This is a genomic window from Gracilimonas mengyeensis, from assembly GCF_900182705.1.
GTDB classification, from domain to species: Bacteria; Bacteroidota; Rhodothermia; order Balneolales; family Balneolaceae; genus Gracilimonas; species Gracilimonas mengyeensis.
In genome coordinates, this window is the sequence record NZ_FXTP01000001.1 from 288,358 (window position 1) to 346,028 (window position 57,671).

A 57,671-nucleotide genomic window follows, 5' to 3' on the forward strand; every position below is an offset into this window, starting at 1 on the left:
AAAATCCCAACCCCAGCACCTTGCTGGTTTTGTTTGATGAAAAGAAACCTCCGGGGAATACCAATTTGGGTAAAACTGTCAAGAAAAATAATAATGTCGGTTTTCATGAATTTGAACGCATGGCGGATTACCTGATCCCTGATTGGGTAATAGAGTGGGTGCAAAGTCATCATGATAAAAGAATAGAGCCTGCAGCAGCCCAGTTGTTGGCCCAGTTTGTGGGTAATAACCTGCAGGTACTGTCCACAGAAATAGATAAAGTGTGTACTTTTGTGGACACTTCTGATACCGTTTCAGAAGCCGATGTAAAAAAAATAATCGGCTCATATCGCGAATTTACGGCCATAGAGCTTAAAGAGGCCATTATTTCGCGAAATATGGAACAAGCCCTGTATATCTCGGAACAGATGTTGCAACATACTAAGTCAGACACGGGAGAATTAATTCGTCTCGTGGGGTTCTTTAACAGTGTGTTTGTAAATATCTGGCAGATTTTGAGGTTATCCGAGAAAGGGCTGGTCAAGAGTCAAATCCAGAAAGAGTTGGGTATCGGCAGCAGCTGGTACTTCAACAAACTCTGGGAGGATGCCTCAAATTTTCGATACAGTGACATGCCACGTATTTTTGAAGCTTTACTGGATGCAGATCGCTCCGCTAAAGGCTTCAGCACATTAGACTCCACTTCGATTTTATTCTTCCTGGTCAAGCGAATCATCGGGTAAGGACGATTCGCGACTAACGAGAATCGTAAAAAAATGGAGTTTTATTATGAATGCGTTCCAAGCATCATCTGTGAAGAAATATGACGATGAAGATTTAATGGAATATTTTCAAAATGGTGAGGAGACCGCTTTTAATGAACTGGTTTTCCGCTATGAAGATCGCCTCCATAACTTCTTATACCGATATACCCACGACCATCAGGATTGCGAAGACCTGGTACAGGAAACTTTTTTAAGAGTACATAAAAGCAAGCATTCCTATGAACGGATTGCCAAGTTTTCTACCTGGATGTACACCATTGCTTTGAACCTGGCTAAGAGTTTATATAAAAAGAAGCAACGCATGTATAAAGTGTCGATTCACAAGGATGAGTCTGACCCCGATGATAGAGAGCTTCTCCTGGAGGATAGTAACATCCTTCAGGATGATGCTCTCCATGAACAATTATGCATGGAGCAGCTTGAAAAAGCACTTCAAGAACTTCCGGACGATTTCCGGGAAGTGGTTGTGCTCAGAGACTTACAACAGCTTACATACGAAGAAATTTCGGAAATTACCGACACGCCGATGGGCACGGTTAAATCCCGAATCAACCGTGGTCGTTCTCAGGTTCAAGCCCTGATAAAAGATTACGTAAAGTTGGGAACAAATTAGAAAACAAAGGCTATGAGGGATTGATGACCCTTAACTAAACATCAATCCCTTATGTCTTACTTAGAAAAAGAATATCATCCGGTTATCGAGGATTATATAACCGATTACGTAGATGAAAACCTGAGTTCGGTGGAGAGAGAAACTTTTGAGGAAGTGCTGGTTCACGATGATGACCTGCGTGAACTGGCATTTTCTGCGAAAGAAGGAAAAAAATTGCTTGAACAATACCGATTATTAAAGATGAAGAAATAAAAGGGTAAAGAGCTACTTTAGCACATCCGACCATTCTTGCTTCTTGTCGAATACGCTGCGTGCAAATGGACAGAGTGGTAAAATGGATATTTCATTATTTCTGGCAAATTCAACGCTTGCTTTAACCAATTGTACACCCAGATGTTGGCCTCTGTAGTCATCTGATACCTGGGTATGATCAATAATTATTTTTGAAGGCCCCGCTTTAGAGTAGGTCATTTCTGCTACATCAGTCCCATCTTGTTCAATAAAAAAGCGACCTTTGGTATCCTTTTCTTCGTGCTGTACGTTCATATGCGGCTAATTTTTTAGTGTGATGTATTTCTTACTTCTAAAAATATTTTGTCAGCCCATCTAATGTACATAAGTATTCGATATTCATCATTAGGTTCTGTTGAAACTGTCTGAGCCAGCCTATTTATCTATTCTATCTTTTATTAACGTCAGTTCCAGATAAAATCTCAACTTTAACTGTAATTGCTCCGGCCTTCAGGCCGGTGGAGAATGAAAAGAAAAATAAAGTTTTGCCCCAGTGGAGCTACAAAATTATTCGTTCTTCAAATCTTTGGCTGTATGGTCTTTTACCATTCGTGCCGCCAACCCTCAACAAACGTATGGACTTTAATACCACCAAAATTCGGGTACTTTATTAAAGAGGTTCGCTTTCACCGGCCTGAAGTTCGGAGCAACTTATTTCTTATCTCGAACTGACGTTTTATTAATAAAAATAGATTGATATCTGTTATCTTGTTTCCGTTTAAAAATAACAGTCCATCAATTTTTAGTATGCAGATTTCAGCTCGTTTGGGTGTTAAAAATTTCACTTACAGTATAGTATTCTTTTGTTTGTTTTGCATTTCATGTGCTGATCAATCCAAGAAAAACGACTCTTTTGATTTAGATTCTTATGCTCGTATAGAAGAACCAGCAAGGGATGAAGTTTCAGGTATTGTCAAAAGTAGCAGGGAAGAAGAGGTTTACTGGGTACACGGAGATTCGGGTACGGATCCTAAAATATTTCCCATTAAAAAGACTGGCAAAATCGCATCCCAAAATCATAAAGAAGGAGTAGAGCTTTATGATGTAGACAATAATGATTGGGAAGAAATTGCAATGGATGATGAATCTAACCTGATTGTGGCTGATATTGGTAACAACTGCCTTTGCAGGGATGATTTATCGCTTATTTATTTTCCTGAGCCTGGAATTGAACGAAAAGCGGTTGGAAATTACCAGCAGGTTTATATTCAATACCCACAGGCTATGGAAACAAGCCCACCCGATGCAGAAGCCGTTTTTTATAGCAATGACTACCTCTATATCATCACCAAGGTTGATGTCAGTTCCCAATCTCAATTGTATAAACTTCCCTGGCCGGCGAGTTCAAATGCACGCAACAGTGCCTATACCGTAACCCATGTGGATGGCTTTCATTTTGATGATACAGTTACCGCAGCAGATTTCTCTCGCAATGGAGATACCCTGGCTGTTTTAACTTCATCATCCCTTTGGATGTTCACGGATTTTGAGGGAGAGAACTTTTTTGAAGGCAATTCAAAGAAAATCCGGTTTAAAGCAGACCAGGTTGAATCCGTAGCATTTACCGGACAAGGCTCCGTTCTAATTGCCGAAGAAGAAGGCCAATTGTATGAGCTTCCACTGTTTGAATTAAAATAGCTGTGTTAGTCGCTTATTTCTAAGAAGGGGAGCGATCAAACTTATCCCAATCTGGCTTTCGTTTTTCGAGGAAAGCATTACGGCCTTCTTCGGCTTCATCGGTCATGTAAGCCAGGCGGGTAGCTTCGCCGGCAAACACTTGTTGTCCCACCATGCCGTCATCAATGGCATTAAAGGCAAATTTGATCATTTTGATGGCCGTCGGACTTTTCGCAAGGATTTCTTGTGCCCATTCATAAGCCGTTTCTTCCAGTTTTTCGTGAGGAACTACCTTGTTTACCATTCCCATTTCAAAAGCTTCCTTAGCGGAATAGTTGGCACCAAGGAAGAAGATTTCCCGGGCACGTTTTTGTCCAACCTGACGTGCAAGCAAAGCAGAACCAAAGCCACCGTCAAAACTGGCTACATCGGCATCGGTTTGTTTAAAGATGGCGTGTTCTTCACTGGCAATGGTTAAGTCACAGACCACATGCAGGCTGTGCCCACCGCCTACGGCCCAGCCAGGTACCACGGCAATCACCACTTTAGGCATGAAACGGATAAGTCGCTGAACTTCCAGGATGTTGAGCCGAGCAATGCCGTCATCGGCCTTGTAGCCGGTCTTGGAGCGTACGTTTTGATCACCGCCCGAGCAAAAGGCCCATTTTCCATCTTTTGGCGAAGGACCTTCACCGCTAATCAACACTACACCGATGTCGTTGTCTTCTTTGGCATCGCTGAGTGCTTCATACAATTCAAACACCGTTTTAGGTCGAAAGGCATTACGAATCTCCGGTCGATTAAACGCCACACGGGCAACGCCATTGGATTTTTTATAGGTGATGTCTTCGTATTCTTTAACGGTTTGCCAGTTCATAAACGGGAATGGTTTGAAATGAATGGGTTTATTTATCGGAGCAGAAGGTAAGGGCTGCGGCGGTTAAAATACAGGATGTTAGTTGTTTGAATAGGTCTAATAAGAACCCTTCAGGTTTTTTCCAATACATTCAAGCTTCGAGATCACCATAAACCTCCAAGGTTTTAAACGGTGCTGCCGAAACTCAAAAGACTTGATAGAAACCTTGGAGGTTTTACACCGCCAACGCCTTTTCCATCACCGAAATCACCGCCTCCGGCTGATCCAAATGCACGCGATGGCCGGCCTCTTTTATACTGTGCAGCTTGGCATCGGCAATTTCCTTTTCCATAGTGCGGTTGATATGCACAAACTTGGAATCCTTCTCGCCGGCAATCAGGTGTACGGGTACTTTAAGTTCACCTAACCGGTCGCGCGCACACGGCATAGTTCCTGTGCCAAAGCCCTGTAAGCTGTTGGCCAGCCAAAAAGGATTTTGATGCTGCTGAATTTCTTTATTCCGTTTCAAAAGTTCCTTCTCAGCTGTGGATGAAGCAAAAAGGGGCATTTTCTGCCAGGATTCCAGGAAGCCTTTAAAGTTGCCGGTCAGGTCATCCGAGCGTCGGGCATCCAACGATTGACGGGCTTGACGTTCGGTTTCATCCTCTATACCAAAGGTGCTGCTTTCCAATATCAACCCGCGAAATAAATGCGGTTGATGCAAGGCCAATTGTAGCGCCAGACGTCCGCCCATGCTATAGCCGTAAAGATAGAGGGGAATGTGTAGCTGCTCACTGATCAACTTTGAGAGATCCGCCACTTGTTCTTTGGTCGAAAAACGATAATGTAGTTCCGCACCTTCCGACTTCCCATGCCCTAATAAATCAATGGTGATAGGATTACAAAATGATCTTAACTCAGGGATGAGGTGATCAAAACTTTGGAAGCTCCCCATAAAGCCATGTAACAATACCAATGCAGGAAGTTGTTCCTTATCCTGATGAATCACAAAATGATAGGAAATACCGCGAACGCGAATGTTCATGAACCAGGGTTCAGTTTCAATTTAAAATTCCATAGTGCGTGGCGCTGTTCCATCGATTTTTCTGCATCAGTCATACATTCCATTACATGAAGACCATTTCTTTTCTTTAGCTTATGAAAAACAGGAGCAATCTGATCCGGTTTGGAAACCAGCGTGTGATGTATGCCGTGTGCCCGGCAGAGGGCTGCAATTTTAACCTGTTGGGGCGTCTCAAAATACTCGGTGTATTTGCTGCGAATATCATGCACCGGCAGCATTCTGAAAATGGTACCGCCGCCGTTATTCAACACAATCACAACCAGGGGTTTATCAACCGATGCGGCTTGCAACAGCGCGTTGGAATCATGAAGGAAAGCAATATCTCCGACAAATAACACCCCGGGTTTTTGGGATGAAAGGCTCAAACCAATAGCGGTTGAAGTGATTCCGTCAATGCCAGCAGCTCCACGGTTCATGTACACTTCCCGACCGTCAAAATCTCCAAAAAGTGACATATCCCGGGCCGGAAAAGAGTTGGAGAGCATGGTAAAAGATTCATCCGGAAACTGGTTGGTAACGGTGGAAAATATCAACCCATCAGTTAAGGGTGTAGATGGTTCAAGCTGTTCATTCCTAAATACATTAAAAGCCTGTTCCGCTTGCTTCCACGTTGCAAGCCAGCTTTCTTGGGCTGAGCCCGTTACTTCAGGAATGGCTATCGGCCCTGTTAGATCGATGTGTTTATGACCAGAAAGTGAACCATCATTCCATCGGCCCGCTCTCCGAAAAACGATCTGCATAGCTTCGGATTGTTCCATATACAGATTCAGAGCCTTGCTAACGGGCTGTGCTCCAAATCGTAAAATTAGATCAGCGTTCAGCAGGTTTCTGTTTTTCTCATTCCGCAAAAAGCCGTCAAACCCCTGTATGTTTTGGGGTGATGAGGGGAGGGCCGCACCAGGCTCGGCAATTACCGGGGCTTTAAGCGTCTGCGCCAGCTCATGGATATATTCATTCTTTTCAGGATGATCGGAAGCGGAAGCAGGTCCTACGACAATTAGTGGTCTTTCAGCTGAAACCAAATCCGACCAAAAAGTCTCGCCTAATTCCATATTCCCTTGTTTTATGGAATAGGAAGGAGGGGGCTGAAGAAGTTTCCCATTTTCAAATTCAACTTCTTCGAGATATTCAGCTTTGGGCTCAAAGGGCTTGGAAAAGGCAAAATTCAGGTGCGCTACACCTTCTTGTTCCATGGCATGCTGTACAGCCTGTCGTGACGCCATTTTCAGGCGTTTGGTGCTTTGCTCTCTTTCGTTTGGTTCTCCCGCTTCGTGGAAAAAAACCGGGTAATCGCCAAAAATTTTAAGCTGATCGATGGTTTGGGAAGCTCCCAGTCCACGCTGATGCGGCGGACGATCTGCACTGGCCACAATCATAGGAACGCCGGATTGTGTGGCTTCAATCACCGCAGGAAAATAGTTAGCTACAGCCGTACCCGAAGTACAAACCAACACCGCAGGAATGCCACTTTCTTTGGCTATCCCCAAAGCGGTAAAAGCAGCCGAACGTTCATCAATAATAACGTGCGTCTTGAAACCAGGGTGAGCTGAAAAAGCTAAGGTTAAAGCTGTGGATCGAGATCCGGGAGATATAATGACGTGTCGTACACCTTCTTCATAAAGTGCACGAACAAAGGTTGTGCTCCATTTAAATGCAGCATTTTGCAGATTATCGTCGGGCATGTTCCAGGGCAGTTAACATGGGGATAAACTTGAGGTTGGTTTCGTCCCATTCTTTCTTGGGATCGGAATCTTCCACAATACCACATCCGGCAAAAAAGCGCACTTCGTCTTCTTTTATAAGTCCGCTGCGAATGGCTACTACAAATTCACCCTCACCGCTGGTGTTAATCCAGCCAATAGGGGCAGCATACCAACCACGATCAAAATGCTCCAGTTTGCTGATGTACGGCATGGCTTCTTCTCGTGGATATCCGCCTACAGCGGGAGTGGGATGGAGGCGTGAAAGCACCTCGGTACGTGATACCCCTTTCTTAATTCTGGCATGTACAGGGGTATACAAATGTTGCACATTCGACAGTTTTTTTATACCCGGTTTTTCAGGATATTCGTACACCTCGGAATATTGCTCAAGATGTTCACCAATGGCATCCAATACAAAAGCGTGTTCACTTAGATCTTTGTGAGAATGCAATAGCTGGTGCTCCAGTACGGCGTCTTCGCTGGCTGTTTTACCCCGCGAGATACTTCCGGCCAGACCTTCGGTAAGTACATGACGCTCTTTAAAAGAAGCAAGGCGTTCAGGGGTACTTCCAATAAAGCTGGATTTCCCATTTTGACTCACTAAAAAGGAATAACAATCCGGATACTGGCTGCGCAAATAGTTTAGGATATGAGTATCAGAGACCGATTCCTGAAGCTGTACTTTGAGCTCCCGTGCCAATACAATTTTTTTAAAAGCTTCATTTTTTATCAGCTCCGTAGCATTTTCTACAGATTCTTTCCAGTTTTTGAATGCAGGAGAGTTAGCACCCGGGGTATCAACTTTAGAATTAAAAAGGGGACGTTTCTGAATTTTGTATCCTTCCACACTGCAAATTTCATGCAGTTGATTTATAGTTTCTACAAACTGCTCATAAATATCTGAAGCCCGATCACCGGATTTAACCTTTTGAGTGACGGTAAGCAAACTCAAATCACCATTATTAATGATAAGCCACTCCGGGAGGGTAAAAGAACCGGCACCATAATCCCGCCAGTTCTGGCCAATGTTGTGATCGAAGAAAGAGAATCCTCCCAACAGGTGCACGGAAGCCATGTGGTGCTGCACTTTCGTGAGGTGATGAACTTTTTCAAGCAGTTTTTTTCCTTCAGTTGATGCCTCACGAAAACGCTGGTCTCCGGTAGTTTGAATGCGTTCAACTTGTCCTCCTGCTGCAATAGCAAATTCATCCGATGGTTTTTCCCAATAGTAGCGGAACGTCTTTTGGGGAGCATGCTGCTCAAGAACCGCCAGAACATCCACTTTTGGTATTCGGATAGAAACCGAGAGGTAATGATATTTATTTACGGGTTGATTGGCTACGATGTCGATAGCGTCTTTCAGCTCAATTTGAGAAATCTGCTGCCGAAAGCATTCTTTGACGTTGTTCAAAACAGGATTCTCTGAATCCATAAGCTACTTCTGTTTTAATTTTCAATCTAAATTGAAAATACGGATAATCACACCAATGTTAAACTATTTTTAAGATTGTTTTTCTAATGCCTTAATAGATAGAACAAAATTGGCTGTCAATAACTATTAGATGGGCTAAGAATAGAGAGAAGGGAGTAGGTATAAATAGTGAACTGAAGCAGTTCAGAGATTTTCAGAAGATCTTGATCTAACTACTCGGCGTCGTCATCTTCACCGTTAGAGTAGGGATTATGAATGCCATACTCGTCGGGATTATATTCGGCCAGCTTAAAGAAATGCTCCCATGCTGCTTCGCTCTTTCCATTATCACCAACCCAGGTTGGGTGACTTTGCTTGATAAGTCCCACTACGCGTTTGGCATATTTCACCCGCTCACCGGTATCCTCAATGCGGGGCAGTGCTGCAATCATTAGGTCTAGATTGTAGCCACAGTCAAAGTCTTTGGGTTTCTTTTGATCTATAAACATGAAAGGTATTTGGTTGAATGAATAGCTGTTCTAAAATAAGTCATATTAGAGATAGATTACAATGGTTTTTTGATTGCTTTTTCTGAAATGGTACAAGTAATGAACTCGTAGTTCTAACTTTTTTCAATGATCTCTCTCAAATGGAGAGGGTAATTTTGACGCTAAAATCATTTATCAAAGAAAGTCGTTGTTATTTATATCGAGTCTAAATAAATTTAGTAACGTTAAAATTCAATCTTAACCAACTCGATTCATGCACTCACAGATAGTACAAAAATGGCTGGCAGCACTCTTTATGACACTGATTTCAGTATCCGCTTTGGCTCAACATAGTGAAACCGGCTTTTTAGTTATTGCTCCCGACCGGGGATTTATGGGTAACCAAGAAATCCGGGACATCCACGCCAGTTTCGATGAGCACTATAGCACCAGCTTGTCTTTTGTAACTCCCGAAGAAACCGATCGCTTTCTAAAGGAAGGCATTGAAGCGCTGGAAAAGGAAGGGGTGAATGAGTTAGTGGTGCTTCCTTTGTTTGTATCTGATGCTCATCCGTTATATAAATTAGCCTCCGAGCGTTTATCCGGCCAAAATCTAACCGAATTACCAGTTCAATTCGCTGAAACTATGAGCCAAAGTTACCTGGCGGCAGAGATTTTGGTTGATCGTGTTCTTGAACTAAGCCAAAATTCTAAGGAAGAATCATTGGTATTGGTCGCTACAGGAGCTTCCAACCAAGAAGAAAAAGAAGCTATTAAAGCTGATGTGAAGCGAGTATTGAATATGAATCATGGCTTTTTTGATTTTGATGAAGAAGCTGTGGTGGTATTTGGTGATACAGGTGGTCGTTCTGAAAACGCACAAAAAGAGCTCGAAAAAAATCTGGCAAGTATAAATGAGAAAGGCTTTACTCCGGTAGTTATTCCTTTTGATTTTACTCAGAAGCTGGACGATATGATGGCATTCAGTTCCAGAATTCGTCCCACCGTTCACAAAAACGGAGCTTTATACAACGGCCGGGACATCACCCCACACGAAAATGTAGAGCTGTGGCTGGCCAAACAGGCCAACAGCTACCTGCCCGTGAATAAAGAAAACCTGGGTGTCATCTTTATGCCACACGGTTCTGATTATAACTGGAATCGCACCATGATGGACGCCATTGATGAATTGCGGGACGATTACATGATTGAGCACGCTTTCAGTATGGGCGATGCTGATCTGATTGAAAAAGCAACCCGAAAGCTCGAAAAGCGAGGAGCCACAGCCATCACGGTACTGCGTATTTTCTCGCTGGAATCCAGCTTTAAGTCGTCTACGGAATTTACCTTAGGTCTGCGTGAAAGCATGGGTCACGGCGGTATGATGATGCACGGAATGGGCATGCCTAAACGCGTGGTGAGCAGCAGCGAGTTCTACACTACGGGCGGACTGGAAGATTCTCCGCTTTTTGCCGAAGCACTCCTGGACCGCGCTATAGGCCTGAGTGATAATCCCGAAAAAGAAACGGTGATATTGGTTGGCCATGGTACGAGAACCGAAGAAGGGAATGCACGCTGGCTGAAAAACCTGGAGAGTATTACGGCACACATGGAAAAAACGGCCAAAGAAAAAGGATACAACTTCCGTGATTTTAAATTTGAGAACTGGCGGGAAGATTGGCCGGACATCCGCGACAAGCATATTGCCAATGTGCGCAAGATGGTGACCGAAGCCCAAAAAGATGGCGGTACAGCCATTGTGGTGCCAGCCCGAACCACCCAGGGCGGACATGCTCAGCGCTGGCTGGGTGATCTGGAATTTAAGCATAATGGAGAGGGATTTGCCCCGCATCCGCTTTTTGTAGAATGGGTGGAAGGGCTGATCCAGGAATCGCTGGATCACTTCAACAACGGCGAGAAAGTTTCGGAGGGAGCAACTACCTTAAGAAGTACTTCTGAGTCTTCTCATCACGACCACTGATTTTTGTAAGGATACTTTTTCCGGCATAAGAAGCCTCATCCGATTTTCGGGTGGGGTTTTCTTTTATCTGATCTCAGATTGAGATAGAAATCAATTCAAAACTCACTTCAATGTTCCTTGTTCAATGTTGAATGTTCGATATTCAAAACTTCCTCAGCCTGTCGGCAAATTATTTCTTAGTTTTAGCCTTGCGATAAATAACGACCGAAATTCATCAGACTTAATAACAATACATGTATTTGAATTCCATTCTTGAGGCGGTAGGGAATACGCCGCTGGTTAAATTAAACCACGTTAACGGCAACTCAGAAGGCACCTTGCTGGCCAAAGTAGAATATTTAAATCCCGGCAACAGCATTAAGGATCGTATTGCCATTAAAATGATTGACGATGCCGAGGAAAAAGGATTGCTCAAACCGGGCGGCACAATCATTGAAGGAACATCCGGGAATACCGGTATGGGGCTGGCCCTGGTGGCTGTTACCCGTGGATATGATTGTATTTTTACCACCACCGATAAGCAAAGCAAATCCAAAGTAGATTTGCTGCGAGCTTTAGGGGCAGAAGTCATTGTATGTCCCACCAATGTGGAAGCTGATCACCCCGACAGTTACTATTCGGTAGCTAAGCGGTTAAGCGAGGAAATTGAGAATTCATACTATCCCAACCAGTACGATAATCAGAGTAACCTGCAGGCGCATTATGAAACTACCGGACCTGAAATCTGGGAACAGACTGAGGGCAAGATTACCCATTATGTGGCGGGCATGGGCACTGGAGGAACTATTTCCGGCGTGGGTAAATATCTGAAGGAGCAGAATCCTGATATCAAAGTGATTGGTATTGATAGCTACGGTTCGGTATACAAAAAGTATTTTGAGACCGGGGAGTTCGACAAGAATGAAATCAAACCATACATGACAGAAGGAATTGGGGAAGATATCATCCCGGGAACCATTGATTTTGATTATGTAGATGAAGTGGTACAAGTGAATGACAAAGATTCTGCCGTTATCACTCGTCGGTTGGCCAGAGAAGAGGGCTTGCTGGTGGGATGGTCGTGCGGAGCCGCTACGAAAGGTGCCCTCGATTATATTTCCGAGAATCCTTTAGGAAAGGACGATATAATGGTTATCATAATGCCGGATAGCGGTACACGCTATATCAATAAAGTCTATAACGATGAATGGATGAAGGAACAAGGCTTTCTTGAATAATTAGTTTGTTATTGGCTTAGGAAAGGGCGATTTAAATGATGCCCTGTTGATTAGATAGAATTAGAAATTAAGCAAAGGAGTATTATGAGTAAGAAAGATCAGACAATGAATCCCGGTAAAATGGAAATCGAATTAAAAGAGGATGAAGCTACCGGGACGTATTCCAACCTGGTAATGATCACACATTCTCCCTCTGAGTTTATTCTGGATTTTATAGCGGTGATGCCGGGAGTTCCCAAAGCAAGAGTAGTGAAACGGATGATTTTAACTCCCGACCACGCAAAACGACTTGCCAAAGCATTGAATGACAATGTAAACCGCTACGAAAGTGAGCACGGTGCTATCAATAACAACGATAACGACGGCGTTGATATGCACATGTATCGCGGCCCCCAACCGGAAGCGTGATATAATTGAAGATTTAAGATTAAAAATGGAAGATTTTTAACGCTTCGCTGTGAAGAATTGGAATTTTCTACCTACTGGTGCAAGCGTCACGCTTGTACCAATATATTTAGTGATCCCAAATGGAGTGGGAGCCAACAAGAAGGATTCCTTTACCTGAGTTGCTTTACCCAAGCAGGACAGTTGCGATAGGTAAAGAAAATCGAATATTGAGTAAAGAATATTGAATTCAGAACGAAGAGCACTTCGAAATTCGATATTGAATGTTCAATATTCGAAATTCAACATCACTTCCTGGCTTGGAGGAGCAGGCCTATTCCCACGATGAAGAAGAAAATATGGGGCAGGGTTGCAGCCATGAAAGGGGAAAGGGTGCCATAGTAGCCGAATGGCTCAATGATTTTCATGAAAGCCAGGTATAGAAAACTGATAGTGAGCCCCGCTGCGAGATAGGCTCCTTTTCCACCTCTGCGGCGAACGCTTGCAAAAGCAAATCCAACGATCATCACTACTACAATAGAAAAAGGATAGGCTAATCTCCCATAGAAATGTACTTGTGGAATTTCTACCCCTCCGGCTCCACTGCGTTCAATAGAGGCAATGTAATCGCTGGCTTCCTGGTAGGTCAACTGGTAGATGTCTGAGGTGCTTCGGGATAAATCTCTTGGATACACATTCAACACAGTGTCTTTTTGCGGGTATGAGAATTCCTGATATCCCTTTTCCGTAAAGATACGATCAGTGACCGTTTCCATTCTCCAGCTTTGGGTTGAGTCTTGCCACTCCATACGATTGGCACGCGTGGTTCGGGTAATTTTACGCTGATCAAACTCAGTAAGACGTACCCTGTAGGCGATCTGCTGATTCTTGTCGAAATAATTGACCTGCAGTTTGGTATTGGGTGAGGGTTGCCGGTAGATATCACTTTGATCCATCCGATCGTTTTTGGAGCTCAGGTATTTTTCCTCAAAAGCAATCCGGTCAGCGTTGGATTTTGGTATGATATGGGCATCCAGCCAACTTATGCCTGCTGCACAAAGAATAGCGAAAACCAGATAGGGTACAATCAGCCGGTACAAGCTGACACCCGCAGCTTTCAGAGCCGTAATTTCCAAACGATCGGATAACTGTCCGGTTAAGAATAAGCAGGCTACAAATACAGCTACCGGCAAGACAAGGCGGGTCATTTCCGGCACATAATTCAAGTAATACACTCTGAAAATCTCCGCCATTTCTGCACCCTGATCGGCAAAGTCATCGCTGTTCTCCGAAAAGTCGATCATCACAAAAATGAAGATCAGCATCAACAGCACGGTGGCCGTAATGACGAATAGCCGGCTAAAAATGTATCTGTCAAATCTGTTCATGGATGATTATTGGGGATTTTTCGTAAAGAGGTCTCTTAGCCTGAAACCGGTAGATAGCCTCACCACCAGGTAAATCCCGGCCAGGGTTAGTGCAATATTAAAAGTCCACATCCCCCAAAAAGGAGAGATAAAAAGTCGGTCAGCCAGTTTCTCACCTTGTATCAGTGATACCCAATAGAAAGTTAGTACCACCGTGCTAACGAGCGCTGCAATACCAAAATTACCACGTTTTAGCATGATACCTACCGGGGCACCGAACAAAATAAATACCACACAGGCAAAGGGGATAGAGAACTTTTTGTGAACTTCTACCAGGTAACGGGAAATCCTTTTCTCGCGCCATTCTATATTTGATTGTATGGACTCCAGCGAATTTTCATACTCCCTGAGCTGGCGGGTTGATTCCGCAAGCAGCGAACGTTGAATAGAGGCTTTGGGAAACATGTTGGGTACCATGTATTCGCTTTGTACCGCTTTGATACTGTCGGCTTTGTCCTTCATCAACGCTTCGGGGGCAAAATAGCTATTTCGGCCACTTATATTTTTTGTAGGGATGACGGAGCTGTCTCGGGAGGCTATGGATATTTGTTGTTCAATTTCTTTGTAGAGAGAATCTACCACGGCCAGCATAGCTCGTGAGCTCATCGTTCGGTCACTGCGATTTCGGTTTTCAGGATCGGAACGCATGAATGATAAATCAGACAAGTCCATAATCATGCTGTGGCGTGCAAAAGAATGTCGCTCAAACCGGTCGGAGGGACCACGACCGGCATTTGCAAACTGTAGCATATTTCCATTGATGAGAATGAGATTTAAGGCCTGATCCCCTTTACTCTCCAAAAATCCTTTTTCAGCTGAGATGTATGCGCGCTGTTTGTTGTCATTGGGTTCCTGAAACAAAGTGATATCGTAAAGGCTGTCGGTCTCGCTGTCAATACGCTCAACCAGGAAAGTGTAGCCTTCAATTCCGTTATAAAATGTATTCGGTTTTAGATCAAAACCCGGTTTTTTTAGACGAATATCAATAAAAAGTGAGCGCGCTTTTTGATTAGCCTCAGGCAGAACATTATTTGAAAACCAGGCTAAACCCACGCAGAGCAACAATGAGGCGACCAAAACGGGCCGCATAATCTTGAACGGGTTCACTCCGGAAGAACGTAAAGCCGTTAATTCGTTAAACTCGGAAAATTTTCCGAAGGCCATCAACGTTGCAACTAGGACGGCCATGGGGGCCGCCAGTACCACCATGTACGCTAAATTAGTTAAAATCAGTTCTATAATGATGGAAATAGGAATGTCCTTACCGATTAATTTGTCGATATGCAGGATCAGAAACTGCATCAGCAACAAAAACATCAGGGTAAAAAAACAAAACAGAAAAGGATTTATATGCCTTTTTAGTAAGTCGGTCTGTAATTTATTTACCAATTTTGACAACAAGGTTGTATTGGTTCAACTTTAGTACTATTCTTGATGCCTGATAATAGACATTTTTTAGTTTCATATTTAGCCATGTTATTTGTGATTAAACTTTCAACAAACACAAATATATGGTATTATCGAACGCACCCATTCATACGTAAATTTTTAAAAAAATTAGATCTGCCTATCGCCTAACGCTACAGACGACAATACGTAAAAAAACGAGTTAGTTTATAAAGCAGGTGCATTCTTACTTGAGATTTTTATATATCCTGCCATTGCTATATTTAGCAGGCAACGCGGCAGGGGTGGATTTAATTTATGCGCAGGAGACAGCAGATACTCTTAACACCGTATCTGAACCCGACAGTGTATTAGCTGATAGTACATTAGAAGGATTCCGGTTCATATTTAGAGCCCCCAAAAACGAATATACATTACCGGACGTAATCAATCCCAGCGGATTATATTCCATCAGGCCTTCCAATGATCAGGTGGTTACCGAGTGGGATTCGGCCAATACCTATACTCAGCAGCACATTATTAACGGTGTTGAGGTAGGTCCGCCTCGTATTTATAATTTTGACGAATACGCACAGGAAAAGAGACGAGAACAAGAGAAACTGATACGACGGCAATTGGTGCAGGAAGGCCGCAGGGAAGAACAAGAGGGCGGAGGCCTGCTTGATTTTAGTTTACAGATTCCCGGAGGAGAGTCATCGGTATTTTCCACCATATTTGGCAAACCCGAAGTGAACCTGCGGGTAAACGGCTCGGCCAATATGAATGTAGGAGCTTCTATTCAGAATATTGATAATCCCAACTTGCCCCCCGAATCACAAAGGAGGGTAGATCCGACTTTCAACCAAAACCTCCAGTTAAATATTCAAGGTACTATTGGAGATAAGCTTACTATTGCCACCGATTGGGATACCGAGCGTGCTTTTGACTTCCAAAATAGGCTGAGTATTGTGTATGAGGGCTATGAGGATGAGATCATTAAAAGTATCGAACTTGGTAATGTATCGATGGAGACCGGGAACTCACTCATTAGTGGAGGGGCTTCGCTTTTTGGGATAAAATCGGTAGCGGAGCTGGGTAACTTAAAGCTGACCACCGTTGTTTCACAGCAAAAAGGAGAAAGCAATACTCAAACTATTACGGGTGGTTCGGAAGAAATTGAATTTCAGCTTAGTCCGCTGGATTATCAAGACAACAGGCACTTTTTCATAGATTTCTTTAACCGCCAGGTATTTGAGGATAATATGTCCAATCCTCAACAAACGACTACGGCTTACCAGATTGCGGATTTGAAAGTTTTTATAGCCGAGCCTCAAATAAATACGACCTCAGATGATGCTTTCAAAGCTGCTGCTTTTGTGGATTTGGGAGTGGTACCTACGGAAAATGGGTACGGTCTGCCACATCCTGACAGAGATACCATAAACCAAGACTCTTTGGATGAGAACAGAGATAACACCAGTGCCTCAGCGAGCGATTTTGGTGTCTCGGGAAATGACTTTTATAATGGATACTTTCGTCCCTTACAAGCCGGTGTGGATTATACTGTTGATTTGACCTTAGGAATTATAAGTTTAAACCGCTCTCTAAGTTCAGGGTCATATTTAGCTGTTTCTTTTATACGTGAGCCTAGACCCGGTGAAGCGGGCGGACCTGTACAGATTGGTGATATTTCATCACGTTCCACTGGTTTGACCTACCTGAAGTTGTTAAGAGGTAATAACCCGACCCCTGAGCAAAGTACCTGGCCTTTGACTTTACGTAATGTGTATTCGCTGGGTGTTACTAATTTATCACAAGAGAATACACAGATGGAGATCAATTATATCCAGGGTAATGTTCCCAGTACCACTTTGGAGGGAAGGAACGAAAACCTTTTGGCAGAGTTGGGGTTAGATCGTTTAAATTCTCAAGGTGGCGCAGAATCTGATAACCAGCTGGATTTTAGTAATAGCAGAACCTTAGATGCTATTAGTGGAACCATCATGTTTCCTTATTTGGAACCATTTGGAAGTCGTATCGCGGAGTTGTTAGAACAATCAGGTGCTTCTGACTCTCTAATCAGCAAATTGAGTTTTACAGAATTATATAATGAGAAACAGAGTACTGCGCGATTATCTGAAAAGAGTAATTATTATGAAATTGCAGGTTTAGTTAAAGGAGGGGTAAGCGGCAATTTTAATTTAGGCTTTAGCTTGGTAGAAGGCTCGGTTAAAGTGTTTGCTAATGGGAATGAGCTTATAGAAGGCACTGATTACCAGGTTGATTATTCTTTTGGTAGTATTACGATTTTGAATGAACAATATCTGGCCCCGGGACAGGAGATATCTGTTGAATTCGAGAATAACCAACTAAATGTTGTAGGCCAGAAGAACTTTACCGGAGTTAGAGCAGAATATGCCGTAACCGATGATATTAGTGTGGGAGGCACCTTTTTTAAACTCAAAGAGCAACCACTATCCGACAAGATCAGAATTGGAAATGAATCCATTAACAACACTGTATTGGGAGTAGATGCCAATGCGGATTTTGATGCGCCCTGGATGACCCGTTTTATTGATCAAATTCCGCTACTCCAAACCAAAGCCCCCTCCAACGTTAGTTTTAGCGGGGAATTTGCCCAGTTGCGTCCCGGGGTATCTCAGACTAATGCAGTTCGGGATGCCATTGACCGCGGGGATTTATATAAAGATGAAGAAAACGGGTTGGCTTTTATTGATGATTTTGAAGGATCTGAACTTAGTATTTCACTTTCTAGTCCTACCAGATGGAACCTGGCGGCCGCTCCGGCAGTAGTACCAGGCTATGAACCTGACGAGGCCTTTTTCGAAAATTCAAATATTACTCCGGTTAACAGTCTTGGATCTAAAATTGCTCGGTCTGATTTAAGGAGTCAATTTGCCTGGTATACCATTCCAAGAAATGTTGATGAATTGACAGGTGCATCCCGAAATACTCCTGAATCTCGTCTAGTAAATACCCGTGATGTATTTCCAGGCAGGGAAACCAACAATGCTGATGAACAAATCATAAATACCCTTGATGTTTATTATAATCCACAGGAAAGAGGTCAATACAATTACAACGAAAATTTAAAGGAAAACTTAGAGCAAAATCCTCAGAACCAATGGGGAGGTATGACTACAAGTTTACCCTCAGGCCAAGAAGATCTAACGCAGAGCAATATCGAATTCATCGAATTTTGGGTACAACCTTTATTGCCGGGTGCAAGAGAACCAACAGCGGAAGATCTGGAAGCCTATGATGGTAAAATATATATTGAAATTGGGGTGATTTCGGAAGATGTGGTACCCAATTTTAGTTTGAATAGTGAAGACGGTCTGGAAAACGTTTTAGACGACTTAATTTTGGATAATTTTACGGAAGATCCCCGTTCTTATATTCCCGAAAACCGCCCGGCACCCCAGGGACAATTTTCAAATAATGATCGGGAATACGCTGATGTAGGTTTGGACGGTGTGCCAAGTGAGAATGGCTATGACCCAAACAAACAAGAAGATGCACTTTTTAGTGATTTCCTTGCGGCCATGCGGAATGCTTATGGTGAGGGCGCCCCTGAATATGACCGTATTGTACGCGATCCTTCCAATGATGACTATGTCTATTATGGTTCAGATTTAGTTAATGACTTACCCCTACAGGAGCGGTTCTACCGTTATCAGGGATTTTACGAAGGTAATACCCCAGTTGCAGGTGGAGATAATAGAGGTTCTACCGATCGTCCGGACACAGAAGGTTTGGTTAGCCGGTCCACTGTTGAGCGAAATAATAATTACTACCAATATGAACTCGATATAAATCCAGCAGATTTTAGCAGTTTGGAGATTGGAAGTCCCGGTACATACATCGTAGATAAAGTACCAGGTGGCAGTCAACAACAGCGGTGGCACTTGGTGCGTATTCCGCTTAATGAGTTTGCCCGAAAAATCGGAGACATTCAGGGTTTCCAAAATATTACCCACGTTAGAATGTGGATGAGCGGCTATGAAAAGCCATTTACGCTTCGTTTCGCCTCTTTTGAGTTTATTGGAAGCCAGTGGAGAAAAGTTGAAAATATTTCTGAAACCAGGGATGCAACCGGGGAATTCCGGACTACGACCATCAATATTGAAGAAAACGCTAACCGCGAACCGGTACCATATCGTCAGCCTGAAGGTTCTATTAGGGCTCAGGATCGTGGAAGCCAAATCAACACGCTGGCCAACGAGCAATCCTTAGTACTTCAGATTGAAAACCTTGGCCCTCAGCAACTGCGAATGGTTAAGAGAGTGTATCCCGGTGGACAAGATCTTTTGAATTATTCTAACCTTCGAATGTTTGTTCATGGTGAAGGATTTAATGAGCGGGGAGAAGCTGAACTGGTTGTCCGTTTGGGTACAGATCTTGAGTCAAATTATTATGAATATCGCCAGCCTGTAACTCCTTCAGATCCCAATTACCCTTATTCAAACTATCAACCGGATGGTGGAAGTAACCTTGCTGATGACGCACAGGAGGTATGGCTATATGAAGAAAACAGCATGAATATTGTCCTTTCAGCTTTCAACGAGCTAAAGCAAATAAGAAATGACCGACAAGAGATAGACCCGACAGAAAAGTTTGAAATGGTTCTGGATCCAGAAGAATATGATTCGGCACCAGGGGCTGTTATAGCTATCAAAGGCAACCCATCTCTAAGTAAAATAAATGAAATAGGTATGGGGGTTTTGAATCCTTTTGATCCTTCTGATGTAAATTCAACTGGCACCAATAGCTTAAATGCTGAATTCTGGCTAAATGAGTTAAGGGTTTCCGGTTTTGATAATGAGAAAGGCTGGAAAGCCAATGCTAAAGCCAACTTCAAGTTTGCTGATTTTGCTACATTGAATACTAATTTCTCCAGAACCACCACTGGCTTCGGTAGTTTGGATTCACGACTGGGTACCCGTCAACGCTCTGATGATCTGGCCTATGATATTAACTCAACGGTGAATTTACATAAACTCATTCCAGATCGTTTTGGGTGGAATTTCCCCGTTTCTGTATCAACCCGTAAGAATATTTCCACGCCTCAATACTTGCCTAATCAGGGAGATACTCGCTTAAGTGAATTTAATAGTGCCATCAGAAACAGAGATGATCTATCTCAATCGGAGAAGGACGCTCTGATTGAAGAGAAACTGAATGAAGTTGAGACTATCAGAGATAATTTTTCATTAAATGTCTCCAACTTCTCCAAGGATAATTCAAAGAGTAAGTTGATGCAGTATACCGTGGATAACACGCGTCTCAATTTTGTTTACAACCAGGGCTATGCCAAAAATCCCCAGTATCAGTTTCAGGATAACTGGAGTTTTAACTCTTCTATCCAGTACAACCTTTCATTTAATAATGTAAGTGTGGTTCGCCCTCTAACTTTCCTGGATGATATTCCGGTTTTAGAAGTTTTCTCTGATTTAGGTTTGGGCTACATGCCAACCTCGGTTAATGCCTCCGCGAGTATGAGTCGTTCTTATGATGAATCACGCCGGAGGGTACAACAGGTGGATAGCGAAGGAAATCCGCAACTGCAGCCATTACAGCAGCAGCATACCTTCAATCAAAAATCATCATTCGGAGTCAATTATAACCTGACACCGTCCATTCCGCTCTCATTCAACAGCAATACTAATTTTGACTTGTCAGATGCAGGAATACGAAACAGTAATAAGACAGGCATAGATAGTTCTTCATTCAGTATTGTACCAACTTTTGACGTTATCGATGGCCTGTTGACTGATACCTTGAGTGCCCGAAGATCAAGTTACGATGAAAGCTACTCGGCTAGCTGGCGTCCGCCTTTACGGAATATTTCCGGACTGGAATGGCTGAGTTACTCCGCTTCTTATGGTGGTGGTTTTAACTGGACCAACAGCGGCCGGGGATCTGGTTTGGGAGCTACCGTAAGTAACTCATTCCGATTAGACCATACGCTTAAATTTGCCACCGGTGATTTATTTGAAAAGATTGGATTCATCCGGCGAATGCAGGAACGTGACGAAGCAGCTGCCGATCAACGTTCAAAGAACTCCAATGCCGAAGAAGGAGAGTCTCTCAGCCTGGCTGATCATGCTAAATATTATGGTCGGAAGTTATTTTTAGGTTTGTTTAGCTTTAACAGCATTGATTTGGCCTATAAGACCAACAAGACTTCAAACCAAGCGGGCTACCGGGGCGATTCACAGCTATATTATGCCTTTGCAAGTCAGGGAGAGGGCAATTTCTCTCCGCCACTCGGATATAGACTGGGACTTAGTGAAGAAGTACCACGAACCCAGCTTATTCAGCAAGGACCATTTGGACAAACCGTAAATCTGCCCAAAGTCAATAACTACTCGGATAACCTTAGCTTGGGCACTCGTCTTGTATTATTTGAAGATATTAGTATCGATCTGGATTGGTCTACCCAATGGAGTGAGCGCCAGCGTGATAATATTTCACTGAATTCAGCCGGCGAATTTGGCTCTACGGTTTCTTCAAGCGGCGAGATAAACTCATCGGTCTGGGCTTTTGGAATGGGATATGAAGATTTATTTCACCGACAGCTACAGGCTGCCTTTGACGATATTAATGGAAATGAGATTATTGATGAGTCGGGTAATGATGACGGCCGTACCGTGCTGAACCGTAATACCCTGCAGGAAGACTTTAGGCATGCATATCTAGGGTCAAATACGGGCGGCGTAGGAGAAAGAGGATATACTCCATTCCCTAAACCAAACTGGCGTATTACCTGGTCGGGGATCGAAGACCTGCTACCTTTTATCGGTGATATGATGAATCGAGCGACGCTTACGCATCAATATTCCGGTTCTTACCGGTTGGGATGGAGCTTGAATACCCTCACCGGGCAGCAATCTCCTCTGACATTGGGTAATTACCGTGTTACTGATTATAAAGATAGGTATGAGCCCAGTACGATAAATGTTGAGAGGAATTTCTCTCCGTTGCTGCAGCTCAATATTACCTGGCAATCATCCCTGAGAACCCAAATTGGTTTTGACCGGAGTAAAATTACCAGCCTTGCCATGTCGAGTAAAAAGGTAACCGAGAGTACTACTCAGGGGATCAATGTATCCATCAATTATGCCTTTAAGAATCTTAAGATTCCTTTCTTTCCTGAAATTAGAAATAATATAGATGTAACACTTACCGGTGGTTTGGCTGATGATAAAGATGAGACTTTCGATTTAAGTAGAGACTTGTCTGATGCTCTAAGTGGGGATCCTGATAATATTATTACCGACCCAAACCAATATGAAATCAATAAACCTCAGATTACAGGCCAAAAACGACTTAATGCTTCCTTAGTGCTCGGATATCGCTTCTCACAAACCGTGAGTTCAAACTTTGAATACAAGTATACCCAGATTGATCCTCGTTCCTCAGGATATTTCGCACGCCGCAATCACGAAATCCGATTCAATTTCCGCATCGCCATTCAATCAAGATAAAGGTAGTCTGTTAACACTAACAAACACACAACTCAACACTCAAAACTCAAACTTCAATTAACATTGCCCAAAGGTGTTCTTAGCCTTATATTCTCTGCGTAATATTTAATGAATGCTTATAGAGAAAGACCGAGGGAATGGGCCCGTGGACGTCTTGGCAACCACTTCTGGAAAGGGGCAGGTGCCAAATCCCACTTCGCTTCCGCGAAGAAAGATAAGCGAGCTAATCCCTCACAGACTCTTTCTATATAAGCTCATCTAAGCAGGAAAGAGTGAACATACAAGAAGCTTTAGAACAACGTATTTTAATCCTTGATGGGGCCATGGGCACCATGATTCAGCGCTATAAGCTGGGAGAAGAGGATTACAGGGGAGAGCAATTCAAAGATCACCCCGATGACTTAAAAGGGAATAACGACTTATTGAGCCTTACCCGGCCGGATATCATCAAAGCCATCCATGAGGAATATTTGGAAGCGGGGGCTGATATTGTTGAAACCAACACGTTCAGCGGCACCACCATTGCTCAGGCTGATTATAACCTGGAAGAAGTGGTGTATGAGCTGAACAAGAAATCGGCCGAAATTGCCCGCGAGGCTGCTGGTGCTTTCACAAAAAAGAATCCTGATAAGCCACGCTTTGTAGCGGGTTCCATGGGACCTACTAACAAAACGGCTTCCATTTCACCGGAAGTTACCGATCCCGGCTACCGTGCCGTTACTTTTGATGAACTGGCGGAAGCTTATAAGCTACAAGCTCGTGGCCTTATGGACGGCGGGGCAGATGTATTGCTGGTAGAAACCATTTTTGATACGCTGAACGCTAAAGCCGCGCTCTTTGCCATTCAGGAACTTTTTGAAGAACGGGGTGAGGAAATTCCCATCATGGTTTCTGGAACGATAACGGATGCATCAGGCAGAACGCTGTCTGGCCAAACAGTAGAAGCATTTCTTATTTCGGTTTCTCATGCACCCATTTTAAGTGTTGGCTTCAACTGCGCGCTGGGCGCCAAGCAGCTGCAGCCTTACCTGCAAAACTTGTCTGACCGATCTCCTTTTTACATCAGTGCATACCCGAATGCAGGACTGCCCAATGAATTTGGGGAGTATGACGAAGGTCCGGATGAAATGGGAGCCCAGGTTGAACAGTATCTGGAAGACGGCTTGGTGAACATTTTAGGAGGATGTTGCGGAACTACACCGGGACATATCACCAAGATGGCGGAATTAGCTCAAAATTATGAACCACGTAAAATAAACCGCCAAGACGCGAAGAGCGCCAAGGAGATGTTGGTATGAAAGAGTTTTCATCAATCATAGACCTGTCAGGTTTTAAAAACCTGACAGGTCTGGACGTTAGCTGCCATTCGTCAGACGGGCATGAAGCCGTCAAACGAAGTCTTAGTATAAACTATCTACTTTTCCATCTGACGGCTTCGCGAATGTTTCGTGCACAGAATTACCGCACCGAGCCGTCTGATGGATGCATAGGGCAGACCTCTAAAAAACTGATCAGACGGTCTTGGAGCCTTCAAACCACAAGCGAGACGCTTGCGGTAGGGGTAGACTCAGTACTTAATTTTTCTACCTGGTTCAAGCGTCCCGCTTGGACCAAGAACTGGAATACAAGCAACCTTCGCGCTCTTAACGCCTTAGCGGTTAAATAACTATGAAGTCACTACCTCTTACACTCAGCGGCCTTGAACCTCTCATCATTACCGAAGATTCCAACTTCGTGAATGTGGGGGAGCGGACCAACGTTACCGGTTCCCGTAAGTTCCTGAATTGCATCAAAGAAAAAGATTACGATCAAGCCTTAAAGATCGCCTTAGATCAGGTGGAAGGCGGGGCCCAGATCATTGATGTGAATATGGACGAAGGCATGCTGGATAGTGCTGCCGAGATGACCAATTTTCTCAACCTGATGGCCTCTGAACCGGATATAGCCAAGATTCCCATTATGGTAGATTCCTCCAAGTGGGAGGTGATTCTGGCCGGACTCAAATGCATGCAGGGCAAAGGCGTGGTGAATTCCATCAGCCTGAAAGATGGGGAGGAAGAGTTCTTGCGACGAGCTAAAATCATACGACGCTTTGGCGCGGCCGTAATTGCCATGGCTTTTGATGAAGATGGTCAGGCCGATACTTTGCCCCGCCGAAAGGAAATTTGTGGCCGAGCCTACAAGCTATTGACAGAAGAAGCCGGTTTTCACCCTTCCGATATCATTCTGGATCCAAATATTTTCCCGGTGGCTACTGGTATGGACGAACATCGCCGAAATGCCATCGACTATTTTGAGGCGGCCAAATGGATTCGGGGAAACTTACCGGGTGCGCATGTGATCGGAGGTGTTAGCAATGTTTCCTTCTCATTTAGGGGGAATAATCGCGTGCGTGAGGCCATTCACTCCGCCTTTCTCTATCACGGGATACAACACGGTATGGATATGGGCATTGTAAATCCTACGCAGCTGGAAGTGTACGATGACATCCCCGAAGACCTGTTGGAGAGGGTAGAGGATGTGCTTTTTGACCGACGCGAGGATGCTACGGAGCGCCTCATGGAAATTGCCGAGGAGTACAAAAATGAAGGCTCATCCATCAAGAAAAAAGCCGACGACGAATGGCGGAAGAAATCGGTAGAAGAACGCATTAGTCACTCACTGGTTAAAGGCATCAACGAGCATATTGAAGAAGATGCGGAAGAAGCGCGCGTGAAATATGGCAGTCCGCTGGAGGTAATTGAAGGTCCGCTGATGGACGGTATGAACGTAGTGGGCGATCTGTTTGGAGCTGGAAAAATGTTTTTACCCCAGGTGGTGAAAAGTGCTCGCGTGATGAAACAGGCTGTGGCCTATCTCACCCCGTATTTGGAAGAAGAAAAAGCACAAAATCAGGATACCAGTGAGCAGCCGAAAGTATTGCTTGCCACTGTAAAAGGCGACGTGCATGACATTGGTAAAAACATAGTGAGCGTGGTTCTGGCCTGTAACAATTACAATGTGGTTGATCTTGGGGTGATGGTGCCGGCCGATAAAATCCTGGACGAAGCCGAGAAGCACAAGGTAGATGCCATAGGGTTAAGCGGATTGATTACGCCCTCGCTGGATGAGATGATTCATGTGGCCCGAGAGATGAAAAAGCGGAATATGGATTTGCCACTCATGATTGGCGGGGCAACCACCTCTCGCTTGCATACGGCCGTGAAGATTGATCCTGAGTACGACTCATCCGTAGTGCATGTGCTGGATGCTTCCCGTGCGGTATCTATGGCCGGGGATGTCATCAACCCGAAGAAAAAAGAACAGGTGAAGCAGGAAATTAAGAAAGAGTATTCGGAGCTCCGCGAGCAGCATGAAGGCCGGCAGACGAAGAAAAAGCTGTTGACCATTGAAGAGGCCAGGGCCAACCAAACGGAGATTGATTGGGAAGGATACGAACCTCCCAAACCTTCGGTTATAGGGACAAAAGTTTTTGAAGATTACCCAATATCTGAACTTCGGAATTACATCGACTGGTCACCTTTTTTCCGCACATGGATGCTTACCGGGAAGTTCCCTGATATCCTGGATGATGAGGAAGTAGGAGAGCAGGCTCAATCGCTTTACGCCGATGCCAATGCTCTGCTGGATGAAATTGTAGCGAAAGACTTACTAAAAGCCAAAGGAGTGATAGGTTTGTATCCCGCAAAACGTTACGGCGATGATGTGATACTATACGAAGATGAAAGTACGGATAAAGAATTAACTCGTTTTCATTTTCTGCGGCAGCAAACCAAAAAGCGCAGGGGACAACCAAATTCCTGTTTAGCGGATTACATTGCCCCAAAACAAACCGGAATTACCGATTACATTGGTTTTTTTGCAGTTACTGCCGGGTTAGGTATTGAAAAGCTCATCAAACATTACGAAGAAAAACACGATGACTATAATGTAATTCTGGTTAAGGCTGTAGCTGATCGACTGGCTGAGGCTTTCGCCGAGCGCATGCACGAGCGGGTTCGCAAGGAATTTTGGGGCTATTCTAAGGAAGAAAGTTTTAGCAATGAAGAGTTGATTGCCGAAGATTATTCGGGTATTCGTCCGGCCCCGGGGTATCCTGCTTGTCCTGATCACACCGAAAAACGCATTTTGTTTGATTTATTGGATGTGGAGAAAAATGCCAGTATTGAGCTCACGGAATCCTTTGCGATGTATCCTGCTTCTTCGGTGAGTGGGATTTACTTCTCGCATCCTCAGTCGCGCTATTTCCGGGTGGGTAACCTCGGCGAAGATCAAATCACCGACTACGCACAACGAAAATCATCTGCTAAAGAGAAAGTTGAGAAATGGCTTTCTTCTAATTTAGACTACGATCCCAATTCACAATGAAAGTTAACGAACACATAAAAAAAGCAAACGGCAACACCTTGTTTTCTTTTGAGGTATTGCCGCCTCTAAAAGGCCAAAACATTCAATCCCTGTTTGAGCATATGGACCCGCTGATGGAGTTCAATCCGCCTTTTGTGGATGTGACTTATCACCGCGAGGAGTTTGTATATAAGAAGCGGGAGAACGGCTTGCTGGAGCGCAAAACAGTGCGTAAGCGTCCCGGTACCGTGGGCATTTGTGCGGCTATTCAAAATCGGTATGAAGTGGATGCCGTACCACACATTATATGTGGAGGTTTTACCCGTGAAGAAACGGAAAATGCGCTCATTGATCTCAATTTTTTGGGGATAGATAATGTGCTGCTTATTCAGGGCGATACCCGTAAGCCTGAAAGAGAATTTGTCCCAGAGCCAGGTGGCCATGAGTATGCTTCTGATTTAATTGAACAAGTGGTGGACTTGAACAATGGTGTATACCTGGATGAAGACCTCGAAAATGCCCAGCCCTCAGATTTTTGTATTGGCGTAGCCGGATATCCTGAAAAACACTTTGCCGCACCCAACATGGAAACCGACCTGAAATATCTGAAGCAAAAAGTTGATAAAGGTGGGTGCTACGTGGTTACTCAAATGTTTTTTGATAATCAGCATTATTTTGATTTTGTGAAAAAATGCAGGGCCTTGGGCATTGATGCTCCCATTATACCGGGCCTAAAACCTATTACATCCAAAAAACAGCTTACAATCTTACCACAAATATTCCACGTAGATTTACCTGTTGAGCTAACCAGTGAAGTGGAAAAATGCAGTAGCAGGGAAGAGGTGCGACAGGTTGGAATTGAATGGGCTATTGCACAATCCAAGGAGCTGATGGAATTTGGGGTGCCAACCCTTCATTTTTATTCGATGGGTAAATCTGATTCGGTATATGCTATTGCCAAAGAGCTTTTCTAGTAATCTCTTTTTATGATCTTTTGATAGGATTCTGAAATAATATTGTAATCTAATGTTAATTATTAAGTTAGCGGAGGATAAAAAATAGTTTGCTGAAATATTAAAAATTTTTAATATTGGGCGGTAGAAAAGAAACATACACCAATTCCCTACATCGTTTATACTCTTCAACAAGGTTAGCGAGTAAAGAAAAAATAGAATGAGCAATTGGCTTAAACGATTGGATACCAAAGGGTTTAGTATTTTGACTTAATGCTTAAGTCATCTGATATTTCAAAAAAAAGGCAATTTATTTTGTAACAAGTGCAACAATCCTTACTCTTGTGAATGGACAAGGCTAAAATTTTAAAAATCTAATTCATTTTGGTGAGCATATTGCTAAATTTATCGCCGAAATGAACTTATAACACAAGTTTAACAACTAACAAAACCTAACACTTAGGAGATCATCATGGGTCAACAACAATTACTACTCGTTATTTTAGTAACAATCATCGTAGGTATCGCGACGGTTGTGGCAATCAACACCTTCGGTTCTGCCGCCGATTCTGCTAATCTGGATGCTGTGAGACAGGATGTAGCTTCTATAGCTGCTTCGGCTCAGGGTTATTATATGAAACCAGAAATGCTTGGTGGTGGTGGACAAGATTTCACTAATATGACTTTTAATGACATTGCTTTTGCTGCTGATTCAGTTATAAACAGTGGATTAACTGCTGTAAATGCAAATGGCACCTATATTTTTGGAACAGGAACAAGTACAGAGATGCCAATAACAGCACATCCTTCTAGTTGTGATGGATATACTCCTGGTACTGGATGTACTGAGACTGCAGATCAACTTAGTGGCGATATTGAAGCAGATGATCTCACTTGGGATTAACTCAATATTAAATCACTTAACCTCGTTACGTAGCTCCGCTGTGTAACGCATATCGGAGGCTCTGCCTCCATGTAAAAGAAAAAAATTTATAAAGCCCCTCTTACTACAAGAGGGGCTTTTTTTATGGGTAAGAGTTTTGAACCAGGATTTTGAGGATTTAGGAGATTTCCAAGATTATGTCATCAATTATATAAAGGAACATTACCCAAAGGGGCTTTTTCAATTGAATAGATCGGACTGTTAATCGGCCAGAATTGGTTATATCTGTTGATAAATGTAATACGATGCTCAAATCCGTTAATTATTCAGCTATGCCAGACTCAAACAACTCAGACCGCATAAAAAATGAAGAGCAATATGAAGAACTTCGTGACCAGGGAATGAGCAAAGAGAAAGCTGCCCGTATTGCCAACTCTGGTGAAGAAGCTTCCAAGAAGGGAGGGAAGCACCCGAAATATGAGGAATGGACTAAAGAGGAACTCTATGATAAAGCTAAAGAGGTTGGCATTGATGGCCGTTCTGATATGAGCAAAGATGAATTAATTGAAGCACTACGTTCCGGGGATTAACTATTTATATCACCGGTGTTTATTGGGATGAATTTGTTGATTTTGGGATTTAATAGATGAGCCAATAGACTGTTCATTGCCCAATTTTCGGTTTACAGAAGTAGCTTTCGCAGCATCAGGGCGAAAATTTTACTTTTTTCGGTTTCCTTAAATCTACCCACCAAGCGTTCCGCTGGAACGCGGTTAAAAATAGCATAGGATTAAGTGGGGCGATGTATTTAGATAGCTATGTCCTTCGCCATCCATCAGACCGGCCAATCGGTCAGATGGATTTCGAAGTGGTTTTAAAAGATCTCGCGGTCTGATGGCTGAATTTCCTCTCCATACCCAAAATCCTGCCCCGAATTCTCGGGGCCGTCCGACCGATAAACAAGGTTATTTACAGCAACAGACCTCTTTTCACATTTCCCTTTTCACTTTTAGAAACAACAGCTCGAAAAATTTTGAGCTGTTGATTGAGTAACTAAACTAGTCACTCAATTATCTTTCCAACAAATACTCCTTAAAAGCCACAAAATCATTTTCAAAAGCAATCGACTTCTTCTCTTTGCTATCAAACTCCAAAACGGGGTCTAAGGACTTCTCAATTTCTTCTTCAACAGTTTCCCTGAATTTGTAAGGATGTGCTGTCTCAAGGAAGATTCCGGTACCAGCTTGCTCTTTAAGGTAGGCTTCCAATCCTAAATATCCCACAGCTCCATGAGGATCCAGCACGTAGCCGGTTTCGTCGTACACTTTTTCAATGGCAGCACGGGTCTGCTTATCCGTATAGGAATAGCCGGTGATATTTTCTTTCATTCTTTGATGAGAACCGGAGTACAGATCAAGCATTCTTACAAAATTACTGGGATCGCCCACGTCCATAGCATTGGAAATAGTGGGTACACTGGCTTTTGCATTGTACTCAGCCGTTTCCAGGTATTTAGGAACGGTATCGTTTACGTTTGAGCATGCCAGGAAATGCTTTAAGGGTAAGCCCATTTTCTGGGCAATAAGTCCGCCGGTGAGATTGCCATAATTTCCACTGGGCACCGATACAACTACATCCTTTCGTTCTTCGGGGTGAAGCTGGGCCCACCCGTGAAAGTAGTAGATACTTTGGGGCAACATCCGCGCAATGTTGATGGAATTGGCAGAGGTCAGTTTAATCCGCTTATTTAATTCATTATCCAAAAACGCCTGTTTTACCAGGCGCTGACAATCATCAAAAACTCCATCTACCTCCAGGGCAGTGATGTTTTTGCCGAGGGTTGTCATTTGCTGCTCCTGGAACTTGCTGATTTTACCCGAAGGGTAGAGGATGACTACTTCAATATTGGGTACATCATAAAATCCCTGGGCTACGGCACTGCCCGTATCGCCGGAGGTAGCTACGAGAACGGTCAGTTTTTCATCGCTTTGCTGACTGAAGTAACTCAGAGTTCTGGCCAAAAAACGTGCCCCCACATCTTTAAATGCAAAAGTGGGTCCATGAAACAGTTCCAGGGCATATAATTCATCCCTTACCTTTTCCAGTGGGATATCAAAACTCAGGGTTTCTTCCATTAATCTGGATAGCTCTTCGTCTGGAATTTCTCCGTCAACAAATTCCCGCATCACCCGAAAGCCTATCTCAGGCAGACTTAATTCATCCAGTTCATCAAAAAAAGAAGAAGGAAAATGAGAGATGGTTTCCGGCATGTAAAGTCCGTTATCTTCCGGCAAACCTTTAAAAACGGCTTCTTGAAAAGAGGCTTCGGGTGCTTGTCCCTTGGTGCTGTAATACTTCATTGTTACTTAATTATCTGCGTTCCTTTTGCGTTGATGGGGGATACATGTACGTAGCTTTCCAGCCCGATATCTTCAAAGAGCTTTCGAAAAGCTTCGGCCACTTGCTGAGCATTTTTCATGCCTTGGCTGAGGGCAAAAATTGAGGGACCTGAACCGGAGATACTGGCACCAAGTGCCCCTGCTTCTTTTGATTTTTGCTTGGCTTCGGCAAAACCAGGGATAAGGATGCCGCGAATAGGTTCAGCGATTACATCCTGTAAAGAGCGTCCAATCAGGCCGTAGTCGCCTTGGGCAAGACCGCTTACCAGTCCGGCCACGTTGCCCCATTGCACGATCGCATCACGAAGCTCAATTTGCTGTCGCAGCATTTTTTTAGCATCCGAAGTTTTTACCTCAATCTGGGGATGTACGACCGTAGCACATAGCTCATCGGGAAATTGGAGAGGAATTACATCTAAAGGATTATAGCTGCGAATAAGCACAAAACCGCCCAGCAGGGAAGGGGCTACATTATCGGCATGAGGTACGCCCGAGGCTAGCTTTTCACCTTCCATGGCAAACCGTACCAGTTCTGTAGTACTAAAAGGTTCTCCAAGGATTTGGTTCACCCCAAAAACAGCTGCAGCAGAACTGGAGGCACTGGAGCCCAGGCCACTGCCGGGTTGTACTTTTTTGGTGAGTTCGAATTGCAATCCGAAGTCTGGCTTTTTAGTCAGGGAATCAATCAAAGCCTGCGCTGCCACAGTTATTACGTTTTCTTCCGGTTTTTTGGAAAGATGATTGCTGCCATGGATGTCAGTAATGGTAAGTCCGGGCGACTCGGTTTTGGTGATGATGAGTTCATCCCCGATGCCTTCCAGCGCAAAGCCCAATACATCGTAACCGCAAGCTACGTTGGCTACCGTAGCCGGGGCAAATACTTTAATTGATTCCATTTAGATGTTGTTCATTAGATAATTGTAGTGGTAAAATAGGCCGCAAAAATACGAAAGCATAACATTGTTTTTCACTGACTCCATACAGTTGAATTTGTTTTACTAAGTAACAAAGGTTTATGCACTGCTGAAATCATCTTTGTATTAAAAAGATTGACGAATAATCGATAGACCGAAAGATCGAATGACCGATATTAACTTGTATAAATCCCTCTACTATAAGACCCCCTGGTTCCTACGCTCTGCGTGGGAACCAAAGGGGCCGACTAAGTCGGACTAAGCAGAGGCAATCTTCATTACATCCGCAAAGATACCAGAAGCAGTCACTGCTGCTCCGGCACCCGCGCCTTTAACTACCAGCGGTTGTTCACTGTAGCGATTGGTATAAAACAGCACGATGTTATCTTTACCGCCGAGATTAAAGAACGGATGGTCGGAGGCAAAAGCTTCCAGTCCGGTTTCGGACTCACCGTCTTCATAGGTGGCTACATATTTCAGGCGTTTGCCTTGATCTGCGGCTTCTTTGTATAGCTTTTGGAATACTTCTTCGTTTTCATCCAGCTTGTCGTAAAACTCTTCAAGAGTGTCTGTGTTCATACACTCATCCGGCACAAAGCTGTTGTTGGTGATGTCATTCAGTTCCATTTCAAAGCCACTTACACGAGCTAAAATCAGGATTTTACGCATCACGTCTTTACCGCTCAGATCCAGTCGGGGGTCAGGTTCGGTGAAGCCGGCCGCCTTCGCGTCTTTTACCACTTCGCTGAATTTCTTGGTACCATCATAATTGTTGAAGATGAAATTCAGTGTTCCTGAAAGCACAGCCTGAATCTTGTGTACCTGATCGCCGCTTTTAATGAGATCATTCAAGGTAGAGATCACAGGAAGCCCGGCACCAACATTCGTCTCATACAAGAATTTAGACTTGTACTTCAGTGCCGAATCGGTGAGTTTCTTGAAGGTTTTGTAATCGGAAGAACAGGCAATTTTATTGGGAGTGACTATTGAGATACTGCTTTCCAGTACATCCTGGTACAATTTTGCCACATCCTCTGAGGCGGTAGAATCAATGAAAACTGTATTGCGCAGGTTCAGCTCTTGCATATTTTGCAAGAACACCTGGTGATCCATCTTCTCACTTTTCTCTTCCATCAAAGCTTGCCAGTTATCCAGGTCAATGCCTTCTTCATCAAAATACATTTGACGTGAATTGGCCAATCCGGCTATAAATACATCCAGGTGATGTTTTTCAGAGAGATATTCCTGCTGAGCTTTTACCTGATCGATAAACACTTTACCTACATTTCCAACGCCAATCATAAACAAGTTCAGTTTTTTGCGATCGGAGAGGAAGAACGCCTCATGAATACTGTTTAGTGATTTCTTTAGATCTTTTTTGTTGATAACTACGGAGATATTCAACTCGGTAGAACCCTGAGCAATTGCTCTAACGTTTACACCGTTGTGACTGAGCGTATCGAAGAGCTTGGCACTTACTCCAACCTGTTTCTTCATTCGGGAACCGACCAGTGCTATAATAGAAAGACCGGTTTCTACATCCAGCGGATTAATTTTGTGATTCTCAATTTCATAGGCAAATTCTTCTGAGATGGCTTTTTTGGCTCTGTCTACATCTTCCAGGGAAATCCCCACGGTAATAGAGTGCTCGGAAGAAGCCTGGGTTATCATAATCACATTTACATGTTGCCGGCTAAGTGATCCAAACAAGCGAGAGGAGATATTCGGAACGGCAATCATTCCACTACCCGTCAGGGTGCAGAGGGCAATTTCCTCAATGCTGGAAGTTCCTTTCACCACCTCGCCTTCTTCCGGGCCTTCGCGTGAAATCAATGTCCCGTTTTCATCCGGTTCGAACGTATTTTTGATATGAACGGGAATGTCTGCATCCAATACGGGCTGGATGGTGGGGGGATAAATGACTTTAGCACCAAAGTGCGAAAGCTCCATGGCCTCTTCGTAGGAGAGATGCTCAATAGGATGGGCATTATTTACCATTCGGGGATCGGAGGTCATCATGCCGCTTACATCGGTCCATATCTGAAGTTCATCCGCCTGAACGGCCGCAGCAATCAAAGCAGCAGTATAATCCGAGCCGCCTCTGCCCAAAGTAGTAACCGATCCATCTTCTTTTGATGAGGCCACAAAGCCTGGGAATACTGAAACCTGACTGGGTTTGCTTAGCTGGTCGCGAATTTTAGAATAGGATATGGAAAAGTCTACCGAAGCTTTACCAAAACGACTATTGGTTTTGATTAGCTCTCTGGAGTCTAAAAACTTAGCATCGAGACCGCTTGATTTGAAGAAATCAGCAATGATGCCGGCTGATAGTATCTCACCATAACTCAGAATATGGTCTAAAGAGCGGCTGGAAAGTTCCTGAATGAGATAAACGCCCCGGCAAATGTCTTCGAGGTCATTTAATAGTAGCTTTGTACGCGTGAGCGTTTCACTACGCTTTTGTACCGACAGCAAATCGTTGCATAATGCCAGGTGCCGTTTTTCAACTTCTACCAGTTTATCTTTATATCCTTCATCACCTTTTGCTGCCTGGGTTGCACATTCCTGAAGCTGGTTGGTAATACCGCCAAGCGCTGACACCACCACGGAAACCGTGTTATTTTGGGATTGATCTTTAACAATTTGCTGTACTTTTTTAAGGTTTTCTGAGGTGGCTACAGAACTACCACCGAATTTTAAAACAAGCATAATCTTTTTGTAATGAAGTTAACGACTTAAAGCTGCGAAAGAATGGCAAAATGCCCGGTTGGCGATATGTAGATAAGAACCCCCTAAGGGGTTGTAATAATAATGGTCGTTGTAGAAATAGATGTAATCATAGCAAGGGCTGTCCGAAAGCGGATTGTTTGGTTAGGAATGCTATGTGAAATAAGTAATTTCATTGCCTTAAGTGTATTCCATTCAGCAACTAAAGTAAACCCTTTTATTAAAAAAATAGATAAGTGCTTGTTTCACAAAGGGTATGGTGAAATTGGTAGCGCTTCTATGTATTTGCAAGTGTTCAAGAGCTCCGAAAAGGAAATACTTTTTTGGGTAAAGGGATGAAATTCAAAATTAAAGATTGAAGATTAAAAATTAGTTTTATCCAGTATTGCAGCTCGGATATTATTACTCAGAAAATTTTCTTCAAGTTGAAATGCTATACTTTTATTTGGGATTGTAAAAAATTCAGCCCTTGGTAACAGAACCCATCCTTGTTCCTTCCCTAACGCCCAAGGGCGCCAAGGAAGGAAACGCCTATATATATTCTGAGACGAGTATTGCCAACCCAAGTAATGGGACACTAGTCTTCTCTAACGTAATCTTCAATTTTTAATCTTGAATCTTTAATCATAAACCTTCCTATGCGCAAATTTCCATGTATTCTTTCAGGCGGGAGCCTTGGTCTTGCTCGTCTTGCTTTTTGAGAGCGGCACGTACGCCGTCATGTACGGTATTAAAAAACCGGTTAGACTTAACAAAAGTGCTAATGTCTGATTTGCGCAGTACATCGCGAACAGGGCCTATCAATCCGGAGATATACAGTTCAATGCCTTCTTTATTGAGGGTTTCGATGATCATTAGAAGAGAATCCATTGCGGACACATCGAGGTCGCCAATGGTGGTGCCATCGATGATTACGTATTTTGGGGCATCCTCGTCAGTCATGCTTTTCTCGAGAATGTAATTTTTAAAGAACTCAGCATTCATAAAAGAGAAGGCCGCATCAACCCGTAATATTAACACACCTGGAATAGGCTGGGCTTCTGAAAATCGCTCTCTGTTTTTGAAATCACGGGTGCCGGGTAGTAAGCCTAATTCGGCAACCGTTGGTTTGCTCATCTTAAGCAGCAGCGCAATCACCGATGACACCAGCCCGATTATTATGCCTTCCTGAATCCCAATCGTCAATACACTTACAAAAGTGATAAAAGCCACCATGGCATCCCTGCGCTTAGTGTTGATCAGAAAACGCAGCTCTTTAATATCAACCAGACTGCTTACGGACACTACAATTATAGCCCCTAACAAAGGCTCGGGGAGAATCTCGAAAAGAGGAGTGAGAAACAGTAGTGTGAAGAGAATGAGTATGGCAGCAAACACATTGTTGAGTGAAGTTTCAGCTCCGCCTTGTTCAGCAATGGCCGAACGCGTGAAACTGGAGGAAACCGGTAAGGATTGAAACAGGCTTCCCATGATATTACTGGCTCCAATGGCGACTAATTCCTGATTTGGATTTACCGTGTAGCTGTGCTTTCGCGCAAAGGATTTTGACAGCGAAGCTATGGTCATGAATTGTATAAGTGATAGCGTGAACGCGTTGGGCGCCAATTCTCTAATCATATCTGTATCAAAAGGGGGAAGGTCAAATTCAGGAAGCCCAACAGGGATAGCCCCAACTTGTTGTATGCCCCACTGCGATACGCTGATAAAAGATACCACCAAAATTGTAGCAGCCACAAGAATGACGGATTCCGGCAACTTGGAATAATAACGACGCATCAATACCAAGAATAGAATAAAGAAAACCGACAGCCCAAATGATGGCCAGTGTATGTTGCCTATCTGTTGGAAAACATGGTAGGCTATTTCATGAATAAATTGGGAATTGGGGATGTCAATTTTAAGTAACGTTCCAAGCTGACTCGCTATAATGATGATGGGGGCCGCTATGGTAAAACCGGAAATAACCGGACGTGAAAACAGATTGAAAACGACACCCAGTTTCATAAAACCCATTACCACCTGGAACGTCCCGGTCATAGCGGCAATCATTACGGCGAGAGTCACCTTTTCAGCAGGATCATTCCCGGCAAGGAAACCAAGAGCGGCGGCCAAAATCAGCATATCAATGGCTACCGGACCGATGGAGATGTGGCGGGAAGTTCCCAGTAATGGATAGATCAGCAAAGGCACCAAACCGGCATAAAGGCCATAAATGGGCGGCAGGCCGGCAATGACCGCATAAGCCATACCTTGAGGAATCAGCACCACACCTACGGTAGAACCCGATATGGCATCGGCCTTAAGTTTACTGAGATTATACTCTTTCAGAGTTTTGAGTATGGGAAAGTATTTAAACAGAAAATGCTGCATATCTATTTAGAATGGCCAAAAATATGGAATTGCAAAGGTACCAATAATCCAGAATAAAAGATTAAGTGGCGTACCTACTTTCACGAAATCAGTGAACTTGTATTGACCGGGCCCAAATATCATGGTATTGGTTTGATAGCCGATCGGGGTCATAAAACTCAGGGAGGCTGCCATCGTTACAGCTACCAGCAGGGGAGCTGCGTTTACATCAATCGAACTGGCTGCCTCAATGGCAATGGGGGCCAACAATGCCGCAGTGGCTTGGTTGGAGATCAGGTTGGTCAGCATCATCGACATAAAAAAGAAAGCAGAGAGTACAGCCGTTGGACCTAATGACGCAAACTGGGTGATAACTACATCAACCATAAGCTGAGCAGCCCCGGTTTTTTGCATGGCAATGCCAAGCGGAAGTACACCTCCCAACAGAAAAATGACCTTCCAGTTTATGGACTGATAGGCTTCCTCGTTGGTTAAACAGCCCGTTAGTACCATCAATATCACCCCGCAAATAGCCGTTGCTACAATGGGAAGGATGCCCAGGGCCGCAAAACCTACCACACCGGCAATGATACCCAGCGCTACGGTAATTTTAGAGGATTCGTGTTCCGGGAGTTCAATCTCGGTAGCTAATACAAATTCCTCAGCGGTTTTAATATCATTTACTCGTTCCTTTTTGGCGTACAATAAAATAGAGGTTCCGCTTTGAAGTCGTATGTCTTGCAGGTTGTCTTTTTGAAGTTCGCCTTGTTGACGAATAGCCAGTACCAAAGCCTCATATTTTTGCCAGAGTTGGAGATCTTTTAGTTGTTTACCCTCAATAGAAGATTCCGGGGCTACCACTGACTCCACCAGTTGTGCGTTACCGATTTCAAAATCCCGGTCTTCCCAGTGTTTGGAAGGTTTAATGAACACATCTTCCCGGTTCAATAACTTGTTTAGCTCTTTAACGCTTCCACGGATGCGTAGTATATCATTGGCTTCCAACTCGATATTCATGCGATCTGGTTTCGACTCACCGTCCTCATCAAAAACCTCTACGATATCAAGGTCTAAATCCTGAATGAGTTTGGTATTTTTAAGTGGCGTATCAACAAATGGGGAATGAGGTTGCAAAATTACGTCGGTGAGATAGCTTTGCATCTCGAAGGTATCGGTGAGCGACTCGTCTTTTCTTCTCTCAGGGATGAGATTAATACCAAACGTAAACAGGTAAATAAAGCCTACAACAAAAAAGATGAGTCCCACAGGGGCAAACTCAAACATGGTGAAGCCCGCCAGGTTGTTATCGGTTGCGATAGAATCAACCAAAAGGTTGGTAGAAGTACCAATAAGTGTACAAACGCCCCCAAACATGGCGGCAAAAGACATGGGCATGAGCAGCTTGGACGCACTTTCACCCAGATCCCGGGATAAACTAATAAGTACAGGGATGAAAATGGCTACTGCGGCCGTATTATTAATGAATGCTGAAATCACCCCAATCACCAGCATGATGATAAACATAGCCAAGCGGTAATTTAGCTTACTGAGCTTGAAAAAATAATCACCTACAATGTCCAGTGCCCCGGTTTGCCGTAATCCCTCGCTGAGAATAAACATACAGGCAATAGTGACCGTGGCCGGGTTGCTGAAGCCCGAAAGGCCCTCACGAGGTGTAAGGATGCCGGATACCACCAAAATGGCCAATAAAATGAGCGAGGTAATGTCAAAGGAAATACGTTTGTTGACGAACAGAAATACCGCCAAAACGATAAGTCCATATACAAACCAAATTTCCAGAGATACTCCAAACATAGATGAATAAAATCGCTTTATGTTAAAGTCTCACAATTAAATACAATGTTAGGAACGGCTTTCGTTCAATGTATTAATAGATTTACGGGCAAAGAAGTTCAATCTTTTTGCACTTTGGAAATTAAACATCTCAGAGGCATTCAGAAGAGATATCATAACAAGTTCTTAGAGTAAGGATCTATCTCAATTTTATGAAATGTTTAGACCTTAGAATCATGCCGCTTAGGTGCATCTCAGAAATAAAAATCAAAGATGGAAAAACACTCTTTAAGCTCTTATTTTAGAGGCAGATTTTAGAATGCACTGAAAAAGCCATCTGCCTTTGGCAGGTTGCTTTTTTTATATGTAGAAACCAACAAAAAGAATGAAACGACTATGAGTAAAGTACAATATTTGACTCAGGAAGGTTATGACAAGCTGGAAGCTGAATTAAAAGATTTGAAGACACGGGGACGTAAAGAAATTGCCAACGACATAGCCGAAGCCCGGGCCAAAGGAGATTTAAGTGAAAATGCGGAATATGATGCTGCCAAAGAGGCTCAGGGTCACCTTGAAGATCGCATTACAAAATTGGAAGATGCTCTGGCTAATGCTCGCGTTCTTGACAAAAAAGACCTGGATCTTTCCAAAGTACGTGTGTTGACGACTGTTACTATCCTTAATAAAAAGATGGATAAGGAAATGAAATACACGCTTGTTTCTGCTAATGAAGCGGACTTCAAAGAAGGCAAGATTTCGGTTGATTCTCCTATTGGTAAAGCTCTTATGGGAAGAGAAATCGGCGAGACCGTAGAAGTAGATGTACCCGCCGGTAAGCTGGAACTGGAAGTGAAAAACATCGAAATCTAATCTCAAACGGCTACAATGAAAAAGCTCATTGACGTTTATCCCTACAAAATAAAGAATGGCGTTCCGCTGTTTCTTATTTTCAAACGTTCGTCTGGTAAGATATATGCCAATCAATGGCGGATGGTAGGCGGGAAAGTGAAGGAGGGTGAAGCCTATTGGGAAGCAGCCCTCCGTGAGCTTAAAGAAGAGACCGGGATCACTCCAACCAATTTTTGGACAATTCCCTCAGTGAATCAGTTTTATGAAGCCAAGACCGATTCCATACATTCAATTCCGGCCTTTGCTGCCGAAATTGATGCAAAAGCGGACATCGTTTTAGATGACGAACACAGTGAATACAAATGGATAGGGGTGGAAGGGATGGCGCCTTTCATCAGCTGGCCCGAGCAACGGCGGCTTATCAAGCTGACCTATGATATTTTAACCGATGAATTTCTTGAAATCCTGCCCGAGTGGAACATCGACATCTCCTGATCGCCTTACTTTTTTGCCTGATCCCTGCCTTCGGGCTTGCTCAATCTTCTCAAGATTACGGGGATGATTACAGTTTGGAGTTTGTGCCAGATCTGTGGTATAACGATGTGGATGGCATCAGGGTAGGCGTCCGCGTCCGGGGCGAGATGGAAGGAAGTTTTAATGATGGACCGCACCGACTAAATGCGGGCCTGTGGTTGGGAACGTGGTTTCCGGATCAGCCGGTATCCTATTATTTCTCTTTTACCGAACCGATTCCTTCTATCTCATCCTTTGGGAGTGAAGGCAGCCTGCAGCTGGAAACCAGCGTACGTACCGGTTTCAGCAAGCACGGCTTGTATTTCAACAAGCGATGGCAATTTGGCTTTGATGAACTGAAATATGTGGAATTCCGCACCGGGCTCAGCACTGAAAAAATGTTTGATGAGGAATACCGGCAATTTCCTGAGCATTGGGTTTTTAATGTGAACCAAGACCTGCCCCTTGACAGCCCGACCGGGCCGAGACCACGAGTTAAAGAGCAAATTCATTTATTGAATGCGAGCTTGTTGTTACACCAGCAGAATCTTTTGGGAACCTATTCGATTGATCTTGATTTCAAACAGCAACTAAATGAAAAGGTTCTGCCTTCATTCACACGGTTTGATGCAGAAATAACGCAACAGATTGTCTTAGGCAGCGGTTTTAAGCTGGATTTTAGGTCATTTTTTGGGATGGCAAACAAAGACGTTCCCTATCAGTATTCTTATTTATCCAGCATGCAATCCATGATTGGTTGGCTAGATCATGGTTTATCAAGAGCAAAGGGTACCATACCCATAAGTATGATGAATGAAGGGATTGTTCAGTTTACCGGAGGCCCTAATTTGAGGGGCTATTTGAATCAGGATGTAAAAGCATTGAAGAGTAATGCTTTTATTCAGGGTATAGGTGCTGGCGATTATTATCTACTAAATGCTGTACTCAGCTTAAATGCCGAGTTGGATTATCCAAACCCTCTTCATAAAAAATTAAAATCTATCCCTTTTCTTGGAGACTTCTTAGCGATGAGGAGTTATATGTTTTATGATGTCGGTACCATGCCTGAACGAAGAGGTGGCAACTTGTTTGATGCACAAAAAAGTGATGCAGGAGCAGGTTTTGAGCTATCCATAAACATTCCCGATTATTTGGGTAAAGATCGTGGCCTTTTTATCCGATACGATATACCATTCTGGCTTTCTCATCCGGGCGGAGGAGAATCACATGTTGAATTCCGCCACTTAATTGGAATTGGAGCTTTAATCTCATTTTAACTCATTATTGTCATGAAAATTCTGGTCATCAATTGCGGCAGTTCATCCATCAAGTACCAGCTTATTAATACCGAAAATCAGGAGTGCCTTTGTAAGGGACTGGTTGAACGTATTGGAGCCGTAACTTCAATTATCAAACAGGAATTCAAGGATGAGAAGCCGGTGAAGAAAACCATGGTTATTGAAAACCATGCGGCCGCGCTCAAAACCATTATGGAACTGTTGTTGGAGGCTGATAACGATCACCTGCATTCCCTGGATGAAATTGAAGCCGTAGGGCACCGCGTGGTACACGGGGGAGAGACCTTCAAAGATTCCGTTCTTATTGATGAAGATGTGGAAGAAGCCATCCAGCAGGCCTTTGATATTGCACCGTTGCACAACCCACCAAACCTGGATGGTATCCGTGCAGCTAAAAAGCACTTGCCGGATGTACCTCACGTAGCGGTATTTGATACAGCCTTCCATCACTCCATACCCAAACATGCCTTTTTATATGGAATTCCAAACCGCCTGTATCGACGCTACAAAATTCGTAAATACGGGTTTCACGGAACCTCACATTATTACGTGAGCCGCAAGTATTACAACCTGTCTGATAAAGACAAAGAAGGTTCCAAAATTATTACTTGTCACCTGGGTAACGGTTGCTCTATTGCTGCCATAAAGGATGGTGAATCCTACGATACCAGTATGGGTTTTTCACCTTTGGAAGGGCTGATTATGGGAACCAGAAGTGGCGATATCGATCCCTCTATCTTGTTCTACCTCATAGAGAAAGAAGAATTATCTCTCGCAAACGTTCATGCATTATTGAATAAACACAGTGGTCTGTTAGGCCTGAGTGGTTTTGCTGCCGATATGCGTGATTTACTGGAAGAAGCTGACCGTGGCGACCGTCGCTGCCAGGAAGCCATTGATGTATTCTGCTACAGGATTCGTAAGTATATTGGCTCCTATGTTGCTTCCATGAATGGGGTAGATGCCATCATCTTTACCGGAGGTATTGGTGAGAACGCTTCACCTATCCGCGAAAAAGTGCTTAAGGAGATGGATTACCTTGGTATTGAAGTAGACCCGCAACGCAATGCTAACCTTGAAAAAGGACAGACCCAAATCCATACGGATAATTCTAAGGCCGAAGTACACGTTATACCCACCAACGAAGAACTGGTAATAGCGATTGATGCCGCCAAAATTGCGACGGCATCCAAACAAACACCATGGGCCTAAATCAACGCGCTTATTTTGCACTCACTTCTTTAATCCTGGCTTTACTCATCCAGGGCTGTTCGGTCACCAGCTGGACGGTAGTGGATGAGGGAGCCCGGGATACCGAAGATTTTGAAATCATTGATACCCGGTATCTCTTACAAAGCACTAACGGAATAAACCCGGAACAACCCCTAGCGTATTTTGACCTCTACAGGATAAATACTTACGAATACACCCAACGGGTTCAAACAGAACGATATGTACAGCAGTATCGTCCACGCCTTGGCTACGTATTACTTGGGGCAGCAGGGGCAGGGCTTTCCTATTACGCAGCCTTTTCTGATCAGTTGTTATCCCGGCCTACGGATACTCAGCGTTATGCCCTGATGGGCGCAGGGACTTTGCTCACCGGTGTTTCTTTCCTCAATATGAAACCGGTGGGAGAACCCAAGAAAACAGGAGAAAGCCGTTTGCTTCGCCAAACCGGCACCGAGACCGAGGTTGATACCTTAGCATCTGATCCTTACCAGGAAGAAACGGCACGTCTTCGGGTTCGGTACAATGGTGATATGCTTATTCAAAGTGATAACTGGCCGTTTGATGGGAACCGGCTAAGCATCAATCTGGCAGATAATATCGATGCCTCTATTTTTGAGGAAGAGCCTGCAGAAAACCTGGTAGTTGAAGCCACTTACGACACACTACAGAAAATCATAGAAGTACCGGTTGCTTCTGTTTTTGAACGGTTTGTAGTAGTAGATAAACCGCTCACCGCTTTACGGAATGAACCTGAGGTAAACCCGGACAATGTGCTCAACGACCTGGCTGAAGGCAGTCAGCTTAAACTTGTTTCCAGACAAGGGGACTGGTTTAAGGTTCTATATGGAATTTCGGAAACCTGGATTGCTGCAAATGATGTGAGAACCATTTGGCGTCCTTCTGATTTTGCATCGGACCTTTCCGTAATTGCAATTCCCAACGTTCCTTTTGGCAGTGTAGATGTAGAACAGGATATCCCCGTCTTAGCTGAAGATAATAGCTCATCAAGCGCCCTTATTTTATCTAATTTCAGGTATGATGGTGCTTTTTCGGAGAAAAATTATGGGCAACGTGATGTACAGCTTATGGAGGCTTACTTTCAGAATGCCTTTAGGGTTCGTGATAATTTCCTGGCAACAATAACCAATACCTCAAGTCAGGGGATGGTAGCCCGGAGCATCCGGCGTTTACAGTCAGCCGCATCGGATTCTTCTCATACATTGTATGTATACCTTGGTGGCTTTACAGTTTTAAAAGATGATCAACTTCATCTTGCCGGTCCCGAATACACCGACGACACCCCTAAGTCAATAAACCTTCATTGGCTATTTGAACAGCTGGGTGCTATAGAAAATGGTCGGATTATCGTATTTGCTGATTTCGATTTCTTCAATTTTGCTCAGGATGATGAGATATTACAAGAGACCGTTGAACCATTAATCTCTCAAAACCCATCATCTGCAGTCATATTCAGTTCAATCCTGAATCAACAATCAGGAATTTACTCTTCCCCCGGCGGTGATCAAAAACGCCATAGTATTTTTACCTATTTCCTGGCTGATGCCTTCAAAAATGGAAATACGTACATATCGGATATCATGAGTTACCTGGATCGTAATGTTACCTTTATATCCCGCAGCCTCTACGAACGCCCCCAAACCCCGATACTTTTTGGTAACAATCAGCTGGAAATTGTGAACTGATGGCATTGATCTACATTGCCTTAAGTATTGGTTGCTCACTCATTTTGGCCCAAATCTTAAAACTGGCTGAAAACCAGAAATTGAGTGTACTGCATGTGCTGGTTAGCAATTATGCGGCCGGATGCCTCATCAGTTTGTGGAATGCCCCGGAATGGGGAGGCACTTCCTTTTTTCCAGAAACAGCAAATCTTGGTTGGGGAGTAACTACAACCGTACTATTATTGGGCTTGGTATTTATTGCCAATCTGCTGGTTTACAGCAAATCTATCCACCGGGTGGGGATGGGAGTGAGCATAGCCGCCATGCGGATGTCACTGGTTTTTCCCATTGGAGTGAGCCTGTTTGTATTTGGGGAACAACTGGTAAGCATTCGTTATATCGGCATTTTAGTAGCCTTAGCTTCTCTACTTTTGATGGTACCGCGTATACGCACAAAAAGCATTTCCGGCGTTTCCGATGCCTGGTTGCCTGTACTCATATTTGTGATGACCGGTGTGGCCGATACCGGAATGAAGGTATATGAGCGGTTGTTTTCAGCGCAGATATCTGAGGACTTATTTGTTTCCGGTATTTTTCTGGTTTCCTTTTTAATCGGTGGACTGGTATTGCTCAAACGGGGTGAATACCAAATTACTTGGAAAGAAGCGATGTATGGTGTGGTGGCCGGGCTTGTAAACCTGTATTCGTCTATATTTTTACTATATGCCCTAAAAATGATGCCGGGCTCCGTAGTATTCCCTTTGGTAAATGTCAGTCTGGTAGTGTTCGGCACGTTTATTGGGGTCTGGTTCTGGAATGATAAACCTTCTGGCAAGCAATGGACCGGGCTGGCTATGGCTGTTGTTTCTATATTTTTGTTGTTAGGTTGAAGGGAGGAGTAGCCCACCAACTTAAGTTCATAAAAACTTTAAGTTAAATAGGGAAGTTTACGATGTGTCTTGAACATAACTCTATGAGGTCTCAAGAACACAGTTTTCAAAACCATAGGTCGAAATAAAACACACTTAGCTAAACAATGGATATTATACAGGACATTCGAAATCGTGCACAATCATCACTAAAAACTATTGTATTACCACGCTCTTCTGATCCACGTGTGATACAAGCCGCAGAATTTCTGCATAACGAGAAGCTGGTTCGCCCTGTTCTTATTAAAAACGAGGGAGCGGTCATTCCGGAAGAACTCACTATTGTTGATCCCGAAACAGACGATAACCTTAAAAAATATGCCGATGCTTTCTATGAGCGCCGAAAGCATAAAGGCATCACCAGAGAAGAAGCCGTAAAGACCGTTAAAGATCCCCTTTATTTTGCTGCTTCCATGATTGCAGCCGGAGATGCTGACGGCGCCGTTGCAGGTTCTGTTTCAACAACCGGAGAAGTGCTGCGGGCAGCTATTCAAGCCGTGGGGCTCAAAGAAGGCTCCAATGTGGTTTCCAGTACGTTTTTGATGAGTTTTGATGATGGCCGCGTGTTCACGTATGGTGATTGTGCGGTAGTGCCTTATCCAAATTCTGAGCAACTGGCTACTATCGCGATGGACTCAGCTCAAACGCACAAGAAAGTGACCGGGAAGGATCAAAAAGTATCTATGCTATCTTTTTCAACCAAAGGAAGTGCGGTTCACGAGCGCATTGAGCTGGTGACCAAAGCACTGGAAATTGTTAAATCCCACAATCTGGATTTTCCCGTAGATGGCGAGCTGCAATTTGATGCCTCCATCGTTCCGGAAATTGCCAAGCGCAAAGCACCTGATTCAGAAGTAGCGGGCAAAGCAAACGTTTTTATTTTCCCTAATCTGGATGCTGGTAATATTGGCTATAAAATCACGGAACGTCTGGCTGGGGCTACCGCTACGGGCCCAATCATTCAAGGCCTCGCCAAACCCATGATGGACCTCTCACGTGGTTGCAGCTGGGAAGATATTGTAAATACCGCTTGCGTAAGTGCTTTGATGTGTGAAGTTTGATGTAAGCATTATCTTATTATCTGCTATACTATCACTTTGTCACCACTGCTAAATTTATAGAACAGAGAGCCAAAAATAATTGGCTCTCTGTTTATACACGCTTTACTTACTCTGTAGCTAAAAATGCTTCTATTTATTCCTTATTGGGATAAGTTTTTGAAGAATTTTGACCAGATATTTCTTACAATCTTTCAATCATTTTAAAAATAAAAGGTCAGATGAAGAATAGAGTCAAGTTTTTGGTTTTAGGGGTGTTGCTGTTTTCTGCAAACGGATGTGTAACTGTATTTTCTGAGTTTCAAAGTGCTCGTACTTTGGGTGAAGGGAATAAGGAAGTTACTGCCAACATATCCGGGGTAAATTATGCAGGAGAGGGAGACAATGAATACCATCAAACCAACATTGGCGTTCAATTTGGAATGGGCCTCAACGAATCCGCTGATATACGTTTCAGAATTGAAAACCTGAATCTGTCAGGTGAGTCCGGAGATAACTTTGAATACTATGCGGTGGGAGTAGGACCGAAGATCAGCCTGATTAGAGATAAGATGGCTTTATATGTTCCCATAGGTTTTGCTTTTGATTTTGGGGATAGATTAGAAACCGATGAAACCTTTGAAATACAACCTACGCTGCTATACACTTTTCCGGTTTCAGAAGATTTCGAAGTAAACACCTCTGGTAAATACATTTTTGTTTTTGAGGATTCTCCTGATGCTTTACGAGACGATGCTTTAGCGTTTAATATTGGCCTGGGCATTTTCAGTAATTCTTTTACCGTTCGTCCGGAAATGGGTTTTATGATTTATCCAGAGGATACAGACATGCTTTTCTTTCATTTTGGGACCGGGGTAAGCTATAATTTCTGATTTTATAGATGTCTTCTCATTAACGAAGTATTGGGCCTCAAGCAGCTACTGAACCCGGCCTTAGTCTGTAAGCTATTTTTCAACTGCTGATAATTACCTGCCGATTGCTGTAATAGAAATTCTCAATCATTTCGGTTTAGGGATGAGAGGTAGATTTTGTATATTTGAACTCGTTCTAAATAGGCTAGAAAAACAACGAACGCAAGAAATTAGAAGGTTGTTTTTTCGTAAAGCCACAAAGACAAATTTTTAAAACCAACTACAGCTAATGAGCGAGACGCAAGCATTAGAATCAATGATTGGGGAAGAGTACAAATATGGCTTTTCCACCGATGTTGAATATGAAGATTTTCCCACAGGACTGAATGAGGATATCATCCGTGAGCTTTCGGCACGCAAAGAGGAGCCGGAGTGGATGCTTGAATTCCGCCTGAAGGCTTTCCGTGCATGGCAGGAGATGGAAGAACCCGACTGGTTCAATGCCACTTATGAGAAGCCTGATTTCGAGAATATCCAGTACTATTCAGCTCCAAAAAATAAGCCGAAATTAGACAGCCTGGATGACGTAGATCCCAAAATCAAAGAGACTTACGATAAGCTTGGGATCCCTTTAGAAGAGCAGAAACAACTGGCAGGTGTGGCTGTTGACGCCGTATTTGATAGTGTATCGGTATTTACAAGTTTCAAAGAGAAGCTTGCAGAAGCAGGCGTTATCTTCTGCTCCATTTCAGAAGCCATTCAGAATCACCCCGAATTGGTGAAAAAATACATGGGTTCTGTAGTTCCTGCACGTGATAACTTTTACGCAGCATTGAATTCAGCCGTATTTTCTGACGGCTCGTTCTGCTACGTGCCGAAAGACACCGTGTGCCCGATGGAGCTTTCTACCTATTTTCGTATCAACAACATGAATTCCGGGCAGTTTGAGCGTACGCTCATCATCGCAGAAGATAATTCTCATGTGAGCTACCTGGAAGGCTGTACGGCTCCAATGTACGATGAGCACCAACTGCACGCAGCTGTGGTAGAGTTGGTAGCTATGGATGATGCCGAGATCAAGTACTCCACTATTCAGAACTGGTATTCCGGTGATGAAGAAGGAAAAGGCGGTATCTACAACTTTGTAACCAAGCGTGGTGCTTGCCGAGGCAAGAATTCAAAAATTAGCTGGACCCAGCTTGAAACCGGTTCAGCCGTAACGCTTAAATACCCAAGTGTGATTTTGCAGGGCGATAATTCCATTGGCGAATTTTACTCTGTTGCTGTAACCAACAAAAAACAGCAGGCCGATACCGGCACCAAGATGATTCACATTGGTAAAAACACCAAGAGTACTATTATTTCTAAAGGTATTTCTGCGGGTCGTTCCAATAACAGCTACCGCGGAGAAGTGAAAATCAATAAAGGTGCTGATGGCGCTCGTAATTACTCAGTGTGTGATTCCATGTTAATTGGACAGGAGTGCGGAGCGCATACTTTCCCATATATTGAATCCAAAAACCCAACAGCCAGTGTAGAGCACGAGGCTTCCACTTCACGTGTAGGTGAAGAGCAAATCTTTTACCTGATGCAGCGTGGAATCAGCGAGCAGGATGCGATTTCCATGATCATCAATGGATTTGTGAAAGAAGTATTGAAAGAGCTGCCCCTTGAATTTGCTACCGAAGCAAACGCCCTGCTCGATGTGAAGCTGGAAGGTAGTGTTGGATAGAAATTTTAAATGTTGAATGCTGAATGTTAAATGTAACAGAGCACACATTTAACATTCAAAATCTAAAATTCAACATTCCCTGAACAAATTAGACAATCAAAAAAAGACAAAAAGAACAGAAACGTGTTAGAGATCAAAAACTTACATGCCTCGGTTGAGGGCGAAGACGAACAGATTCTCAAAGGTGTAAACCTCACCATCAACAAAGGAGAGATCCATGCGATTATGGGTCCAAACGGAAGTGGTAAAAGTACGCTGGCCAAAGTAGTATCCGGCCATCCGGAATATGAGGTTACCGAAGGAGAGATCCTTTTTGAAGGCGAAGATGTAACCGAATTAGACGCCGATGAAAGAGCTCACCTTGGAATGTTCCTTGCTTTCCAATATCCCATTGAAGTTCCCGGAATCACCAATCGTACATTGTTGCGCGAGTCTTATAATACCATCGCTCGCGAAAATGACCGTGAAGAACTGGACCCGCTCGAATTTGACGATTATTTGAAAGAGCGTCTTGAAGTGATTGACATGAAAGACGAATTCCTCGAGCGTAGTATCAACACTGGTTTTTCCGGTGGTGAGAAGAAGAAGAACGAGGTATTCCAGATGGCCGTGCTGAATCCTAAGCTGGCTTTCATGGATGAGACCGACTCCGGATTGGATATTGATGCCCTGAAAATTGTTTCTGATGGCATCAACAAAATTGCCGGCCCGGAAAATGCCATTGTGCTTATTACGCACTATCAGCGTTTGCTCAACTACATCACTCCAGATTATGTACATGTGATGATGAATGGTAAGATTGTAAAATCTGCCGGCAAAGAGCTGGCTCTTGAACTTGAAGATCAGGGCTACGAGCAATTGGAAAAAGAATTTTCTGTAAACGGAGAGGCTCAGTAATGAGTGTAGCAGTTAAAGAAAAAGAAACCATATTGAATTTTTTGGACGGCGATTTCGGGACGGTATCCAACATTCCGACGATCGCTGGAGTGAATGAGAAAGGAGCCGGAAATATTTCCGAATTTCCTTTTCCTAAAAAAAAGGATGAAGATTGGAGATTTACCGATCTGAGATCCATCAGTCGCAACCATTTTGTGCCGGTAGCAGATGCCGGGGCAGAGCCAGTGGGAGACATTAGCAAGCATTATCTGCCGGAGGCAAAAAATAGCCGGCTGGTATTTGTGAATGGCGAATTTAATACCGAGTTGTCCTCCACCGAAGATATTCCTGAAGAGGTAATTGTGGGTAATATGGCGGCTTATGGAGACAACGAGATCCTCCAAAAGCACTTGGGTAAATACACCAATTATGACCAGGATCAGGACGTTTTTGCTGCATTGAACGATGCGAATTTCAAAGACGGCACCTTTATCTATGTACCTAAGGAAACAAAGGTAGAAGCGCCGATTCACATCCTGAACATCTTCACCGATGCTCAAAAAGCTTTTTATGCCACTCCGCGTGTGTTGTTTGTTGGGGAAGCGTACTCCAAAGCTACCATCGTGGAAGAGCACATCGCATTAGTTGAAAACGAGTACCTGAACGTGACGGTAAACGAATTCAAATTATTTGAAGGCGCGCACGTTCACCATGCCCGTATTCAGCGCGACAGCAAGAAGGCGAACCATATTTCCCGTCCGCTTGCCCATTTGGACAAATACGCTGAATATCATTCCTACACTATTTGTCTTGGAGCCAAGTTGTTCCGCAACGATCCGAGGGTAGTGCAGAATGATGAAGAAGTAGATTTCACCATTGATGGTTTAGTGCTGATTGATGGCGAACAAATCGCTGATACGCATTCGGCTATTGATCACCGACACTGGCATGCGAAAAGTCACCAGCTTCACAAAGTGGTAGTGAATGACAATGCGCACTCCATCTTCAACGGTAAGATTTTTGTACGGGAAGATTCCCAGAAAATTGACTCTTTCCAGGAAAACAGAAACTTGTTGCTTTCTGAAAACGGTACGGTGAATACAAAGCCACAGCTTGAGATTTTCTCTGATGATGTGCTTTGTTCACACGGTGCCACCATTGGTCACTTGAATGAAGATGAGGTATTTTACCTGCACAGTCGTGGGTTGACCAAAAAGAAAGCGCGTGAACTACTGGTTTATGCTTTTACGCTCGAAAGTATCGAGACGATGGAAGTTGAATCAGTACACAAGTTATTGCTGGAAGAAGTTGTTAAGTATACCTCTCGCGACGAAGAATTTGTTGCGGTTGGTAAAGATTAGCAAACATTACTTCCGCTACTACGCAGAACGTACGTAGCGAGTTTGTTTGAAGAAATTCCATTAATTGCACTCGCTCCTGCGCTCTGCGTCGGAGCGATGTGTGATTTCTGACAGCGTTGAATTATTGTTTAATGAAGTCCTCCCTTGAGGGAGGTGCCCGATTGAACGAATGTGAAGTCTGGCGGAGGGTGTAAGCCAAGGATCATATTGCAGGCATAAACCAAAATATTCCTTGGCACTAACACCTCTCCCGGCTAAAGCCGTACTCTCCTCAAGGAGAGACTATTCCGAGACTAGATAAGTTTCGAGATTGATACCTAAACACTTGATATTCTATTATCATGCAAGAAACCCTGAATACAGAGAATAAAACCAATATCAATTGGGAAGCCAACCGGGCACAATTTCCTGTGCTACAGCGGGAAGTGAACGGCCAGCCTTTGGTCTATCTGGATAATGGGGCTTCCAGCCAGATGCCTCAGCGGGTCATTGATCGAATCAATGCATATCACGCTAACGAGCACTCTAATGTGCACCGTGGCATTCATTCTTTAAGCCAGTACGCTACGGATGCCTATGAACTGGCTCGTAAGCGGGTTCAAAAGTTCATCAATGCGCGGTATGAAGAAGAGATTATTTACACTACCGGCACAACGGATTCCATCAACCTGGTAGCCCAGAGTTATGGCCGGAAACACTTCAAAGAGGGGGATGAAATTCTGCTTACGGCTATGGAGCATCACGCCAATATTGTTCCCTGGCAAATGGTGGCAGAGCTGACTGGAGCAACGATTAAAGTGATCCCTATGACGGACGAAGGGGAGTTGTTGATGGATGAGTTCCATGCTTTGCTTTCTAACAAAACCAAGATGGTGGCCGTTGTTCACGTTTCCAACGCGTTGGGAACCATCAATCCGGTAGAAGAGATTATTGAAGCGTCGCACGCTAAGGATATTCCGGTTTTGGTAGATGGCGCCCAGGCAACCCCGCATTCTGTAATTGATGTTCAGGAACTTGACGCTGACTTTTATGCTTTTTCGGCTCATAAAATGTGTGGTCCTACAGGCTTCGGCATTTTATATGGTAAAAAGGAATTGCTGAATGAGATGCCTCCATATCGTGGGGGAGGAGATATGATCGACAAGGTGACATTCGAGAAAACCACTTGGAATGATCTTCCTCACAAGTTTGAAGCGGGAACCCCACCGATTTCGGCCGGGGTGGGTTTTGCAGAAACCATTGCTTTTTTGGATGAAATAGGCATGGAGAACATTGCCGCTCGCGAACAAGAGTTACTGGATTATGCAACGGAGAAATTGAACGAGATCGACGGATTACGAATTGTGGGAACGGCCCGCAATAAAGCTTCGGTGATTTCATTTTTATTAGAGGGCATTCACCCAACCGATGCGGGCACTATCCTGGACCAGAAAGGGATAGCGGTACGAACGGGGCATCATTGCACGCAACCCATTATGGACCGGTTTAAAATCCCCGGTACCGCCCGTGCTTCCATATCTTTCTACAACAATGAAGAAGATATTGACCGTTTGGCTGAAGGAATTAAATACGTAAAAGAATTTTTTTGATAATAAAGGAGAACTGAAATGGCTAAAATTAAAGAAATAGAACGCACCCCAAACCCAGATGCTATGCGCTTTGTGCTGGCTGAACCACTGACTAACGGAACTACGCGTTCCTTTGAAAGTGCTGCTGAAGCCGAAGGCGATGAGCTGGCGTCTGCATTATTTGACGTAGATAACGTAATCAACGTGTACTACGTGGATAAATATGTAACGGTAACGCAAGACGGTAAAGCTGTTTGGTCGGAATTACTCCGTAAACTGGCTCCGCCTATTCGCGAAGCTCAACCGCTTACCATGGAAGAGGACGATACCGATGTACACCTGAGTAAAGAAGTACAGGGTTCGGACGATCCCCGTTTGCAACAAATTACCCAAATGCTGGACGAGCAAGTACGTCCTTACCTGCTGGCTGACGGCGGTGGATTGAAAGTGCTTGGTCTGGAAGAAAATCGACTGAAAGTACACTACCAGGGAGCTTGCGGAACGTGCCCAACGGCTACAACCGGAACGCTGTACGCCATCGAAAGCATGGTGAAGCGCATCGATCCTAAAATTCAGGTAGTATCAGTATAATTCATTTGGAGCAGTATCATGGATGAACTTTCCATTACAGAACGAGCTACGGAACGCATCAATTTAATCCGCAAAGAACAAAATGTGCCGGATGATGCATTTCTCCGGGTAGGAGTTGTGAGCGGTGGATGTTCGGGGTTAACCTACGACCTTGAATTTAATTCTGATGTACAGCCCGAGGAGAACGATAAAATCTTTGATGTCGACGGATTGAAGGTCTTAGTTGACATGAGAAGCTTTCTTTATCTGGCGGGAACTGAGCTCGATTATACGGAAGGATTAGAAGGGCAGGGGTTCCACTTTAAGAATCCCAACGCCACCCGTACGTGCTCCTGCGGAGAATCCTTTTCCATATAAGTTTCATTTTATAATTGTCATTCTGAGCCTTAGCTAAGAATCTTTTTGAATAAACGAGATCCTTCGCTATCGCTCAGGATGACATATCAAAACGGTTATGTCTGAAGATACGATTGTCAATAAAGTACAGCAGAATACGAAGCTCGTCACGATAGATCTGCAGAAATTCCATGATGCTACGCCTATTGAAGAGCTGGATATCAAGCAGTTTCTGTTTCAGGAATTACTGCTGAAGGAGAAAGATTTTCGTCAGCAGATTAAAGATTTTGACTGGTCCCAGTTTGAAGGGAAATACCTATGCGTGTACTGCAGCACGGATGCCATCATCGCTCCATGGGCATGGATGTTGATTACGGCTCAAGCTTCAAAATACGCCAAAGAAGTGTTTAAGGGACGCAAAGATGCCTTTCAATACCAACTCTACCAACGTGCCCTTGATGATGTAGACTGGGATCAGTACCAGGATAAGTTTGTGCTGTTAAAAGGATGCGGCGACGTGCACGTGCCGGATTCCATTTATCTGCACGCCACCAATAAACTCATGAAACGGGCTAAGAAAATTATGTACGGGGAAGCTTGTTCTAATGTGCCGGTTTGGCGGGGTTAAGGGATCACAGATTTGTGGGATGAATGGATTTAGGGATTAATTTCTGTTGGGTTAAAATTCAGGTAATCCTATTATCATTAAAATATTGGTTTTAAACTATTTGCTTATCAAGGGATACTTCTCTGGATTTTTGATGGAATCAAGGTGTAGATCTACATCCAAGTCCGGCCAGTAGAAGTGATCCTGGGAAGGATTCTCTACATTTAGCACTTCCTTTATATTTGCCTTTTCAAACCATGGAAACTGATCAAAGGGTAAGAAATATTCTTTAGAGTCGTAAAAAAGCCAAATTCCATGAGATGAGATATTTGTTATCTCTGTTTTAGCTTCTGAAATGGTTGTTCCAGCTTTCTCTGATTTCATTTTCATGCTCATTTACTTGTTCAAGGATTTCTTTTAGCTGCTTTGAATTTAATCCATAAGAAGTCTCAATTTCTATTTGTGGCTCAATCCATATTTTAGCCTCACCTTCAGCATGAATTACATGGATATGAATTCTATCTTCTTCTCTTGAAAAGAAAAAGAATCTATATCCTTTGAATCTGAATACTGTTGGGCTCATATTTTCAATCTAACTTCAAAATACTAACGAATCAAGCATGCACATATTAATCACCGGCACCTCACGCGGCATTGGCCACTCCATTTGTGAATTGTTATTGGAAAAAGGCCATTCAGTCACCGGTACTTCCAGATCTTCCAATACACCATTTCCCAATAACCAACATTACACACATCTAAAATGTGATTTGGCTATAGAAGAGGAGGTTGAAAACCTCAAGGGAGTTTTCCATGGAGAGAATATTCCTGAAGTACTCATCAACAACGCCGGGATGTTTGAAGAAGCGCAGTTTGATATCTCCGATGAAGACTGGCTCGAAAATTGGGATAAAACCTTACAGGTGAATCTCCGATCGGCGGCCTTACTTTCCAAGTGGGCGTTGAATACCTGGACCAAGGCTGACATTGAAGGAAGACTTATCAATATTTCATCAAGGGCGGGCTATCGGGGAGATACGGGCGAATATGCCAGTTATGCCGCCAGCAAAGGAGGGATGGTAGCTTTCACCAAAAGCATCGCCCGCAGTTTTGGCAAGCACGGTATCACGGCTTACACCATTGCTCCCGGTTTTGTAGATACCGATATGGCGCAGGGTTCCATAGAAGTGTACGGATCTGATTATCTAACCAAAGACCTGGCGCTAGATTCCATTGCCCCACCCGGACAAATTGCTGAAATTACTCTGCTATTGGCAGAAGGCAAACTCACCCACGCCACCGGCCAAACCTTTCACGTGAATTCGGGCAGCTACCTGATCTGATTTTAAATTGAATGTTTGGGCTTATCACACATGACCAAAATATGTAATAAAATAAGACCTGTTTATACATTTAGATCCCTGCCTGCGCAGGGATGACGCGTTTGAAAGAAACGAGCCAAAAAATCTGCGAAATCCAAAAATCCAACAAATCTGTGTTCCCATTTTGTCTTTTCCCGATTAAGTCGCAATTTCCGGCATGACAGACATCAGAGACCGAAAAAAAGACCACGTAGAGCTTACCACCGACGAAGCCACGCAATACCAGCAATCCTCGGGATTTGATCAATTCCGGTTTATCCATAACGCGCTTCCAGAGGTTAACTTCGGGGAGATATCTACTGAAGCTTCTTTTTTAGGACGAACCTTTGATTTTCCATTTTTTATTTCATCGATGACGGGAGGGTATGCAGAAGCTGGTCCTGTTAACGCAATTATTGCTGAATTTTGTGAGGCTGAGAATTTGCCTTTTGGAGTGGGAAGTCAGCGTGCCATGCTGGAAGATGAAAGTCTCACCGAGACCTTTTCAATAGTTCGAAAGAAAGCGCCTAATGCATTTATCTGTTCTAATATTGGCGGGGCTCAGCTTTTTGGCGGACTTGAATCAAAGAAACTGCGGTTGTTGGTAGATTCCATAGAAGCCAATGCGGTAATCGTTCATCTGAATCCGCTTCAGGAACTCATGCAGCCGGAAGGCGATCGTAATTTTAAAGGGATTTTAGACGGCATTGAACAGCTGGTACAACAAACTGAACTGCCTGTAATTGTAAAAGAAACCGGTGCAGGGATTTCTGAACACACTGCAAGACGGTTACTGAATGCTGGAGTGGAAGTTATTGATGTAGCCGGGGCAGGAGGGACCAGCTGGGCAAAAGTTGAGAATTCCCGGGCGACAAATACCCAATCCAATCATGATTTTGACGAATGGGGACTACCCACCGTCTACTGCATTCGTCAGCTAAGCAAACTCGAATGGGAGCGAAGTTTTGAAATTATAGCATCCGGTGGTATTCGATCTTCATTTGATATCGCCAAATCACTTTGTTTAGGTGCTCATTTTGCGGCCACAGCTCAGCCTGTCATCAAATCCATCAAACAAAACGGTTATGACGGATTGGAAGAATGGTATGGGAAGTGGAAGAAAGATCTGAGGTTGATCATGACGCTTTTGGGATGCCGGACTGTGCAGGAGTTGTCGGAGGCGCATCTTTTGAAAATTTGAAGTCTTTATTTCAATCTTCTAAGCTGATCAGGAGCTCATATTTAGGCATTATTCAACCCACTCCAAATAAAGCAGAAAAGCTGTCAAAACCCTGTCCTATTTTCCTTATCTTTGTCTGATTCATCTACGGGAAGAACATTGAGCAAAACCAATTTACACACACAGTTATTAGAAAAGATCGAAACCGGTCTGAAGGCACTTGATTTGCCAGGCTCTCCGGTTAGCTTGTATGAACCTTATCGATATGCACTTTCGGTAGGAGGTAAACGAATACGTCCCATTTTGGCTTTGGTCTCTTGTGGTTTATGCAAGGGTAAAGTTGATGATGCACTCCCTGCGGCTTTGGCCCTGGAAATATTACACAACTTCACCCTGGTGCACGATGATATTATGGATAGCGCTGAAACCCGCCGAGGTGAACCCAGCGTGTACAAAAAGTGGAGTGAAGATGTAGCCATTCTTTCCGGTGATGTGATGTTTGCGGATGCGTACAAGCAGTTGGCTTTTTATGGCCACTCTGAGGAAT

At 43.8% G+C, this 57,671-nt stretch carries 46 protein-coding genes and 1 riboswitch (2 of these 47 only partly in view); of the genes, 31 read left to right on the top strand and 15 right to left on the bottom strand.

The genetic code is table 11. From position 1 onward, the window contains the following. The 3 genes in view from holA to FN815_RS01170 are tightly spaced (at most 51 nt apart) and all read left to right on the top strand, a layout consistent with a single transcriptional unit that may run on beyond the window. Positions 1–722 carry the 3' portion of a DNA polymerase III subunit delta gene (gene holA / locus FN815_RS01160; protein WP_142452757.1) on the top strand. Its footprint begins 346 nt before the window's first position, so only the last 722 of its 1,068 coding nucleotides appear in the window; its start codon lies beyond the left edge, outside the window; it ends in the stop codon at positions 720–722. Positions 723–768: 46 nt separating this feature from the next. Continuing rightward, positions 769–1,377, top strand: a complete 609-nt coding sequence (locus FN815_RS01165) for a sigma-70 family RNA polymerase sigma factor (protein ID WP_142452758.1) — start codon at positions 769–771, stop codon at positions 1,375–1,377. A gap of 51 nt (positions 1,378–1,428) precedes the next feature. After that, on the top strand, positions 1,429–1,629 hold the full coding sequence (locus tag FN815_RS01170) for a hypothetical protein (protein WP_142452759.1): 201 nt from the start codon (positions 1,429–1,431) through the stop codon (positions 1,627–1,629). Positions 1,630–1,641: 12 nt separating this feature from the next. Here the strand turns inward: FN815_RS01170 and FN815_RS01175 are convergent, their stop codons facing one another. Next, positions 1,642–1,923: a GNAT family N-acetyltransferase gene (locus tag FN815_RS01175; RefSeq protein ID WP_142452760.1), complete on the bottom strand. Its 282-nt coding sequence runs from the start codon at positions 1,921–1,923 to the stop codon at positions 1,642–1,644. Positions 1,924–2,415: 492 nt separating this feature from the next. Here FN815_RS01175 and FN815_RS01180 point away from each other — a divergent pair, with 492 nt between their 5' ends. Further along, positions 2,416–3,306: a hypothetical protein gene (locus FN815_RS01180; RefSeq protein ID WP_142452761.1), complete on the top strand. Its 891-nt coding sequence runs from the start codon at positions 2,416–2,418 to the stop codon at positions 3,304–3,306. A 19-nt stretch (positions 3,307–3,325) separates the two neighbouring features. Here FN815_RS01180 and FN815_RS01185 read toward each other — a convergent pair whose 3' ends face one another. From FN815_RS01185 to FN815_RS01205, 5 genes are all read right to left on the bottom strand, one after another. Then, the gene (locus FN815_RS01185; protein ID WP_142452762.1) at positions 3,326–4,162 is read right to left on the bottom strand and encodes a 1,4-dihydroxy-2-naphthoyl-CoA synthase; all 837 of its coding nucleotides are present in this window, start codon (positions 4,160–4,162) and stop codon (positions 3,326–3,328) included. A gap of 214 nt (positions 4,163–4,376) precedes the next feature. Beyond that, positions 4,377–5,186: a 2-succinyl-6-hydroxy-2,4-cyclohexadiene-1-carboxylate synthase gene (gene menH, locus FN815_RS01190; protein WP_142452763.1), complete on the bottom strand. Its 810-nt coding sequence runs from the start codon at positions 5,184–5,186 to the stop codon at positions 4,377–4,379. Beyond that, positions 5,183–6,907: a 2-succinyl-5-enolpyruvyl-6-hydroxy-3-cyclohexene-1-carboxylic-acid synthase gene (gene menD / locus FN815_RS01195; protein ID WP_142452764.1), complete on the bottom strand. Its 1,725-nt coding sequence runs from the start codon at positions 6,905–6,907 to the stop codon at positions 5,183–5,185. Before menD ends, menH begins: the two co-directional genes overlap by 4 nt. After that, on the bottom strand, positions 6,894–8,360 hold the full coding sequence (locus FN815_RS01200; protein ID WP_142452765.1) for an isochorismate synthase: 1,467 nt from the start codon (positions 8,358–8,360) through the stop codon (positions 6,894–6,896). The genes menD and FN815_RS01200 overlap by 14 nt, the downstream gene beginning before the upstream one ends. A gap of 212 nt (positions 8,361–8,572) precedes the next feature. Continuing rightward, entirely contained in the window at positions 8,573–8,848 is a 276-nt protein-coding gene (locus FN815_RS01205) for a DUF4290 domain-containing protein (RefSeq protein WP_142452766.1), read from the bottom strand. A gap of 253 nt (positions 8,849–9,101) precedes the next feature. Here FN815_RS01205 and FN815_RS01210 point away from each other — a divergent pair, with 253 nt between their 5' ends. The 3 genes from FN815_RS01210 (at position 9,102) to FN815_RS01220 (ending at position 12,433) form a co-directional block, all read left to right on the top strand. Continuing rightward, positions 9,102–10,808, top strand: coding sequence for a sirohydrochlorin chelatase (locus FN815_RS01210; RefSeq protein ID WP_142452767.1), 1,707 nt, complete (start codon positions 9,102–9,104; stop codon positions 10,806–10,808). 233 nt (positions 10,809–11,041) lie between these two features. Then, positions 11,042–12,025, top strand: a complete 984-nt coding sequence (locus tag FN815_RS01215; protein WP_142452768.1) for a PLP-dependent cysteine synthase family protein — start codon at positions 11,042–11,044, stop codon at positions 12,023–12,025. A gap of 84 nt (positions 12,026–12,109) precedes the next feature. Next, positions 12,110–12,433, top strand: coding sequence for a DUF3467 domain-containing protein (locus tag FN815_RS01220; RefSeq protein WP_142452769.1), 324 nt, complete (start codon positions 12,110–12,112; stop codon positions 12,431–12,433). 284 nt (positions 12,434–12,717) lie between these two features. On the opposite strand, the gene FN815_RS01225 is transcribed toward FN815_RS01220, so the two are convergent. Then, the gene (locus FN815_RS01225; protein ID WP_142452770.1) at positions 12,718–13,797 is read right to left on the bottom strand and encodes an LptF/LptG family permease; all 1,080 of its coding nucleotides are present in this window, start codon (positions 13,795–13,797) and stop codon (positions 12,718–12,720) included. A 6-nt stretch (positions 13,798–13,803) separates the two neighbouring features. Then, positions 13,804–15,234 carry an LptF/LptG family permease gene (locus FN815_RS01230; RefSeq protein ID WP_142452771.1) on the bottom strand — a complete coding sequence of 477 codons (1,431 nt, stop codon included), beginning with the start codon at positions 15,232–15,234 and terminating at the stop codon, positions 13,804–13,806. Between the two features lie 239 nt (positions 15,235–15,473). Here FN815_RS01230 and sov point away from each other — a divergent pair, with 239 nt between their 5' ends. The 6 genes from sov (at position 15,474) to FN815_RS01260 (ending at position 29,506) form a co-directional block, all read left to right on the top strand. Next, complete coding sequence (gene sov / locus FN815_RS01235) at positions 15,474–22,733, top strand: T9SS outer membrane translocon Sov/SprA (RefSeq protein ID WP_246075093.1); 7,260 nt, start codon at positions 15,474–15,476, stop codon at positions 22,731–22,733. 113 nt (positions 22,734–22,846) lie between these two features. After that, a riboswitch (SAM riboswitch) is annotated at positions 22,847–22,954 on the top strand. Between the two features lie 51 nt (positions 22,955–23,005). Further along, positions 23,006–24,031: a homocysteine S-methyltransferase family protein gene (locus tag FN815_RS01240; RefSeq protein WP_142452772.1), complete on the top strand. Its 1,026-nt coding sequence runs from the start codon at positions 23,006–23,008 to the stop codon at positions 24,029–24,031. A gap of 370 nt (positions 24,032–24,401) precedes the next feature. Further along, positions 24,402–27,101, top strand: coding sequence for a methionine synthase (metH, locus tag FN815_RS01245; protein ID WP_142452773.1), 2,700 nt, complete (start codon positions 24,402–24,404; stop codon positions 27,099–27,101). Beyond that, positions 27,098–28,054, top strand: a complete 957-nt coding sequence (gene metF / locus FN815_RS01250; protein ID WP_142452774.1) for a methylenetetrahydrofolate reductase [NAD(P)H] — start codon at positions 27,098–27,100, stop codon at positions 28,052–28,054. Before metH ends, metF begins: the two co-directional genes overlap by 4 nt. Positions 28,055–28,505: 451 nt before the next feature. Next, positions 28,506–28,937 (top strand): hypothetical protein, encoded by a 432-nt coding sequence (locus FN815_RS01255; protein WP_185957130.1) that lies wholly within the window; start codon positions 28,506–28,508, stop codon positions 28,935–28,937. Positions 28,938–29,248: 311 nt separating this feature from the next. Further along, positions 29,249–29,506, top strand: a complete 258-nt coding sequence (locus FN815_RS01260; protein WP_142452775.1) for a DUF7218 family protein — start codon at positions 29,249–29,251, stop codon at positions 29,504–29,506. A 480-nt stretch (positions 29,507–29,986) separates the two neighbouring features. Here FN815_RS01260 and thrC read toward each other — a convergent pair whose 3' ends face one another. From thrC to FN815_RS01285, 5 genes are all read right to left on the bottom strand, one after another. Further along, positions 29,987–31,276, bottom strand: a complete 1,290-nt coding sequence (thrC, locus tag FN815_RS01265) for a threonine synthase (protein WP_142452776.1) — start codon at positions 31,274–31,276, stop codon at positions 29,987–29,989. Positions 31,277–31,278: 2 nt separating this feature from the next. Continuing rightward, entirely contained in the window at positions 31,279–32,211 is a 933-nt protein-coding gene (locus FN815_RS01270; RefSeq protein WP_142452777.1) for a homoserine kinase, read from the bottom strand. Positions 32,212–32,487: 276 nt separating this feature from the next. Continuing rightward, positions 32,488–34,938 carry a bifunctional aspartate kinase/homoserine dehydrogenase I gene (gene thrA, locus FN815_RS01275; protein ID WP_142452778.1) on the bottom strand — a complete coding sequence of 817 codons (2,451 nt, stop codon included), beginning with the start codon at positions 34,936–34,938 and terminating at the stop codon, positions 32,488–32,490. A gap of 654 nt (positions 34,939–35,592) precedes the next feature. After that, positions 35,593–37,326, bottom strand: a complete 1,734-nt coding sequence (locus FN815_RS01280) for a SulP family inorganic anion transporter (protein WP_142452779.1) — start codon at positions 37,324–37,326, stop codon at positions 35,593–35,595. A gap of 6 nt (positions 37,327–37,332) precedes the next feature. After that, the gene (locus FN815_RS01285; protein WP_142452780.1) at positions 37,333–39,120 is read right to left on the bottom strand and encodes an SLC13 family permease; all 1,788 of its coding nucleotides are present in this window, start codon (positions 39,118–39,120) and stop codon (positions 37,333–37,335) included. Positions 39,121–39,495: 375 nt separating this feature from the next. Here FN815_RS01285 and greA point away from each other — a divergent pair, with 375 nt between their 5' ends. The 15 genes from greA (at position 39,496) to FN815_RS01360 (ending at position 54,604) form a co-directional block, all read left to right on the top strand. Beyond that, the gene (greA, locus tag FN815_RS01290) at positions 39,496–39,969 is read left to right on the top strand and encodes a transcription elongation factor GreA (RefSeq protein WP_142452781.1); all 474 of its coding nucleotides are present in this window, start codon (positions 39,496–39,498) and stop codon (positions 39,967–39,969) included. 15 nt (positions 39,970–39,984) lie between these two features. Next, a complete protein-coding gene (locus FN815_RS01295; RefSeq protein ID WP_142452782.1) occupies positions 39,985–40,443 on the top strand; it encodes an NUDIX hydrolase in 459 nt (152 codons plus the stop codon). Further along, positions 40,422–41,738 carry a BamA/TamA family outer membrane protein gene (locus FN815_RS01300; RefSeq protein ID WP_142452783.1) on the top strand — a complete coding sequence of 439 codons (1,317 nt, stop codon included), beginning with the start codon at positions 40,422–40,424 and terminating at the stop codon, positions 41,736–41,738. Before FN815_RS01295 ends, FN815_RS01300 begins: the two co-directional genes overlap by 22 nt. Positions 41,739–41,750: 12 nt before the next feature. Continuing rightward, positions 41,751–42,971: an acetate/propionate family kinase gene (locus FN815_RS01305; RefSeq protein WP_142452784.1), complete on the top strand. Its 1,221-nt coding sequence runs from the start codon at positions 41,751–41,753 to the stop codon at positions 42,969–42,971. Then, a complete protein-coding gene (locus FN815_RS01310; RefSeq protein WP_142452785.1) occupies positions 42,962–44,695 on the top strand; it encodes a hypothetical protein in 1,734 nt (577 codons plus the stop codon). Before FN815_RS01305 ends, FN815_RS01310 begins: the two co-directional genes overlap by 10 nt. Continuing rightward, positions 44,695–45,564: an EamA family transporter gene (locus FN815_RS01315; RefSeq protein WP_142452786.1), complete on the top strand. Its 870-nt coding sequence runs from the start codon at positions 44,695–44,697 to the stop codon at positions 45,562–45,564. Before FN815_RS01310 ends, FN815_RS01315 begins: the two co-directional genes overlap by 1 nt. A 146-nt stretch (positions 45,565–45,710) precedes the next feature. Next, positions 45,711–46,664: a phosphate acetyltransferase gene (gene pta, locus FN815_RS01320; protein ID WP_142452787.1), complete on the top strand. Its 954-nt coding sequence runs from the start codon at positions 45,711–45,713 to the stop codon at positions 46,662–46,664. Positions 46,665–46,882: 218 nt separating this feature from the next. Further along, positions 46,883–47,533, top strand: a complete 651-nt coding sequence (locus FN815_RS01325; RefSeq protein ID WP_142452788.1) for a hypothetical protein — start codon at positions 46,883–46,885, stop codon at positions 47,531–47,533. 268 nt (positions 47,534–47,801) lie between these two features. Next, a complete protein-coding gene (sufB, locus tag FN815_RS01330; protein WP_142452789.1) occupies positions 47,802–49,244 on the top strand; it encodes a Fe-S cluster assembly protein SufB in 1,443 nt (480 codons plus the stop codon). Between the two features lie 123 nt (positions 49,245–49,367). Then, positions 49,368–50,141, top strand: a complete 774-nt coding sequence (gene sufC, locus FN815_RS01335; protein WP_142452790.1) for a Fe-S cluster assembly ATPase SufC — start codon at positions 49,368–49,370, stop codon at positions 50,139–50,141. Continuing rightward, a complete protein-coding gene (sufD, locus tag FN815_RS01340) occupies positions 50,141–51,481 on the top strand; it encodes a Fe-S cluster assembly protein SufD (RefSeq protein WP_142452791.1) in 1,341 nt (446 codons plus the stop codon). Before sufC ends, sufD begins: the two co-directional genes overlap by 1 nt. Positions 51,482–51,822: 341 nt before the next feature. Beyond that, the gene (locus FN815_RS01345; RefSeq protein WP_142452792.1) at positions 51,823–53,070 is read left to right on the top strand and encodes an aminotransferase class V-fold PLP-dependent enzyme; all 1,248 of its coding nucleotides are present in this window, start codon (positions 51,823–51,825) and stop codon (positions 53,068–53,070) included. Between the two features lie 18 nt (positions 53,071–53,088). Beyond that, complete coding sequence (locus FN815_RS01350) at positions 53,089–53,640, top strand: NifU family protein (RefSeq protein WP_142452793.1); 552 nt, start codon at positions 53,089–53,091, stop codon at positions 53,638–53,640. Between the two features lie 18 nt (positions 53,641–53,658). After that, on the top strand, positions 53,659–53,997 hold the full coding sequence (locus FN815_RS01355) for a HesB/IscA family protein (protein ID WP_142452794.1): 339 nt from the start codon (positions 53,659–53,661) through the stop codon (positions 53,995–53,997). A 97-nt stretch (positions 53,998–54,094) separates the two neighbouring features. Next, positions 54,095–54,604, top strand: coding sequence for a DUF2480 family protein (locus tag FN815_RS01360; RefSeq protein ID WP_142452795.1), 510 nt, complete (start codon positions 54,095–54,097; stop codon positions 54,602–54,604). A gap of 96 nt (positions 54,605–54,700) precedes the next feature. Here the strand turns inward: FN815_RS01360 and FN815_RS01365 are convergent, their stop codons facing one another. Then, positions 54,701–54,967 (bottom strand): DUF2442 domain-containing protein, encoded by a 267-nt coding sequence (locus tag FN815_RS01365; protein ID WP_142452796.1) that lies wholly within the window; start codon positions 54,965–54,967, stop codon positions 54,701–54,703. Further along, positions 54,927–55,166, bottom strand: a complete 240-nt coding sequence (locus FN815_RS01370) for a DUF4160 domain-containing protein (protein ID WP_142452797.1) — start codon at positions 55,164–55,166, stop codon at positions 54,927–54,929. Before FN815_RS01370 ends, FN815_RS01365 begins: the two co-directional genes overlap by 41 nt. Positions 55,167–55,203: 37 nt before the next feature. On the opposite strand from FN815_RS01370, the gene FN815_RS01375 reads away from it, so the two are divergent. The 3 genes from FN815_RS01375 to FN815_RS01385 all read left to right on the top strand — a co-directional run. Further along, positions 55,204–55,926, top strand: coding sequence for an SDR family oxidoreductase (locus FN815_RS01375; protein WP_142452798.1), 723 nt, complete (start codon positions 55,204–55,206; stop codon positions 55,924–55,926). Positions 55,927–56,122: 196 nt separating this feature from the next. Beyond that, entirely contained in the window at positions 56,123–57,145 is a 1,023-nt protein-coding gene (gene fni / locus FN815_RS01380; RefSeq protein ID WP_142452799.1) for a type 2 isopentenyl-diphosphate Delta-isomerase, read from the top strand. A 138-nt stretch (positions 57,146–57,283) separates the two neighbouring features. After that, positions 57,284–57,671 carry the start of a polyprenyl synthetase family protein gene (locus FN815_RS01385; RefSeq protein ID WP_142452800.1) on the top strand. It continues 608 nt past the right edge of the window, so only the first 388 of its 996 coding nucleotides appear in the window; its start codon is at positions 57,284–57,286; the stop codon falls past the right edge of the window.

Excerpts from the sequence above, each read along its gene's own strand:
- FN815_RS01165 (WP_142452758.1), top strand. The coding sequence starts at position 769 with ATGAATGCGTTCCAAGCATCATCTGTGAAGAAATATGACGATGAAGAT.
- FN815_RS01170 (WP_142452759.1), top strand. The coding sequence starts at position 1,429 with ATGTCTTACTTAGAAAAAGAATATCATCCGGTTATCGAGGATTATATA.
- FN815_RS01175 (WP_142452760.1), bottom strand. The coding sequence starts at position 1,923 with ATGAACGTACAGCACGAAGAAAAGGATACCAAAGGTCGCTTTTTTATT.
- FN815_RS01180 (WP_142452761.1), top strand. The coding sequence starts at position 2,416 with ATGCAGATTTCAGCTCGTTTGGGTGTTAAAAATTTCACTTACAGTATA.
- FN815_RS01185 (WP_142452762.1), bottom strand. The coding sequence starts at position 4,162 with ATGAACTGGCAAACCGTTAAAGAATACGAAGACATCACCTATAAAAAA.
- menH (WP_142452763.1), bottom strand. The coding sequence starts at position 5,186 with ATGAACATTCGCGTTCGCGGTATTTCCTATCATTTTGTGATTCATCAG.
- menD (WP_142452764.1), bottom strand. The coding sequence starts at position 6,907 with ATGCCCGACGATAATCTGCAAAATGCTGCATTTAAATGGAGCACAACC.
- FN815_RS01200 (WP_142452765.1), bottom strand. The coding sequence starts at position 8,360 with ATGGATTCAGAGAATCCTGTTTTGAACAACGTCAAAGAATGCTTTCGG.
- FN815_RS01205 (WP_142452766.1), bottom strand. The coding sequence starts at position 8,848 with ATGTTTATAGATCAAAAGAAACCCAAAGACTTTGACTGTGGCTACAAT.
- FN815_RS01210 (WP_142452767.1), top strand. The coding sequence starts at position 9,102 with ATGCACTCACAGATAGTACAAAAATGGCTGGCAGCACTCTTTATGACA.
- FN815_RS01215 (WP_142452768.1), top strand. The coding sequence starts at position 11,042 with ATGTATTTGAATTCCATTCTTGAGGCGGTAGGGAATACGCCGCTGGTT.
- FN815_RS01220 (WP_142452769.1), top strand. The coding sequence starts at position 12,110 with ATGAGTAAGAAAGATCAGACAATGAATCCCGGTAAAATGGAAATCGAA.
- FN815_RS01225 (WP_142452770.1), bottom strand. The coding sequence starts at position 13,797 with ATGAACAGATTTGACAGATACATTTTTAGCCGGCTATTCGTCATTACG.
- metH (WP_142452773.1), top strand. The coding sequence starts at position 24,402 with ATGAAGTCACTACCTCTTACACTCAGCGGCCTTGAACCTCTCATCATT.
- metF (WP_142452774.1), top strand. The coding sequence starts at position 27,098 with ATGAAAGTTAACGAACACATAAAAAAAGCAAACGGCAACACCTTGTTT.
- FN815_RS01255 (WP_185957130.1), top strand. The coding sequence starts at position 28,506 with ATGGGTCAACAACAATTACTACTCGTTATTTTAGTAACAATCATCGTA.
- FN815_RS01260 (WP_142452775.1), top strand. The coding sequence starts at position 29,249 with ATGCCAGACTCAAACAACTCAGACCGCATAAAAAATGAAGAGCAATAT.
- thrC (WP_142452776.1), bottom strand. The coding sequence starts at position 31,276 with ATGAAGTATTACAGCACCAAGGGACAAGCACCCGAAGCCTCTTTTCAA.
- FN815_RS01270 (WP_142452777.1), bottom strand. The coding sequence starts at position 32,211 with ATGGAATCAATTAAAGTATTTGCCCCGGCTACGGTAGCCAACGTAGCT.
- thrA (WP_142452778.1), bottom strand. The coding sequence starts at position 34,938 with ATGCTTGTTTTAAAATTCGGTGGTAGTTCTGTAGCCACCTCAGAAAAC.
- FN815_RS01280 (WP_142452779.1), bottom strand. The coding sequence starts at position 37,326 with ATGCAGCATTTTCTGTTTAAATACTTTCCCATACTCAAAACTCTGAAA.
- FN815_RS01285 (WP_142452780.1), bottom strand. The coding sequence starts at position 39,120 with ATGTTTGGAGTATCTCTGGAAATTTGGTTTGTATATGGACTTATCGTT.
- greA (WP_142452781.1), top strand. The coding sequence starts at position 39,496 with ATGAGTAAAGTACAATATTTGACTCAGGAAGGTTATGACAAGCTGGAA.
- FN815_RS01295 (WP_142452782.1), top strand. The coding sequence starts at position 39,985 with ATGAAAAAGCTCATTGACGTTTATCCCTACAAAATAAAGAATGGCGTT.
- FN815_RS01305 (WP_142452784.1), top strand. The coding sequence starts at position 41,751 with ATGAAAATTCTGGTCATCAATTGCGGCAGTTCATCCATCAAGTACCAG.
- FN815_RS01310 (WP_142452785.1), top strand. The coding sequence starts at position 42,962 with ATGGGCCTAAATCAACGCGCTTATTTTGCACTCACTTCTTTAATCCTG.
- FN815_RS01315 (WP_142452786.1), top strand. The coding sequence starts at position 44,695 with ATGGCATTGATCTACATTGCCTTAAGTATTGGTTGCTCACTCATTTTG.
- pta (WP_142452787.1), top strand. The coding sequence starts at position 45,711 with ATGGATATTATACAGGACATTCGAAATCGTGCACAATCATCACTAAAA.
- FN815_RS01325 (WP_142452788.1), top strand. The coding sequence starts at position 46,883 with ATGAAGAATAGAGTCAAGTTTTTGGTTTTAGGGGTGTTGCTGTTTTCT.
- sufB (WP_142452789.1), top strand. The coding sequence starts at position 47,802 with ATGAGCGAGACGCAAGCATTAGAATCAATGATTGGGGAAGAGTACAAA.
- sufD (WP_142452791.1), top strand. The coding sequence starts at position 50,141 with ATGAGTGTAGCAGTTAAAGAAAAAGAAACCATATTGAATTTTTTGGAC.
- FN815_RS01345 (WP_142452792.1), top strand. The coding sequence starts at position 51,823 with ATGCAAGAAACCCTGAATACAGAGAATAAAACCAATATCAATTGGGAA.
- FN815_RS01350 (WP_142452793.1), top strand. The coding sequence starts at position 53,089 with ATGGCTAAAATTAAAGAAATAGAACGCACCCCAAACCCAGATGCTATG.
- FN815_RS01355 (WP_142452794.1), top strand. The coding sequence starts at position 53,659 with ATGGATGAACTTTCCATTACAGAACGAGCTACGGAACGCATCAATTTA.
- FN815_RS01360 (WP_142452795.1), top strand. The coding sequence starts at position 54,095 with ATGTCTGAAGATACGATTGTCAATAAAGTACAGCAGAATACGAAGCTC.
- FN815_RS01365 (WP_142452796.1), bottom strand. The coding sequence starts at position 54,967 with ATGAAATCAGAGAAAGCTGGAACAACCATTTCAGAAGCTAAAACAGAG.
- FN815_RS01370 (WP_142452797.1), bottom strand. The coding sequence starts at position 55,166 with ATGAGCCCAACAGTATTCAGATTCAAAGGATATAGATTCTTTTTCTTT.
- FN815_RS01375 (WP_142452798.1), top strand. The coding sequence starts at position 55,204 with ATGCACATATTAATCACCGGCACCTCACGCGGCATTGGCCACTCCATT.
- fni (WP_142452799.1), top strand. The coding sequence starts at position 56,123 with ATGACAGACATCAGAGACCGAAAAAAAGACCACGTAGAGCTTACCACC.